This is a genomic window from Enterococcus sp. XAF26B05_ASV22, assembly GCF_056727285.1.
In genome coordinates this window covers 3,225,705-3,283,375 of sequence record NZ_CM161538.1, presented here as the reverse complement: position 1 = coordinate 3,283,375, position 57,671 = coordinate 3,225,705, and the positions used below count along the sequence as shown (strand labels likewise).

Below are 57,671 nucleotides of genomic sequence, written 5' to 3'. Positions count from 1 at the left end.
CTGCAAGCATAGTGGTTGTTTTGTTTTTTGATTGACGAAGGCTGTATTTTTACCATGTTCAGTTTTTTCAGACCAGTCTTTTTTCTCTCGATCCCAAGTATAGGCGTCAACAATAGGTTGGTAGCTGAATACTTGTTCGTTGATTTTTTCTCTTTTAACATAACCGACGAGCTTAGTTTCAGTCTTTTTTGAGCTGTTCTTTTGGGCAATGTCTATCAACGTTGTTAATTCGGTTTTAATTGCTGGTAATTGAGGGATAGAGTCAGCGGCGACAGGTTCATAAATAAGAGTCTGGATGTTGCCCTCTGTCTTCTCCTGCTCGGTTGTTTCAAAATCTTCATGATGTTGATTTTTTCGAATTTTTTCTAATAACGAGGTTTCTTTTTGCTCATATTGCTCCTCATCATCTTCGGGTAGGCTTATTTCTTTCTGCGTATGTTGCATAGCATAGATCGCATATACACCACCACATATTAAAATGAATGAAATCGTAAAGGTAGTTATAAAAATTATTTTTTTTGAAAAAGGGTACTTCTTTTTTTCGTGCCGACTGTTTCGAGTTCCTCGTGGGTGTTTGTTTCTATGCATAACGTTTGATCCCTCTAATTTATAAATTTAAGTGTTTATAGTAGTACAAATGTATCATGCCTATTTTGGACTTTCAACAATGGATTTGTTATCTGAGTGAATCTTTTGATTTTTTTAATGTATCTAGTTCATCAAAAAGTTTAGTTGATTTGTTTTAAATTACCCATATATGGAATCAAAACTTCTGGAATTGTCACTGTTCCGTCTTCATTTTGATAATTTTCTAAGATCGCTGCTACAGTTCGACCTACAGCTAAACCAGATCCATTTAAGGTATGTGCATATTGAACTTTATCATTTTCATCACGGTAACGAATCATTGCACGGCGAGCTTGGAAATCTTCACAGTTTGAACAAGAACTGATTTCTCGATAAGCGTTTTGTGCAGGGATCCAGACTTCTAAGTCGTACGTTTTTCGCAGCGGAGAAGCCCATATCACCTGTTGCTAATGACATAACGCGATAAGGTAGGTTTAATTTTTGCAAAATATCTTCTGCGTTTGCAGTCATTTTTTCTAATTCCTCATAAGAATGTTCTGCATCACTGAATTTTACCATTTCTACTTTGTTAAACTGATGTAGGCGGATCAAGCCTCGAGTATCGCGACCTGCACTTCCAGCTTCAGAACGGAAAGAAGGACTAAGCGCTGTAAAATAGATTGGTAAATCCTTTCCATCTAAAATCTCATCATTGTAATAGTTAGTTAAAGGAACCTCAGCGGTTGGAATCAAGGTCATATCTGTACCCTCTAGTTGAAAAACGTCTTCTTTGAACTTTGGGAATTGACCAGTACCAAACATAGAGTTGCTGTTTACGATATAAGGTGTCATCATTTCAGTATAACCATGGTCATAAACATGCATGTCCAGCATAAAATTGTATAATGCACGCTCTAGTCTCGCGCCTAATCCTTTATAGTAGACAAAACGGCTTCCTGCAACTTTTGCCCCTCGTTCAAAATCAAGAATATTTAAATTTTCTGCTACATCCCAGTGTGGTTTGGGTTCAAAAGCAAAATTTCTAGGCTCACTCCAACGGCGTACTTCAACATTATCATCTTCACTTGCGCCTACTGGTACTGAATCATGTGGAAGATTCGGTAATGTTGTAGAAATCTCATAAAGCTTAGTATCGATCGCTTCAATTTCAGTGTCCATGGCTTTGATATTACCGCCGACTTCTTTCATTTCAGCAATTTTAGCTGTCGCATCTTCTTTATTTCGTTTTAATTGTGCGATTTCTGCTGAAACATCATTTCGATATTTTTTTAGCTCTTCTGATTTTACTAATAAATTGCGGCGGCTTTCATCTAAGCGTAAGAATTCTACTAAGATCTCTTCTTTTACCCCACGGTTTTTTAGTTTTGCTTGAACAGCATCAAAATTTTGACGAATCATTTTTACATCTAACATAGTTACTCCTCCTTCAATTTAAAAGCATAATGGTCTTGTGCATCCATACTGCTAGATAACATTGTGGTAAAATAAAAAGCCACTCCATCCCTAGAAAAAAATTCTTGGGACGAAATGACTTGAATTTCGCGGTACCACCCAAGTTCAGCTATAATGCTGCCCTTGTAATGCAGATAACGGTTGCTGCCGGTCTGACTTATTTCGTCAAACGCATATAATAGAGATGGAATTCTTTATAGTCGAATATTTGCTTTCACCACCGCAAACTCTCTTTGATTCAGCACTATAAATACTTTTTCTCTTTGCTTGTCATTAGGATACAAAACTTTTGTTTGGATGTCAACCTTAGTAAATCAATTTCGCTTTAGCGGTAAGTGGATAATGAAAGATGTCCAATGATTATCGGAAGTGGCATAGATGTAGCCGCCATGTAATGCTATAATACTTTGGGCGATAGCTAAACCAAGACCTGTTCCGCCTGTTTCTTGGGATCGTGATTCCTCAACACGATAGAAACGGTCGAATAATTGATCCAAAGAGTTCTTAGGAATCGACGGACCGTCATTTCTAACGGCAATCACGACTTCTGTCCCAACTTTCTCTACATCAATGACAATATTTTTACCACCTTTACCGTATTTAAGCGCATTTGATAATAGATTATTGAAGACACGAACCAGTTTTTCGGTATCACCATCCATTTTTATTGATTCTGGATTAGCATTGACCTCAATCGTCATGTCGTTTTTATCTGCTTCCAGCTCAAAATCAGCAGCTAGTTGTTCAATCAATTGTGCCATATCAAAATGTATCGTATTGATAGGGACGGAAGGCTGACGAACTTTTGTATATTCAAAAAGATCATCAACAAGCAGCTTCATTTGTTTCGCTTTCACGTAAGCTGTATGAGTATACTTAAGTAAATCTTCTTCGTTTTTAAACTGTCGATCTTCAATTAAACCCAAATATCCTATAATAGAAGTTAAAGGAGTTCGGATATCGTGACTGACGTTTGTGATCAGTTCATCTTTTGATTTTTCTATTTTTCGTTCATCTTCAATTGCTGCAACGGTACTATCAACTAACCCGTTGATACTGGTAACAACTTTTGCTAAATCACCACTTAGCTCAAAAGGAATACGATGGTCGTAATTACCGTCAGCGATATAATGCAGTTCGCTGATAATATGACGTAATTGCATTTGGCGATAACGACGAATCAAACGCCAATACAACACAGCTATATCCACTATAAAGAATATCGGGATAACAAATTTACTTAAACTCCAAAATAAATCTGTATTTAGTTCTGCTGCAAAAGCACCCTTAGTTGCCCAGATAATTCCTTGTAGAGTTTGGCTGCCGCTAAGAATAACCGTAATCGAGACATTTAATAGAAGCAACAAGATAATAGTGACGATTCCTTCAGCAAGTAATTCGCTTATTTCCTTTGATGTTAGGGTAATTCTTTTTTGTTTTTCGATCTTCTTTTGTCTAACGAGCATCTATTTTATATCCAACTCCCCAAACTGTTTGAATGACTTTTTCTCCACCAGTTGCTTCTTCAATCTTATCTCTCAAGTGACTTACATGAACCATAACGGTTTTTGCAGAAACAATACTTTCTTGCTGCCACACACGTTCAAAAATTTCATCTGCACTAAAAACACGATTAGGATGACTGGCTAAGAGATACAAGATCCCAAATTCCAGTGCCGTTAATTGAATTTCTTTTCCTTCGACTGTTTTTACTTCGTGGGAATCTTTGTTAATAATCAATGATCCTATTTCAAGTACATCAGGCTCATCTGCTTTAAGCTGCATTTGACTACGTCTTAAAATAGATTTAACCCGAGCCATAACTTCCAATGGGTTGAATGGTTTCGTAACGTAGTCATCAGCTCCAGCAACTAACCCTTTAATTTTATCCATATCTGTTGTTTTAGCAGTTAGCATAATAATAGGAATTTGAGATTCCTTTCTTAATTCTTTCACAACTTGCATACCGTCCATAATCGGCATCATGATATCTAAGATAAGTAAATCAATATCTGAAATGGTTCGAATCTTAGATAAAGCTTCTTTTCCGTCATAAGCTTTCACCACTTCATACCCTTCGTTGTGAATATAAATGCTCAGTAGTTCTACAATCTCTTTATCATCATCAGCAACTAAAATCTTCATCTCATTCATTTCCTCCATATATATAGTAGAATCCTTCTTCTTCATTCTAACAAAAAAAGCAAAAAAAGGACAAAATCAAAGAGAAGTTACGGGAAATTTAGAATATGTTACTAAAAATTAAGAAACAGCATAAAATTCATCGGTTTTTCGTTAAAAAACGAACAATAAAGAACAAAAGTAATAAAACAATCGGGAACCAAAAAAACTTTAAAAAAAGCGCAAATTTTAGTTGACCTAAGCCTATAATCTTGGTATATTATATCTTGTCGCAAGGCACTGATGAAACACGCCGAACGATGAGCATAATATAACAACTTAAAGTTTAAAAAACTTTGAGAATCAGGGGGAAAATTTGTTGACAAACAATAAGAAACCTGGTAAACTAATGAAGTTGTCGCGAAACATCCGATAACATCGAGCAGAAAAAAACTTTGAAACTTTTTTTAAAAAAGTGTTGACATCGAATCGGAGATTTGATACGATATAAAAGTTGCTGCGAGGTAACACAGTAGACCTTTGAAAACTGAACAAAGTAAGACGAACCAAATGTGTAGGTTGTTTTTACAACGGTAAAAACAAACAACAATTTTAACAAAGCGAAGCAATATGCTAGCAAACAAATGAGCTTAACAATCTTCGGATTGTGTTCAACTTTTATTATGAGAGTTTGATCCTGGCTCAGGACGAACGCTGGCGGCGTGCCTAATACATGCAAGTCGAACGCTTCTTTTCTACCGAGTGCTTGCACTCATTTGAAAAGAGGAGTGGCGGACGGGTGAGTAACACGTGGGTAACCTACCCATCAGAGGGGGATAACACTTGGAAACAGGTGCTAATACCGCATAATAATCGACACCGCATGGTGTTGATTTGAAAGGCGCTTTCGGGTGTCGCTGATGGATGGACCCGCGGTGCATTAGCTAGTTGGTGAGGTAACGGCTCACCAAGGCCATGATGCATAGCCGACCTGAGAGGGTGATCGGCCACACTGGGACTGAGACACGGCCCAGACTCCTACGGGAGGCAGCAGTAGGGAATCTTCGGCAATGGACGAAAGTCTGACCGAGCAACGCCGCGTGAGTGAAGAAGGTTTTCGGATCGTAAAACTCTGTTGTTAGAGAAGAACAAGTAGGAGAGTAACTGCTCTTACCTTGACGGTATCTAACCAGAAAGCCACGGCTAACTACGTGCCAGCAGCCGCGGTAATACGTAGGTGGCAAGCGTTGTCCGGATTTATTGGGCGTAAAGCGAGCGCAGGCGGTTTCTTAAGTCTGATGTGAAAGCCCCCGGCTCAACCGGGGAGGGTCATTGGAAACTGGGAGACTTGAGTGCAGAAGAGGAGAGTGGAATTCCATGTGTAGCGGTGAAATGCGTAGATATATGGAGGAACACCAGTGGCGAAGGCGACTCTCTGGTCTGTAACTGACGCTGAGGCTCGAAAGCGTGGGGAGCAAACAGGATTAGATACCCTGGTAGTCCACGCCGTAAACGATGAGTGCTAAGTGTTGGAGGGTTTCCGCCCTTCAGTGCTGCAGCTAACGCATTAAGCACTCCGCCTGGGGAGTACGACCGCAAGGTTGAAACTCAAAGGAATTGACGGGGGCCCGCACAAGCGGTGGAGCATGTGGTTTAATTCGAAGCAACGCGAAGAACCTTACCAGGTCTTGACATCCTTTGACCACTCTAGAGATAGAGCTTTCCCTTCGGGGACAAAGTGACAGGTGGTGCATGGTTGTCGTCAGCTCGTGTCGTGAGATGTTGGGTTAAGTCCCGCAACGAGCGCAACCCTTATTGTTAGTTGCCATCATTCAGTTGGGCACTCTAGCGAGACTGCCGGTGACAAACCGGAGGAAGGTGGGGATGACGTCAAATCATCATGCCCCTTATGACCTGGGCTACACACGTGCTACAATGGGAAGTACAACGAGTCGCTAGGCCGCGAGGTCATGCAAATCTCTTAAAGCTTCTCTCAGTTCGGATTGTAGGCTGCAACTCGCCTACATGAAGCCGGAATCGCTAGTAATCGCGGATCAGCACGCCGCGGTGAATACGTTCCCGGGCCTTGTACACACCGCCCGTCACACCACGAAAGTTTGTAACACCCGAAGTCGGTGAGGTAACCCTTGTGGAGCCAGCCGCCTAAGGTGGGATAGATGATTGGGGTGAAGTCGTAACAAGGTAGCCGTATCGGAAGGTGCGGCTGGATCACCTCCTTTCTAAGGAATATTACGGAAACTTACACATTCGTCGACACTTTGTTCAGTTTTGAGAGGTTTACTCTTATAAATAGAAGTTAATCATTGGATTTTCTTCTTTATTATATGATTCTCTCAAATGAATTGTTCATTGAAAACTGGATATTGAAGTAAAAAGTAATCAAAACAAACCGAGAACACCGCGTTGAATGAGTTTTTTAAGTAAAATAGTTCGAAGCTTATTTTATTGGTGACGCCTCTATCGCTAGAGAAACGAACCAAACAATTGACCGTAAGGTCATCAGGTTAAGTGAATAAGGGCGCACGGTGGATGCCTTGGCATTAGGAGCCGATGAAGGACGGGACTAACACCGATATGCTTTGGGGAGCTGTAAGTGAGCTATGATCCAGAGATTTCCGAATGGGGAAACCCAGCATCTTTTATAGGATGTTACTTTCCAGTGAATACATAGCTGGTTAGAGGTAAACGCAGAGAACTGAAACATCTAAGTACCTGCAGGAAGAGAAAGAAAATTCGATTCCCTGAGTAGCGGCGAGCGAAACGGGAAGAGCCCAAACCAACAAGCTTGCTTGTTGGGGTTGTAGGACTCCGATGTGGTAGTCTGTCAAGATAGTCGAAGAACCTGGAAAGGTTCGCCAAAGTGGGTAATAGCCCCGTAGACGAAATGTTGGCAACACCTAGGAGTATCCTGAGTACGGCGGAACACGAGAAATTCCGTCGGAATCCGCGGGGACCATCCCGCAAGGCTAAATACTCCCTAATGACCGATAGTGAACCAGTACCGTGAGGGAAAGGTGAAAAGCACCCCGGAAGGGGAGTGAAATAGATCCTGAAACCGTGTGCCTACAACAAGTCAAAGCCCGTTAATGGGTGATGGCGTGCCTTTTGTAGAATGAACCGGCGAGTTACGATTGCATGCGAGGTTAAGGTGAAGAGCCGGAGCCGCAGCGAAAGCGAGTCTGAATAGGGCGAATGAGTATGTAGTCGTAGACCCGAAACCATGTGATCTACCCATGGCCAGGTTGAAGGTGTGGTAAAACGCACTGGAGGACCGAACCCACGTACGTTGAAAAGTGCGGGGATGAGCTGTGGGTAGCGGAGAAATTCCAAACGAACTTGGAGATAGCTGGTTCTCTCCGAAATAGCTTTAGGGCTAGCCTCGGAATTAAGAATGATGGAGGTAGAGCACTGTTTGGACTAGGGGCCCATCTCGGGTTACCGAATTCAGATAAACTCCGAATGCCATTCATTTATATCCGGGAGTCAGACTGCGAGTGATAAGATCCGTAGTCGAAAGGGAAACAGCCCAGACCACCAGCTAAGGTCCCAAAATATATGTTAAGTGGAAAAGGATGTGGGGTTGCACAGACAACTAGGATGTTGGCTCAGAAGCAGCCACCATTTAAAGAGTGCGTAATAGCTCACTAGTCGAGTGACCCTGCGCCGAAAATGTACCGGGGCTAAACATATTACCGAAGCTGTGGATTACACCTCTGGTGTAATGGTAGGAGAGCGTTCTAAGGGCGTTGAAGGTCGATCGTGAGGACGGCTGGAGCGCTTAGAAGTGAGAATGCCGGTATGAGTAGCGAAAGACGGGTGAGAATCCCGTCCACCGTATGACTAAGGTTTCCTGGGGAAGGCTCGTCCGCCCAGGGTTAGTCGGGACCTAAGCCGAGGCCGATAGGCGTAGGCGATGGACAACAGGTTGATATTCCTGTACCAGTTGTTTTTGTTTGAGCAATGGAGGGACGCAGGAGGCTAAGGAATGCATGCGACTGGAAGTGCATGTCCAAGCAGTAAGTCTTGAGTAGAGTCAAATGCTTTACTCTATACGGACAAGCTGTGATGGGGAGGGAAATAATAGTACCGAAGTTCCTGATGTCACACTGTCAAGAAAAGCTTCTAGTGAGAAAACAACTGCCCGTACCGTAAACCGACACAGGTAGTCGAGGAGAGTATCCTAAGGTGAGCGAGCGAACTCTCGTTAAGGAACTCGGCAAAATGACCCCGTAACTTCGGGAGAAGGGGTGCTGACTTCGGTCAGCCGCAGTGAATAGGCCCAAGCGACTGTTTATCAAAAACACAGGTCTCTGCAAAATCGAAAGATGAAGTATAGGGGCTGACGCCTGCCCGGTGCTGGAAGGTTAAGAGGATGGGTTAGCTTCGGCGAAGCTCAGAATTGAAGCCCCAGTAAACGGCGGCCGTAACTATAACGGTCCTAAGGTAGCGAAATTCCTTGTCGGGTAAGTTCCGACCCGCACGAAAGGCGTAACGATTTGGGCACTGTCTCAACGAGAGACTCGGTGAAATTTTAGTACCTGTGAAGATGCAGGTTACCCGCGACAGGACGGAAAGACCCCATGGAGCTTTACTGTAGCTTGATATTGAGTGTTTGTACCACATGTACAGGATAGGTAGGAGCCGATGAACCCGGAACGCTAGTTTCGGTGGAGGCGCTGGTGGGATACTACCCTTGTGTTATGAACCCTCTAACCCGCACCACTTATCGTGGTGGGAGACAGTGTCAGGTGGGCAGTTTGACTGGGGCGGTCGCCTCCTAAAGAGTAACGGAGGCGCCCAAAGGTTCCCTCAGAATGGTTGGAAATCATTCGCAGAGTGTAAAGGCAGAAGGGAGCTTGACTGCGAGACTTACAAGTCGAGCAGGGACGAAAGTCGGGCTTAGTGATCCGGTGGTTCCGCATGGAAGGGCCATCGCTCAACGGATAAAAGCTACCCTGGGGATAACAGGCTTATCTCCCCCAAGAGTCCACATCGACGGGGAGGTTTGGCACCTCGATGTCGGCTCGTCGCATCCTGGGGCTGTAGTCGGTCCCAAGGGTTGGGCTGTTCGCCCATTAAAGCGGCACGCGAGCTGGGTTCAGAACGTCGTGAGACAGTTCGGTCCCTATCCGTCGCGGGCGTTGGAAATTTGAGAGGAGCTGTCCTTAGTACGAGAGGACCGGGATGGACTTACCGCTGGTGTACCAGTTGTTCTGCCAAGGGCATTGCTGGGTAGCTATGTAGGGAAGGGATAAACGCTGAAAGCATCTAAGTGTGAAGCCCACCTCAAGATGAGATTTCCCATTTCTTTAAGAAAGTAAGACCCCTGAGAGATGATCAGGTAGATAGGTTGGAAGTGGAAGTGCAGTGATGTACGGAGCGGACCAATACTAATCGGTCGAGGACTTAACCAAAGAAACGAAATAAAAAAGAGTTTCGGAATGTTTGATTACTACTTCAATCCAGTTTTGAGTGAATAATCACTCAACTAAATAGCAACAACACCCAGTGTGGTGGCGATAGCGAGAAGGATACACCTGTTCCCATGCCGAACACAGAAGTTAAGCTTCTTAGCGCCGATTGTAGTGAAGGGTTTCCCTTTGTGAGAGTAGGACGTCGCCACGCTAAAGTGTTGTCTTGGAGGTTTAGCTCAGCTGGGAGAGCACCTGCCTTACAAGCAGGGGGTCGGCGGTTCGATCCCGTCAACCTCCATTTTTTGAGCCGTTAGCTCAGTTGGTAGAGCATCTGACTTTTAATCAGAGGGTCGCAGGTTCGAGCCCTGCACGGCTCATAGAAATATTTTGCGGGTGTGGCGGAATTGGCAGACGCACTAGATTTAGGATCTAGCGCCTTACGGCGTGGGGGTTCAAGTCCCTTCACCCGCATTTTTAGTCTCGTTTTATAACTAGGCGATTATAACGCCGGCTTAGCTCAGTTGGTAGAGCATCTGATTTGTAATCAGAGGGTCGAGGGTTCAAATCCTTTAGCCGGCATCCAGACTGCGGAAATAGCTCAGTGGTAGAGCACCACCTTGCCAAGGTGGGGGTCGCGGGTTCGAACCCCGTTTTCCGCTTAGCCTTTTCAAAACGCCGGGGTGGCGGAACTGGCAGACGCACAGGACTTAAAATCCTGCGGTGAGTGATCACCGTACCGGTTCGATTCCGGTCCTCGGCATTGCTTTGAAGCACTATGAATGGCAATTCTAAAATTGACAGAATAGATGTGACAAGTACGAAGCAGATGAACACATCTGACTTTGATCCTTGCTTTAGCACCCATAGCTCAACTGGATAGAGTGCTTGACTACGAATCAAGAGGTTAGGGGTTCGACTCCCTTTGGGTGCATAGTTGAAATGTTTGACTACGGATTAGAAGGTTCAGAGAATTAGTCCCTTTTAAGCGTCTAGTCTTTTTTTATTATTATAGCTACGGGAAGTAGCTCAGCTTGGTAGAGCACTTGGTTTGGGACCAAGGGGTCGCAGGTTCGAATCCTGTCTTCCCGATTTAGAGAACAGAGTGATTACTCTGTTCTTTTTGTTTGGTTAAATAATTAGCTATCTAAATTTATTTATCTTTTCTTATCAAATTAGGCATTCTCCTTTATTAAACAGTTGAAGTTATGTATAATTAAGGTCAGTATTAGTCAAGGGAAAAGGATGAGTGTGATGAGTAATCAAAATACTTCGGATTTAATAGAAGCATATTTAAAAAAGATTCTTGAAGAAAGTAGTAAGATTGAGATTCGTAGAGCTGAAATGGCTCATTTATTCAATTGTGTTCCCTCCCAGATTAATTATGTTATCAACACACGTTTTACAATCCAACGTGGCTATTCTGTAGAAAGTAAACGTGGGGGCGGTGGATATATTAGAATCGCCAAAGTTCAAATTTCTGATAGTGATCAATTACTAAAACAAATTGCCCAATTCACAGGTAGTGAACTTTCAGAAAAAGATGCGCTGACATTTGTACAAAAGTTATATGAAGAAGATGTAATCAGCAAAAGAGAAGGAAATCTGATGTTATCTGTTTTAGGAAAATCAGTTTTAGGTAAAGCAGGACCAAATGAAGAATATTTACGTGCTCAATTGATGCAGTCGTTTTTAGAACGTTTGAGCTACGAGGAGGAATGATAGAATGGATGAATTATTTACAGAAAGTGCCAAGGCGGTACTAGCTATTGCACAAGAAGAAGCAAAATATTTTAGGCATCAATCTGTGGGTTCAGAACACTTATTATTAGCATTAGTGTTAGAACAAAATGGAATTGCAGGGAAGTCATTACGCCAGTTAAACGCAGATAAAAACGATATTCGTGAAGAAATTGAACACTTAACTGGATATGGAACTGTTAAGGCTTATCCTAAAGGTACGTATTTACCTTATTCTCCTCGAGCAAAACAAATATTTGCTTATGCAGGTGATGAAGCGAAGCGTTTAGGTGCTCCAAATATTGGGACAGAACATATTTTGCTAGGGTTATTAAGAGATGAAGATATCTTGGCTTCACGTATTTTATTGAATTTAGGGTTAAGTTTATCTAAAATGCGTCAATTGCTAATGAAAAAAATAGGTGTTACAGATCCACAAATGAGTGGGAATGTAGGACGCCGTCGTAATAGTCAAGCTCAAAAAGCTGCACCAAAAGGAACGCCAACTTTAGATTCCTTGGCGCGTGATTTAACTAAATTGGCACGTGAAAAAGATTTAGATCCAGTGGTTGGACGTTCACAAGAGGTTAGACGTTTGATCCAAATTCTAAGTCGCCGTACAAAGAACAATCCTGTTTTAGTTGGTGAGCCTGGTGTGGGCAAGACTGCAATTGCCGAAGGGCTGGCTCAAAAAATTGTGAATGGTGAAGTTCCTGAAGATATGCTGGAAAAACGCTTGATGATGTTGGATATGGGCGCTTTAGTTGCTGGTACCAAATATCGTGGTGAATTTGAAGATCGTTTAAAAAAAGTAATCGATGAAATTTATCAAGACGGAGAAGTAATTTTGTTTATCGATGAATTGCATACCTTGATCGGTGCCGGTGGTGCAGAAGGTGCAATCGATGCATCAAATATTTTAAAACCAGCACTTGCAAGAGGAGAATTGCAAACGATTGGTGCAACAACATTGGATGAATACCAAAAATATATTGAAAAAGATTCAGCGTTGGAGCGTCGTTTTGCTCGTGTACAAGTGGATGAACCGACTGCAGAAGAAGCTGAAGAAATTTTAAAAGGGTTACGTTCTCGTTATGAAGAACATCATGGTGTGGAAATCACAGATGATGCATTACATGCAGCAGTTCAATTATCTGTGCGTTACATTAACTCTCGCCAGTTGCCAGATAAAGCAATTGATCTAATGGATGAGTCTTCAGCTAAAGTTCGTCTAGATTTAGCGGATGAACCTTCTGAAATCAATAATTTACGCGTGGAGATTGCTGGTTTAGTTCAAGAAAAAGAAGAAGCCATTCATTCACAGTCGTTTGAAAGTGCAGCAAGACTACGCCAAAAAGAGAAAAAACTAGCCCGCAAATTGGAAAATATTCTATTATTAGAACAAAAAGAAGCTTCTGGATATGCCAATCAGGTAACAGAACAAGATGTTGCGAATGTTGTTTCACAATGGACGGGTGTTCCACTACAGCAGTTAGAAAAGAAAGAAAGTGAACGATTACTTGAATTAGAAAGTATTCTCCATCATCGAGTAGTTGGTCAAGATGAAGCTGTTAAAGCCGTATCACGTGCCATCCGTAGAGCCCGCAGTGGCTTGAAAGACCCTGATAGACCAATTGGTTCATTTATGTTTTTAGGCCCAACAGGTGTGGGTAAAACCGAGCTTGCCAAAGCGTTAGCTGAAACAATGTTTGGTAGTGAAGATGCTCTTGTTCGAGTAGATATGTCTGAATTTATGGAAAAATACAGCACTAGTCGTTTAATTGGTTCTCCTCCAGGGTATGTAGGGTACGAAGAAGGCGGTCAGTTAACCGAAAAAATCCGTCAAAAACCCTATTCTGTCATTTTATTGGATGAAGTAGAAAAAGCACATCCAGATGTCTTTAATATTCTATTACAAGTATTAGACGATGGTCATTTAACGGATTCTAAAGGACGTAAAGTTGACTTTAGAAATACGATTTTGATCATGACATCAAATATTGGAGCAACGGCGATTCGTGAAGAAAAAAATGTCGGTTTCAATGTAAAAGATCTGACAAAAGATTACGATGCGATGCAAAAACGAATTATGGAAGAATTGAAAAAAGCATTTCGTCCTGAGTTTTTGAACCGTGTGGATGAAACAGTTGTCTTCCGTTCATTGGATCAAGAAGAAATTCATGAAATCGTAAAAATCATGAGTAAATCGATCGTTCAACGATTGAAAGAGCAAGACGTTAATGTGAAAATCACCGCAGCGGCTATTGAAGTGATTGGAAAAGTTGGATTTGATCCAGAGTATGGAGCACGACCAATTCGTCGAGCATTGCAAAAAGAGGTTGAGGATCGTTTAAGTGAAGCATTACTTTCTGGTCAAATCCATCTAGGTGATAAAGTAACTATTGGTGCCAGTAAAGGTAAAATAACGTTGAATGTTAAATCACCTAAACCTGAACAAGTATTACAAACAATTTAATCATAAAAACTGTGCAAAACGAATCTGTTTTGCACAGTTTTTGTGTTGATAACTCTAAATCAATAGTTTTTATTTTGTGAAAAATAAGCGGTAAAATAAAGAGTGACTATTGGAATGTTTGTGAACCTGTGCTACTATAAAACAGTTGTTAGAAGACTGTGTAAAAAGATAAACATATTATTTTTAAACAAGTTTGTTCATAAACGAACAGAGTGATCAAGCTTTTAAATTATCTAGCTTTATGAGCTAGCTCCTCAGGAAAAAGATAAAAATGGATTGTGGCAGAGAGCGCCACACTCAATTTTTCCTATTTTACAGTCAGAGCTGAACATGCTCATACAGCTTTTAAAGGAGGACACAATATGATTGAAGTTATTGCGACTGCTGAATCTATTGATCAAGCGGAGGCATTATTAGCAGCCGGTATTGACACGATATATATTGGAGAAGAGATGTTTGGATTACGCTTGCCGACGTCTTTTTCACGTGAAGAACAGCGAACTATTACTGAAAAAGCACATGAAGCCGGTAAAAAAGTGACGGTGGCATTAAATGGGATCATGCATCCTGAAAAAATGAAGAAAGTTCCAGAATATTTGTCATTTTTGCAGGACATAAAAGTGGATCAAATAACAGTCGGTGATCCAGGGGTTGTCTTTGTGATGCAGCGTGATGGAATCGGTATTCCCTATATTTACGATGGTGAAACCTTAGTGACGAGCTCTCGCCAAATCAATTTTTGGGCAAAGCGTGGAGCAATTGGTGCAGTATTGGCACGAGAAGTTCCTTTTGAAGAGATGAAAGCAATGAAGGATAACTTGATGGTTCCAGCTGAAGTTCTTGTGTATGGTGCTACATGCATCCATCAATCAAAGCGACCCTTACTACAAAACTACTATAATTTTACTAAAAATGATGAATCAACTGGTAAAGAGCGAGGTTTATTCATATCAGAACCTAAAAAAGAAGAGACACACTATTCAATTTATGAAGATAGTCACGGTACACATATATTTGCAGATAATGATGTGAACTTAATAGGTGAACTGGACAAGCTTCATGGACATCATTACACAAAGTGGAAGCTTGACGGGATCTACGCGCCAGGAGAAAACTTTGTGAAAGTTGCTAAATTGTTCGTAGAAGCTAGAGAAAAACTAGAATCAGGTATTTGGTCCAGTGAGCAAGCACAAAAAGCGATTGAACAAATTGAGACCCTTCACCCAGAAAATCGTGGGTTAGATATCGGATTCTTTGATTTGGATCCAGACGAGATAAAATAAGGAGAAAAAACACATGACAAACGAACGAACATTGAAGCGTCCTGAGGTCTTAGCACCAGCAGGGACGCTAGAAAAACTAAAAACGGCCATTCATTACGGTGCAGATGCGGTATATATCGGCGGAAATGCTTATGGTTTACGCAGCCGAGCAGGTAATTTCACAAAAGAAGATATGATTGAAGGCGTAGCATTCGCTAATGAACATGGAGCGAAAGTTTATGTGGCAGCAAATATGGTCACGCATGAAGGTAATCAAGAAGGAGCAGGGGACTTTTTCAGAGAAATTCGCGATGTTGGTATTTCTGCAGTAATCGTATCTGATCCGGCTTTGATTGAAATTTGTGCAGCGGAAGCACCGGGCTTACCAATCCATTTGTCTACACAATCTTCAGCTACCAACTATGAAACACTGGAATTTTGGAAAAATGAAGGATTAGAACGTGTTGTTTTGGCGCGTGAAGTATCGATGGACGAAGTGGCAGAAATCCGTAAAAATACGGATGTTGAGATAGAAGCCTTTATCCATGGAGCGATGTGTATTTCTTACTCAGGTAGATGTACGTTATCTAACCACATGTCGATGCGGGATGCAAACCGCGGCGGTTGTTCACAATCTTGCCGCTGGAAATATGAGCTTTATGATATGCCTTTTGGTGCTGAACGTACAAGTTTAACAGATAAAGGCGAAGTTGAAGAAGAATTTTCAATGAGTGCAGTGGATATGGCGATGATTCAGCATATTCCAGAGTTGATTCAAAATGGTGTCGATAGTTTTAAAATAGAAGGACGGATGAAATCAATCCACTACGTTTCAACTGTAGCAAATGTGTACAAAAAAGCAGTAGATACCTATATGGAAGATCCTGAAAATTATGAATGCAAACAAGAATGGATCGATGAACTCTGGAAAGTGGCACAAAGAGAACTTTCAACTGGTTTTTATTATCATGTACCGACGGATGAAGAACAATTATTTGGAGAACGCCGCAAGATCCCTCAATACAAATTTATCGGGGAAGTTATGGCATACGATTCTGAAACAAAAGTCGCAACAATTCGCCAAAGAAATCATTTTAGTGTGGGTGATGAAATTGAATTTTACGGTCCTGGGTTCAATCACTTCCATCAAACAGTAGAAGTTATGTATAATGAAGAGGACGAGTCGATTGATCGAGCACCAAATCCAATGATGATTTTAACGATGCCAGTTGAAAAACCAGTGGCTGTTGGTGATATGATTCGTAAGAAAAAATAAATACTATAATTGAGGGATTCGCTATTACAGCCTATCCCTTTCATTGCAGGGAGGATAAGTAACTATGTCAAAAGAATATGATTATATCGTCATCGGTGGTGGGAGCGGAGGAATTGCTTCTGCTAATCGTGCAGGTATGTATGGCGCTAAAGTATTACTAATTGAAGCTGGTGATATCGGTGGAACATGTGTCAATGTTGGCTGTGTACCTAAAAAAGTCATGTGGCAAGCAAGCTCAATGATGGAAATGGTAAAACGCGATACACAAGGGTACGGAATGGATGTAGAAGTAAAAGGCTTCAGCTTTAAAAAGCTTGTTGAAAATCGTGAAGCGTATATTGATAACTTACATGCGGCTTATCACCGTGGATTAGATAGTAACAAAGTAGAGGTTTTATCTGAATATGCAACATTTATTGATGATCATACAATCGAAGCCGGTGGTGAAAAGTATACAGCACCTCATATTTTGATTGCTACAGGCGGACGACCTAAAAAATTAGGCATTCCTGGTGAGGAATACGCGATAGATTCTAATGGCTTTTTTGCATTAGAAGAACTACCAAAACGAGTAGTATTTATTGGTGCGGGCTATATCGCAGCTGAACTTGCTGGAACTATTCATGGATTAGGTGCGGAAACTCACTGGGCATTTAGAAAAGAACGGCCGTTGCGAGATTTTGATGATATGCTATCTGAAAAAGTAGTTGAACATTATCTTGAAGATGGAATGCACATTTATCCGAATTCAATACCTCATTCAATTGAAAAATTTGAGTCTGGAGAATTAGTGATTACCTTTGAAAATGGGACTAAAATTACGGCAGACAGTATTGTTTTCGGAACTGGTCGCCAACCAAATACAGATAATTTAGGATTAGAAAATACCCACATTGAATTGTCGGATAAAGGCTATGTGAAGGTTGATAAGTTCCAAAATTCAACGCAGGCTGGCGTTTATGCAGTAGGAGATGTGATTGGGAAAATAGATTTGACACCTGTTGCTATCGCTGCAGGAAGAAGATTATCTGAACGTTTATTTAATGGAAAAGAAAATGAATATTTGGATTATGAAACAATCCCTACAGTTGTCTTTACTCATCCAACAATTGCGACTGTTGGACTAACAGAAGCACAAGCAAAGGAAAAATATGGTACTGAAAATATTAAAATTTACAGCTCAACCTTTACGCCAATGTATTTTGCGCTAGGAGAGTATCGCCAAAAATGTGATATGAAGTTAGTGTGTGTTGGGGAAGAGGAAAAAATCGTTGGACTACACGGAATCGGTTTAGGTGTGGACGAAATGCTGCAAGGATTTGCAGTAGCTATAAAAATGGGTGCTACGAAGAAAGACTTTGACAATACAGTAGCCATCCACCCGACAGGTTCAGAAGAATTTGTCACAATGAGATAAAAAATAAGGATGAGAAAAAACTGAGTTTAGTTTTTCTCATCTTTTAATTTTTGATAGTTCAGTGTGATTTATTTATACAGACAAATTATATTAGGAGTAATAGTTTAGTATGAACTTTATAAACAGCTATGTTAAAAAAATAGTTAAGAAAACTATTTTCCTTAGTACTACATTGGTGGTTTTTATGACAGTAGGATTAGTTTTCATATTTATTGTTAAGGGGTTTAAAATGCCTCATGCAACGGTAGAAGATATAGTAATAGTCCTTATTCTGGGTTTTTCATTGCCAATCATAATTCTTGGAATAGTAATAGGGTTACCACTTTTAAAAATAAATTATCAGATCAATAAGTACCTTACTGAGAGTCAAAAGCTAGAGCAAGAGGAATTGTATACTTTGCTTAAAAGAGAATGTTCAGACAAAGAGGCTAAGTGGCATCTTCAAGCACGCTATAGCAATCAATTTATGGTTCTCTTACCAGATGTTATTATAAAAAGAGATGACTTGTCATCATGCAAACGGTTTGGCACAAAGCAGTATCGGAAAGGGACCTATTATCGGGTGAAATTTAAGTTGAAAAGCGGTAAAGAGAAAGTGATTGACTGTTCTTCGACACTTAGCGTGGATGCTACCATCAGATGGTGGGAACAAAAATAGGTTACGCCTATCATTGATCATGGCCTAACCTATTTTAATTTGTTCGTGCAAGAATAGCCTGTGTGATTGTGAACAATTTATTTTTAGCATCAGTAGATGTTTCAGGTAATTTAGTAATACCTTTCAAAGCTTGTTGTGTATACTTTTCAGCAAGTTTTTGCGCTTTAGTGACACCGCCAAATGAATGAACAAGCTTGTAGATTTTATTTGTCTCAGCGTCTGTTAGCGCTTCTCCTTTTTTAAGGTAAGGAAGTAACGTTCCACGGCCTTCTTCTAAAGCATATAAAAGCGGCAATGAATAAATCCCTTGACGGACATCTTCTAGAACAGGTTTGCCGATTTGTTCTGGACTTTGTGTATAGTCTAAAATGTCATCGATAATTTGAAAAGCAATCCCGATATTTTCCCCGATCTGACCACAATTTTTAGCAAACCGCTCTGAAGTTCCACTTTCGTAAGCACCGACGAAGCAGCTTAATGAAAAAAGCTCAGCAGTTTTACCAGAAATATTTTCAAGGTATTGATCGATCGTCATATCAAGATTATAGCGGTTGTCCATTTGGCCCAATTCACCACTCAATATTTTTTCCATACTTCTAGAATTCAGTTGGATACTCTTTAAAGACGAAGAATAGTCAGCCAGTAGTTTAAAACAGCTGACAAATAAATAATCACCAGCATAAACGGCTGTACTATTACCGAATTGAGAACGTATAGTTGGCAAGCTGCGTCTGATATCTGAATCATCTACAATATCATCGTGAATCAGCGTTGCAGTGTGCAGTAACTCGATAGCTGCAGCTAAAGCAATAGCTTTTTTGCTCTCTCTATTCTCGCCAAATTGTGAAAATAAAAGTTGGTATGCTGGTCGTAATAGTTTGCCGCCAGAGTGGATCATGGACATAACAGCATTTTCGACCTCTTTATTTTTTAAATTAACGCTATTTTCCATCAACTTCAGTGTAGTATTTAATTCTTTAGCTAGTTCAGGATATGTTTTCCACATAGGATGAATGTTCATAAGATGACTCCTTCGATTGTACTCAGTCAAGCCAAAATGTTACTGGAAATATTGGCTCCATTTATGTTTCGTTGTCGATTCGTAATTTAATTGAAATTGCCGTAAGGTTTGAACATGGCGTAATAGGTAATTTGCTGCGATTCCTATCGCGATTCCGGATAATAAGCCGATAAATGAAAGGAACGGTAGATAAAGCATCGGAGCCCACGATTGAGCAAAGAAACAAGTGGTCAATAGTTGTCCAACATTATGCAAAAATCCACCAGCTGCACTGATTCCGATAATACTGACACGTTTTGGTCCTAATTGCATGATGACGAGCATACCTAAATAACTAAGTAATGCACCACTAGCACTATAAAAGAAGGTAGAAATTGTTCCCCCAAGTAACGTCGTTAAAATCAACCGCAGACAGACTAAAAAGAAACTGTCCCTTTTTCGCATGGTAAAAAGGGCAATAATAGTAATCAAGTTAGCCAGTCCTAGTTTTGCACCTGGAGCGAAAGCAAAGGGATAGGGAATCATATTTTCAATTAAGCCGATAATCACGCCTTGGGCAACCAACATGGATATATAGATGTTTTTTTGTAATTTGCTCATAATATACTGGCTGCTTAATAAATCAAACTGCCATCCTCACTCCCGTCAGAAGCTTCAACTGTGATGAATAAATTATGTGGTAAGCAAGCAATCGGTGTTTCTCCTGCTTTAGATATCCATCCTCGTTGTACGCAAATTTGATCTCCGCAGTTGGTTTCAACCATACGGATTCTGTCTCCGCTGACTTCGATCAAGTTGTAATCACCATCAGCTGCTTCGTATTTGTATGTATAAGTGGGGCCATCTTCTTTTAGCTCGAAGACTTTTATGACTTCGCCATCCACTTTTAAGACTGCTTGTTTTGAAGCATCGTCTTGGGCAGTATTTTGTATGCCAAAAACAACAAGGGGCAAGAAAGAACTAATTGTTAAAAGTAAAATAATGGCAATATCCCATGGACGTATATAACTTTTTTGAATAAATTCTTTAAAATTCAACTCTTTCCTCTCCTTTGTAGTTTTTAGTTGAATATACCTTATCATAATGAGAAAAGAAAGTTCTAGGAGCAAACCTAGAACTCTCTTAGATTGTTACTATAAATAGGACTTATTTACTGCCGTATCTAGATTTAGGTGTTCCGTACCACCATTTACCTAGTGTACGTTGTACCCAAGGGATAACCCAGCGGTCTAAACCAAGTGCACGTCCAGAGCCATTCATTAAAGCGAAGGCTACAAAGATAAACCAGATGTTTACCCAGTAGAACATACCTGATAGACAGAAGGCAATTGTTAAACCGATTGTAGCTGCACTACTTATCCAAGTGAACAATCCAGCGATCAATGCTAAAGCGATCAAGACTTCAACAATCGTCATGAATTTTTGCATGAATAACGCAACTTCTTGGTTAGGCATCATGAATTTCATCACACTCTCAAACCATTTAGGCATGTGATCGAATACTTGCATTGGTTCTTCACCATATGCGTAGCTTAAACCAAATTGAGCAGCTTTTGCTGTAGTCTCAGTTGTTTCAGCTCCTGCAGCAGATGCACCAGTTGTTACTTGTTCTTGTAACCATGGGAATGGGAAGGCAACTTTGTCCGTAAACCATGAACCATCACCGAACCAAGTGCTTGGTTTCAAGTAATCGCCAGTTCCGACAATTTTCTTCATCGACTCGACTAACCAAACCATACCGTAGAATACACGCAATGGAACGCTCCATAAAACATTACCATAACGAGAAGAATGTCCACGTGTTACATTGCGGTCATCTTTAATATGGAAGAACTCGTGCATGATATATTGGAACATGTAGTAACCAGAACGGATGTCAAAGAAATATTTCAAGTTAACGATATGTTTCATAATGATTGCTAAGAAACCGCTAAGGTGGATTTTATCAAATAAGTTTGCTACACCCCATTTAGCGCCGACAGAAACCATAAAGCCTTGATAATTTCCTTTGAATTTGTGTTTTTCACTACCTTTGATGTCAGCTACGATATTTGCAGCCGCTGTATGGCCAGTTTGCTCAGCAGCTTGAACGATTTGCGGAGTTGGCGTTTCAGGGAATTCTTCGTAATACACCAAGTCACCAACGATATAGATGTTTTTATCTTCATATCCTTTAGCTTGCATAAATTCATTTGCAATCAAACGATTGCCACGAGCTGATTCTAAACCGAAGTCAGCAGCATCAGAAGTTGCTTTAACACCAGCAGTCCAGATCAATGTGTGCGTTGCAACAGAAGAACCATCTTTTAATTTGATATGGTCTGCAGCGACTTCTACGATTGGCGCATTAAGTAATAATTTTACATTTTTCTTCTCTAAATAACGTTCAGCTTTCGCTGCATCATTGCGAGATAACATGTTTAAGATTGTCGGCATTGCTTCAACGACCATTAATGTAAATTCATTAGGATCAAGCTTGAAATCTTTTGCAAGACGATCTTTCCAGTCGATTAATTCACCGATCATTTCGATACCAGTAAATCCTGAACCACAGACAACAAATGTTAGCATTGCCTTACGAACTTCTGGATCGGGTTCGATTGCTGCTTTTTCAACTGTTTCCAAAATATGTTCGCGAATTTTCAGAGAGTTTTCAAACGACCATAAAGTAAATCCATGTTCCTTCACTCCAGGAGTACCAAAATCATTTGGCTCGCCACCCATACCGATAATCAATTGGTCAAATTCATAAGAACCTAACTTGGTTTGAACGACTTTTTTGTCTTTATCGATACCAGTTACAGTGTCTGTTACAAGGGTAACGTTCTTTTTACGTGAGAATAAACGTTGCAAGTCATATTGGATAGCAGAAGGCTCAACACGTCCTCCAGCTACTTCATGCAACTCAGTCATCATGGTGTGGTAAGAGTGACGATCAATTAAAGTAATCTCAACGTCAGAATCTTTTTTCAATTTTTTTGCTAAAAATTTAGTAGCTGAAACTCCAGCATAACCAGCTCCCACAACGACAATTTTTTGCTTTGTCATTGATAATCCGCTCCTTAAAAAAATAAAATAGAAAATGATAATAATTACACAATCGAATTCATTATATAGCGATAATCGGGATTTGTCTAATAACAATTTATAAATATAGGAAATAAATTTTTTATTATTAAAAAAGTGTGAAAAACGGGTAAATTTTTGTCTTTCTTTTGTAACTTTAATTGACATAATTGAATTTTTCTATAGAATGTAAATTATATCACAAACTTAATTTGTGAATGTTTAAGAAAAGGAAAAGGTGAACAAAAATGAAAATGAACAAAATTGTAAAGGGCTTCACAGCTATCGCACTTTCATCTCTTTTACTAGCAGCATGTAACTCAGACAACAAAAAGGATACCGCTAAATCATCTGATTCAAGCACGGCCACATCAAAAACAGCTGAATCTTCTAAAGCAACAGAAAAAGAAGCTGGTGCAGATTTACAAGATGGTACGTATAAATTAGAAGAAAAGAACGAATCGAACGGTTACCGTGCAACATTTGAAATGACTGTTAAAGATGGTAAAATCACAGAATCTAACTACGATAATATCAACGCTGATGGTAAATCAAAAGCGGATGACAAAGACTATAATAAAAATATGAAAGAAAAATCAGGCGTAGGCCCAGCGGAATACATCAAAGAATTAAACGATTCTTTTGTTAAAGCACAAAGCGCTGATGGTGTAGAAGTAGTAACAGGTGCGACTCACTCTAGTGAATCATTCCAAAACTATGCACAACAATTAATTCAAGCAGCTCAAGCTGGTGACACTAAAACAATCGAAATCGATAATGGTGCTGATCTTAAAGATGGCACGTATTCATTGAAAGAAAAAAATAATTCAAATGGCTACCACACAGAATTTTCAATCGTTGTTAAAGATGGTAAAGTAACTGAATCTAACTACGATAATGTGAATGATGAAGGCAAATCTAAAAAAGATGATGCTGATTACAACAAGAACATGAAAGAAAAATCAGGCGTAGGCCCAGCGGAATACATTAAAACATTAAACGAAGAATTAGTAAAAACAATGGGTGAAGAAGGCAAATCAGCTGCTGATGTAGAAGTCGTAACAGGTGCAACTAACAGCTCTCATTCATTTGTAACGTATGCAGAACAATTGATCAATGCTGCTGAAAAAGGCAATACTGATGAAATCATTGTAGACAACATTGTAATGAAAAAATAATTTTTCATAGAATAAGTTGAAAGATAATGATGTGAGTCTGGGACAGAAGCATTTCATCCCGAGAAATAAGAAGGGATTGCTTCTGCTCTCACCGGTTATTCGGATTTAGGGTGTGAAACAAAAGTGATTTTTACTTTTGTCCCACACCCTTTTTGCTTTGAATCACCACGACAGGATTTTTGCAGAGTGGATGATGAACAGTAATTGGCGACAGGAGGAAGAGAAGCAACCACACTAGGAATCACCAAACGCCACGATCTCAAGCACCAAATGGTAATCGGCGATAAAAAAGTGGGGTGATGAATACACAGAATCACCAAGCGCTCTTATTCCGAATATCCAAATAGTAATCAGTGGAAGATATCGTACAAACGAATTGCCAAGAATCGAAGAGCATGTGACTGCAAGGAGCGTTGTTTCATTGTCTTGATTTACATAGTGCGATGTCCTCCTAGAAAATATTATTTTTAATTGATCTAAAAACACCAACAAAAATAGAAAATCCTTCCCATTAATGCCAAAAAGCGCTACTATAAATAAGACAATTTTTCTATTTAGAAAGAGGGATACGATGAAAAACAAAAAATCGCTAATCATTTTAATAGCAGCACTATTTTTAGTCATTTTAGCAGGATGCAATGCGAAGAACCAAGGGACAAAAATCAATAAAGAACCTTATTCGGATCAACAATCATTGTTAGGAACCTATGTCCAAGTGAGGATTTATGACGACGGTAAAAAAGATGTATTAGAAAAAGCCTTTGATCGTGTCAAAGAATTAGGCGATAAAATCACAGTAAACGAAAAAGGCTCAGAAATTGATGCAATCAACGAACAAGCTGGAATCAAACCAGTTAAAGTTTCTGATGATATTTATCCATTGTTAAAACGAGCATATGAATATAGTGAAGATTCTTCAGGTGGTTTTGATATGGCAATCGGACCAATCACGCAATTGTGGCATATCGGCTTTGACGATGCCCGCAAACCATCGCAGGGAGAGATTGACCAAGCATTAAAATTAGTTGATTATCATAAAGTAAAATTAAACGATGAAGATAAAACAGTTTATCTTGAAGAAAAAGGTATGCAACTGGATTTAGGTGCAATCGCAAAAGGATTCATTACGGACGAGGTCGTGAAAGTGCTAAAAGACAATGGCGTAACAACAGCAATCGTGGATTTAGGTGGTAATGTTTATGTACTTGGACATAGCCCACGTGGTAAGGATATGGATTGGAATGTTGGAATTCAAGATCCGAACAAAGCACGCAATACGGTGATAGGAACAGTTCAAGAAAGCAATAAGACTTTAGTAACTTCTGGTATCTATGAGCGCTTTTTAGAAGTAGATGGTAAAAATTATCATCATTTATTTGATCCTAAGACGGGCTACCCTTTTGATAATGATATTGCTGGTGTGACAGTAATTACAAAAGAATCAATCGATGGTGACGGATTATCAACAGCTGTATTTTCTATGGGGGTCAAAAAAGGGTTGGAGTATGCTGAAGGATTGAAAGATGTTGACGTGATTTTTGTGACAAAAGAAGATAAGGTCTTTGTAAGCAAGGATATTGAAAAAGAATTTGAGTTAGGAAAAGATTCAGGTTATACGATGGGTGATCGTAAAGATCTGAAATAAGGAGAACAGATATGTCATTGAAAGTATTTTTGCAAGTAGTGGAAATTCAGACAAAGTTAGCCAGTCTGTTTCCCTTTGCAATTGGGGTATTATTTTCTATTGCTTATTTCAATCAGTTTCAATTAGGGTACACAGTTCTTTTTTTCACTGGGATGGTCGTCTTTGATATGGCGACAACAGCGATAAATAATTATATGGACTTTAAAAAAGCGAAGTCCGAAGTATATAAATATGAAGAGAATATTATTGGCAGTTCTGGAATCGCACCCGTTATTGTAAGAAATATGATCTTTGGGATGATTGCTTTTTCAGCAGCGATCGGGTTCTTTTTAACCGTCAAAACAGGTTGGTTGTTCTTAGTGATGGGCGGTGTATGTTGTTTTATCGGTATTTTTTACACCTTCGGACCGATCCCGCTCTCTCGAATGCCTCTAGGTGAGGTGTTTAGTGGATTTACCATGGGACTTGGGATCTTTGCGATGACAATTTATTTGAATGTACAAGAGGATCGTCCGTTCTACCTAATGCTTGATTGGCAGCGTGGAACATTCGCTTTGAACGGAAATTTATGGGCGTTATTTGCTATTGTTTGGGCATCTTTACCCATGGTGTTTACGATTGCCAATATCATGTTGGCGAATAATTTGAGGGATTTAGATACGGATATTGACAATCATCGCTATACGTTGGTTTATTATATTGGACGGAAACAAGGCGTGATAGTATTCCAATTATTGATGTTTACTTGTTATTTAGTTATTTTGATTGGCTTACCATTTGGTGTATATCGTTGGCCAATTCTGACCGTATTTTTATCGTTGCCTATTGTTTGGAAAAATCTCCAATCATTTAAGAAAGACTTACCACATCCTAAAAGTTTTGGGTATTCAATAAAAAACTTGATGGCGTTTAACGGAAGTTATTTATTAGGTTTGTTACTGACGATTAGTTTAGAAAAAATATAAATAAAAAGAAGGAAGCAGAGACCAACAACGGTTTTGTTTCCTTCTTTTTTAGAAAAGTACTCTATACTTGCAACGGATTTAAGGAATTTCTAATATTTTTTATGATGTAAATTCTAAATCGTTGGATTGATACTACTTAGGCTAATTTCGCCAGAAGACAGCACTTTGTCTGTTTTATCTTGAAGTGTTACAACAAGCTCACCGTGTTCATTGATTGCTGTGGCGATTCCTTCGTAGTTGACACCTGCTTGTGTAAATGAAACAGTTTTACCAAGGACAAAGGATTTTTGACGATATTCTTCTAGAAAATTTTGATCAGGTAAGTGATTCAGTATGCGATAAAATTGGTTCCAGATAGCACCAATTAATTCATTACGTGTCATTGTAGGTTCTTTTTCTGGGAATAAAGAAGTAGCTTTTTCTCTCAGTTCTTCTGGAAATTCATCTTGTTTTAAACAAAAATTGATCCCCATACCAATGATGACATTTGAAATTTGTCCTGATTCAACATCGCTCATGGCTTCTGATAGAATCCCACAGACTTTTTTGCCATTGATATAGATATCGTTGACCCATTTGATTTCAGTTTGTACAGAAGTGAAATCATCCATGGCTCGAGCGATTGCTACTGCCATGATTATGGTATATTGTGCCATTTCTTCAAAGTTTTGATTAGGCCTCAATAACATGCTCATATAGATACCGCTACCTGCTTTTGAGAAAAAAGGTCGGCCGAATCGTCCTTTAGGGGCTTCTTGAATGTCGGCTACGATCAAAGTATTTTCTGGTTCGCCATTAATCGCTGCGAGTTTAGCATCTTTCATCGTAGACTCTGAGGCACTTAAAACGGTGATTGAAAGTTTAGGTGTTTTCGAATCTAGTGATAAACGAATTCCTTCTGCAGATAAAACGTCGGATTTATCATAACGATAGCCTTTGTTTCGGCTACTGGAAATAAGGTGTCCTTCTTTTTTTAATTCATTGATTGCTTTCCAAATGGCTGTTCGAGATAAGGAAAGTTGTTGCGCCATTTCTTCTCCGGAAATAAATGAGGGTGTTTGTTTCATTAATAGGGTTAACACCTGACTTTTAGTAGACATAATATTCGCTCCTTTATAATAGTTTCATTGTATCTGATGAAAGGAATGGGGGTCAACCACAATACGGCTGAATGAGGAGAAGAAAATCCATCTAAGGATGTATGTTTTCTTTTGAAAGGCTTGCTATACTTAAATAGTAGGAACGAAGAACACTGAGCAAAATTGTTCTGGGAATAGAGAATTTCAGAGATGGAGTGGGGAAGAATGGAAAAGCAACAATACGTTTGTGATAAGTGTGGAAATGAACAGTATGTTTCCGATCAGTTTCAAGCAACAGGAGGAAACTTTGCGAAAATATTTGATGTGCAAAATAAAAAATTTATCACAGTCAGCTGTACGAGATGTGGCTTTACGGAACTATACCGTGGCCAAACGACAGACGGTTGGAATGTGTTAGACTTTTTGATGGGTGGTTAATAGCCTCTAGATAAAAGTGGCTGGGACTGAAACTGTTAATCCTTAAAATAGGAAGGGATTGCTTCTGCTCCCATCGTTTATTCGCATTTAGGGTGTGAAACAAAAGTGATTTTTTACTTTTGTTCCACACCCTTTTTTTAACCCAATAATAATTGATCGTCTTTTAATTCGGTACCACTATTTTTGTGGAACATATCCATTAATTCATTGACAGTCAACTCTTTTTTCTGATCAGCAGGTACATCTACCACAACTTGGCCTTGGTGAAGCATGATCAAACGATTGCCGTAACGAATCGCATCTTCCATGTCGTGTGTCACCATAAATGCCGTTAAATTTTGTTCTTGGATCAACTGTTCAGTTAGCTCCATAACAGTGATCGATGTTTTAGGGTCAAGTGCTGCAGTGTGTTCATCCAATAAAATCAATTCTGGTCGAATCAAGGTAGCCATGAGCAACGTGATTGCTTGTCGCTGTCCGCCAGATAGTAACCCAATCTCTGTGCCTAAACGGTTTTCTAGTCCTAAATTCAAACTAGCTAATTGTTCTTTGAAGAAATTGCGGTCATGTTTACGCACACCATTTCCTAAACCACGTTTTTTTCCTCGTTTCATAGCAAGGGCCATATTTTCTTCTACAGTTAAACGAACAGCGGTCCCCATCTTAGGGTCTTGAAAAACACGGCTGATTTGTTTAGAGCGAGCAACGACACGCTGTTTTGTGATGTCTTTGCCATTTAAAGCTAGCTGACCTTCTTCTATCGGTAATGTTCCAGCAATACTGTTTAACAAAGTAGATTTACCAGCGCCGTTTCCGCCTATGATCGTAATGAATTCACCTTGGTTGATCGTTAAATCGATTCCTTTTAATACGTGGTTTTCATTAACCGTTCCGCGTTCGAAATATTGGTGCAAGTTTTTGATTGTTAATACAGGTTCCATTAGTTTGCCCCTCCTTTACGTTTTCCTAGTCTAGAAAAGCCTAATTTTTTTTGAATCAAAGGTGAAGAAAGACAGATGACTAGGATAATCGCTGAGAATAATTTCAAATCTGCCGGATCAACACGTAATTCTAAAACGCATGCAAGGATAAAGCGGTACAAGATCGCACCGATCACAATCGTAATCAACCTTAAACCAAGTGATTTATTCTTAAAGAGAACTTCGGCGATGATGATTGAGGCAAGTCCGATAACGATTGTTCCAATACCAGAGTTTAAATCGGCAAAATTATTGTTCTGTACAAGTAAAGCACCTGCCAAAGCAATACAACCATTTGAAAGCATATAACCGATGATCTTCATGTTGTCTGTTTTAATTCCGTTCGCTTCACTCATCTCAATGTTGTCACCCGTAGCTCGCGTAGCCAGGCCAATTTCAGTCTTGAAGAATAAAACAAGTAGAAGGATAACGATAAATACAATAATTGCACCGACAACTATCGCGCTGTTGATTTTAGAAAAACCTAATGATTGTGCATGAGAGAAAATGGAGTCTGTGCCTATCAAAGAAATGTTTGGAGCGCCCATGATTCGTGAGTTGATACTGTAAAGGCCAGTCATCGTAATGATTCCCGCCAATAACGCAGGGATTTTTAGTTTTGTATGCAGAAGGCCTGAAACAAGACCCGCCAGCATACCAGCAATAAATGCAAACAGTAATGCAATAATAGGTGCAACCATATAATGGACATCAAATAAAGACTGGATCGATGTAGGCCAAGTAGTTGGGTCTTTTGCTAAAATAACAGCGGCAACAGCGCCACCTAATGGAAAGCTCCCTTCAGTGGTTAAGTCGGCAATGTCTAAAATACGGTATGTCAGAAAGACTCCGAGGGCTAATAGTGACCAAAGAAGGCCTTGAGAGGTTGAGGAAAGTAATATGTCTAACAATAAAATCAGCTTCTTTCAATAATATTTATGTATTTCCCGCAAAAATGCGGAGAAATTTAAGGTGCTTTGATCGTATCTGGATCGATGTCCAAAGCTTTTGCCATATCTTTATTTACGAAAAGTGTTAAGTCTTTTGCTTTTTCAACAGGCATTTCGGCAGGTTTTGCTTCACCTTTTAGAATTTTTGCCGCCATAGCACCTGTTTGTTTACCAAGTGATTGGTAATCGATTCCCACAGTTGCCAATCCGCCTTCTTCAACTTGCTCAATTGAACCTGCGATGACGGGGATTTTGTGTTCTTTTGCTACTTCGCCGATAACCGCAGCGGCCGAAGCGAAGGTGTTGTCGGTTGGAATGTAAATCGCGTCGACATCTTTTGCTAAGCTAGTTGTTACTTGTTGGACATCATTTGTAGAGTTGGCAGTTAAAACTTTAGAGTTGATTCCAGCATCTTTTAGGGCTTTTTCAGCCATATCCGCTTGAATTTTAGAATTTGCTTCGCCTGCGTTGTACATGATCCCAACGGTTTTCGCATCAGGTACGATGTTCAATAATAAAGAGATTTGTTTATCAATGGGTACGATATCAGTGGTTCCAGTAACGTTACCTCCTGGTTTCTCATCTGATTTGACTAATTTCGCACTAACTAAGTCAGTAACTGCTGTGACTAGAATTGGAATATCGGTTGTTTCGTTTACTAATGATTGAGCGGCAGGTGTTGCAATTCCCAAAAGTAGGTCGGGTTTTTCTTTGACCAATTTTTCACTCATACTTTTCAATTGTGCCTGATCGTTTTGTGCATTGCTGTATTCAATAGTTAGGTTATCGCCGTCTTTAAAGCCGTTTTCAGCTAACCCTTCTTTGAATCCTTCAAACGCTGCATCAAGTGACCCGTGTTCAACAGGCTGTAACACACCGATTTTCTTACTGTCGCTGTTTGCGCCATCATTTGCTTTTTTACCGTCGCCACATGCGCCAAGAGCCAATAAAGCTACTGCTGATACGATACTTAATCCGACTAATTTCTTTTTCATTTTGATTCCTCCAATTATAATTGATAAAACAAAAAATCCATTCAGACAATATGCCTAAATGGATTGATAAAAGTCGTAGATAAACACTTCTTCATTCGCCACTTAGGATTGTCTACGTGGCTGTTTGTTCAGTACAAAGCGCTTTAGCCATCATAGATACAAAAACAGGTTTTTGCTGTTTGTACCCACGATTGCATGAATACAAAACTATCTAAAGTAGCTAAAGTAAGCTTTATTCAGTTGTGGGTTGATTGAATGTGTCATAGAAATCCCTCCGCAAATTGAATTGTGTATAGTATAAGGGAAAAGGAAGCCAACTGTCAACAGATTATTTTAAATTTTCTGAACATTCATTTAACAACGATGAATAAAAAAGAGTATATATTTGTGAATTATTTAAATTAATAGTAATAAATCATTTTGAGAATAGATATCTTTATGAATGTGAACGGATTCGTGTTAATATTTAGTTGAATAAATGGCAATTACTTAGGAGGATGTATATGATTTCGAAAAAATTAATTACATTAGGCACGTTAGCAGCAACAGTGTTGGTATTAGGCGCATGTAATGGTGATAAGAAAGAGTCTAAAGATAGTTCTTCTGATAGCAAAACAGAAACTTCAATGAGCTCAAGTGTGGATGCAGTGAGTGGCGCTTCAATTAGTGATAAACCAGAAGTGATCGAAAAAGCGTTGAGCAAAGACGGTAACTGGATTGTTGCAGCAACAGCGGATCTTACGTTTGATAAAGATGTAACAGTTGCGGGTGAGTTCCATGATAAAGGGGAAGCTTCAGGCGATATTTATAGAAAATTAGCGTTATATGCACAAAATTCAGATAAAAAAGTTACAGCTGAATACACTGTAACGGTTCCTCAATTGATTGTTGAAACAGAAAACTTCAACATCGTTAATGGGACTGTTAAAGGTGATATCTTAGTTAAAGCGAATGGATTTGTCTTAAATGGAACAAAAGTTGAAGGGAATGTAACGTTTGAAAAAGAAGAATACAAAACTTCAGCAACATTAGACAAAGAAGGCGCTGAAATTACTGGAGAAACGACCGTTCAATAGAGAAAAAACAGTAGAAGACATTCGATCTTTATCGAGTGTCTTTTTTCGCAGTTGATAGGGTCTTTTAGACTCGCGAAAACCCTTGACTTTTGCTATAGAAGGAAGTACAATGTATAGATGCAAAAACTATCTGAAAAATGACAAAGCAGGAGCGAAATATTGTCCGTTCCGGTTTTTAATAGGGAAACAAAAGTAGAAACGCACGAGAAATTTTCAAGAGCACATTCTATTTTTGGTTTTTTTTTGCCTAAAAACTGCAAAAAATGCTCAATATTACAGATATTTAATATTTGTAATATTAAAGAAATATTTTCGGTTAGTGTTTTGATAGACTTTTAATTAGAGGAGTGAAGAGCTTGGCTGGACACGTAGTAAAATACGGAAAACACCGCGAACGTAGAAGTTTCGCCCGGATCAGTGAAGTGTTGGAATTACCCAACTTGATCGAGATTCAAACAGACTCTTACCAATGGTTTTTAGATGAAGGACTAAGAGAAATGTTTGAGGATATTTTACCGATCGATGATTTTCAAGGGAATTTATCTTTGGAATTTGTGGATTATGAATTAAAAGAACCTAAGTATACGGTAGAAGAAGCGCGTGCACATGACGCAAACTATTCTGCACCGTTACATGTTACGCTAAGATTAACGAACCGTGAATCTGGAGAAATCAAATCACAAGAAGTATTCTTCGGTGATTTCCCTCTAATGACTGAAATGGGAACATTTATCATCAATGGTGCAGAACGTGTTATCGTTTCTCAATTAGTCCGTTCACCAGGTGTTTATTTCCATGGAAAAGTAGATAAAAATGGTAAAGAAGGCTTTGGCTCAACAGTGATCCCTAACCGTGGCGCATGGTTAGAAATGGAAACTGATGCAAAAGACATTTCTTATGTACGTATCGACCGTACACGTAAAATTCCTTTAACTGTATTAGTTCGTGCCTTAGGTTTTGGCTCTGACGATACAATTTTTGAAATTTTCGGTGAAACACTAAGCTTACGTAATACGATCGAAAAAGATTTACACAAAAACGCGAGCGATTCTCGTACTGAGGAAGGGTTAAAAGACATCTATGAGCGTCTACGACCTGGCGAGCCAAAGACAGCAGACAGTTCTCGTAACTTGCTGAATGCTCGTTTCTTCGATCCAAAACGTTATGACTTAGCGAACGTTGGTCGTTACAAAGTCAACAAAAAATTAGATTTAAAAACTCGTCTATTGAACCTAACTTTAGGAGAAACATTGATCGATGCTGAAACTGGCGAAATCATTGTTGAAAAAGGGACAGTATTAACTCACCAAGTAATGGAAACATTAGGTGAACATATCGATAATGGCTTAAACAGCGTCACTTATTACCCAAGTGAAGATGGTGTGGTTACTGAACCAATGACAGTTCAAGTAATCAAAGTTCTTTCTCCAAAAGATCCAGAACGCATCGTGAACGTCATCGGTAATGGTTATCCTGATACAAGTGTGAAGACTGTTCGTCCAGCGGATATCGTGGCTTCAATGAGCTATTTCTTTAACTTACAAGAAGACATCGGTAACGTAGATGATATCGATCACTTAGGAAATCGTCGTATTCGTTCAGTGGGTGAATTACTGCAAAACCAATTCCGTATTGGTTTAGCGCGTATGGAGCGTGTGGTTCGTGAAAGAATGTCGATTCAAGACACTGAAACATTAACACCACAACAACTGATCAATATCCGTCCAGTAGTAGCAAGTATCAAAGAATTCTTTGGTTCTTCTCAGCTATCACAATTCATGGATCAAACAAATCCTCTAGGTGAGTTGACACACAAACGTCGTCTATCTGCCTTAGGACCTGGTGGTTTGACTCGTGACCGTGCCGGCTATGAAGTGCGAGACGTTCACTATTCCCACTATGGCCGTATGTGTCCGATCGAAACACCTGAGGGACCAAATATCGGGCTGATCAATAGCTTATCAAGTTATGCCAAAGTGAATAAATTTGGGTTTATCGAAACGCCTTACCGTCGTGTTGATCGTGCCACAGGAAAAGTAACCGATCAAGTGGATTACTTAACTGCTGACACAGAGGATCACTATATCGTAGCGCAAGCAAACTCACGTTTGAATGAAGATGGAACATTTGCTGAAGAATTAGTAATGGCTCGTCTGCAAAGTGAAAACCTTGAAGTAACCATCGATAGAGTCGATTACATGGACGTTTCACCTAAACAGGTAGTAGCTGTTGCGACTGCATGTATTCCTTTCTTGGAAAACGATGACTCCAACCGTGCCTTGATGGGTGCCAACATGCAACGTCAAGCAGTGCCGTTGATCCAACCTCGTTCACCACTTGTGGGAACTGGTATGGAATACAAATCAGCACATGACTCGGGTGCCGCTTTACTATGTAAACATGATGGTGTCGTTGAATATGTGGATGCATCAGAAGTACGCGTTCGTCGTGACAATGGCGCATTAGATAAATATATGGTCACAAAATTCCGTCGTTCAAACTCAGGAACAAGTTACAACCAACGTCCAATCGTTCTTTTAGGCGAAAAAGTTGAAAAAGGCGATACATTAGCTGATGGACCTTCTATGGAAGAAGGCGAAATGGCTTTAGGGCAAAACGTCCTTGTTGGATTTATGACATGGGAAGGGTACAACTACGAGGATGCGATCATCATGAGTCGTCGTTTGGTGAAAGATGATGTCTATACTTCTATCCATATCGAAGAATATGAATCAGAAGCTCGTGATACAAAATTAGGCCCTGAAGAAATCACGCGTGAAATTCCAAACGTTGGGGAAGATGCTTTGAAAGATCTTGACGAAATGGGCATTATCCGAATCGGTGCTGAAGTTAAAGATGGCGACCTATTAGTAGGGAAAGTAACGCCTAAAGGGGTAACTGAGTTATCTGCTGAAGAACGTTTACTACATGCAATCTTTGGTGAAAAAGCCCGTGAAGTTCGTGATACATCTCTACGTGTGCCTCATGGTGGCGGTGGGATCGTTCATGATGTGAAGATCTTTACTCGTGAAGCTGGAGACGAATTATCTCCAGGCGTAAACATGTTAGTTCGTGTGTATATCGTTCAAAAACGTAAAATCAACGAAGGCGATAAAATGGCCGGACGTCACGGTAACAAAGGGGTTGTATCCCGTATTATGCCGGAAGAAGATATGCCATTCTTACCAGACGGTACACCAATTGATGTCATGTTGAACCCACTAGGGGTACCATCACGTATGAATATCGGACAAGTACTAGAATTGCACTTGGGTATGGCTGCTCGTCAGTTAGGTATCCACATTGCAACACCAGTATTCGATGGTGCTAATGATGATGACGTTTGGGAAACTGTTCGTGAAGCGGGCATGGCTCGTGATGCGAAAACAGTTCTTTATGACGGACGTACTGGTGAACCATTTGATAACCGTATCTCTGTTGGTGTGATGTACATGATCAAATTGGCCCACATGGTCGATGATAAATTACATGCCCGTTCTATTGGACCATACTCACTTGTTACCCAACAACCACTTGGAGGTAAAGCTCAATTTGGTGGACAACGTTTTGGGGAAATGGAAGTATGGGCACTGGAAGCATACGGTGCAGCTTACACATTACAAGAAATCTTAACGTACAAATCTGATGACGTTGTTGGTCGTGTGAAAACATACGAAGCCATCGTCAAAGGTGAACCAATTCCAAAACCAGGCGTTCCAGAATCATTCCGCGTATTGGTGAAAGAATTACAATCACTTGGATTAGATATGCGCGTATTGGACATTGAAGAACATGAAATCGAATTACGTGATATGGACGATGATGATGATGACTTGATCACTGTTGATGCCTTAACAAAATTCGCGGAACAACAATCAGCGAAACAATTAGAAAAAGAAGCAGCTGAAGCAAAAGAAGCAGCTGATGCAGTGCTTGAACAAGAAATAGAAACTGCTGAAGATACAAAAGACTAATTGTTTCACATTTTGTATAAAGTGCCAATGAAATCCGTTAGTTGTGGACTAGAAAGATCAACCTGATTGTTTCTAGTTCCAAACTACGGTGAATAGCTCATTCAGCTTTTCTAACTAATTGAATGGAGGGAATCCCTTTTGATCGATGTAAATAAATTCGAAAGTATGCAAATAGGTTTAGCTTCTCCAGAAAAGATCAGAAGCTGGTCTTACGGTGAAGTAAAGAAACCCGAAACGATTAACTACCGTACGTTAAAACCTGAACGTGAAGGTTTGTTCTGCGAACGCATTTTCGGCCCAACTAAAGACTGGGAATGTGCGTGTGGAAAATATAAACGTATTCGTTATAAAGGTATCGTTTGTGACCGTTGTGGTGTAGAAGTAACTCGTTCTAAAGTTCGTCGTGAACGTATGGGACATATCGAGTTAGCAGCACCCGTTTCACATATCTGGTATTTCAAAGGTATTCCATCTCGTATGGGTCTTGTTTTAGACATGAGTCCTCGTGCTCTGGAAGAGATCATTTACTTTGCATCGTATGTAGTAATTGATGCTGGAGATACATCTTTAGAGAAAAAACAATTATTAACAGAGCGTGAATACCGTGATAAACGTGATCAATATGGTCAAGGGTTTACTGCAGCAATGGGTGCAGAAGCGGTTAAACAATTATTGGATAACGTTGATTTAGATGGCGAAGTAGCTGGCTTAAAAGAAGATTTAAAATCAGCACAAGGTCAAAAAAGAACGCGTGCAATCCGTCGTTTAGATATTTTAGAAGCATTCCGTGCCTCTGGAAATCTACCAAGCTGGATGGTTATGGATGTCATCCCTGTAATCCCACCAGATTTACGTCCTATGGTTCAATTAGAAGGTGGACGTTTTGCAACTTCTGATTTGAACGACTTATACCGTCGTGTGATCAACCGTAATAACCGTTTGAAACGTTTATTAGATTTAAATGCGCCAAATATCATTGTTCAAAATGAAAAACGTATGCTGCAAGAAGCAGTCGATGCATTGATTGATAATGGTCGTCGTGGCCGTCCAGTTACAGGACCAGGTAACCGCCCATTGAAATCTCTTTCTCATATGTTAAAAGGGAAACAAGGTCGTTTCCGTCAAAACTTACTAGGTAAACGTGTGGATTACTCTGGTCGTTCAGTTATCGTCGTAGGACCTAACTTGAAAATGTACCAATGTGGACTTCCAAAAGAAATGGCGATTGAATTATTCAAACCATTTGTGATGCGTGAATTAGTTCAACGTGAAATTGCAACAAACATCAAAAATGCAAAACGTAAAATCGAACGCGGAGAAGATGAAGTTTGGGATATTCTAGAAGAAGTTATTCAAGAGCATCCAGTATTGCTTAACCGAGCACCTACACTACACAGACTTGGTATCCAAGCTTTTGAACCTGTGTTGGTTGAAGGTCGTGCAATCCGTCTTCACCCATTAGTTTGTGAAGCCTATAACGCCGATTTCGATGGAGACCAAATGGCCGTTCACGTTCCGTTGAACGAAGAAGCACAAGCAGAAGCACGTATGCTAATGTTAGCTGCTCAAAACATTTTGAATCCAAAAGATGGTAAACCAGTTGTAACACCTTCTCAAGATATGGTCTTAGGTAACTATTACCTAACAATGGAAGAAGAAGGACGTGAAGGGGAAGGTATGATCTTCCGCGACATGAATGAAGCTGTTTTAGCATGGCGTAATGGATACGTACATTTACACTCACGTATCGGTGTTCAAACAACATTACTTGGTGACAAACCATTTACGGATTGGCAAAAAGAACGTATTTTGGTCACAACTGTAGGTAAGATCATCTTTAATGAAATCATGCCTGTAGAGTTCCCTTACTTGAATGAACCAACTGATTACAACTTGACAGTGCAAACGCCTGACAAGTATTTTGTAGAAGCTGGTACAGACATTCCTACTCACATTAAAGAGCAAGAATTAGTCTTACCATTCAAGAAGAAAAACTTAGGAAATATTATCGCTGAAGTCTTCAAGAGATTCCATATCACTGAAACTTCTAAGATGCTTGATAGAATGAAAGACTTAGGGTATAAACATTCGACTCATGCTGGTATGACTGTTGGTATCGCCGATATCATGGTATTGCACGAGAAACAAGAAATCATTGATGATGCCCATAAACAAGTTGAAAATATTACGAAACAATTCCGTCGTGGTCTGATTACAGATGACGAACGTTATGAACGTGTTATTGCTGTTTGGAACAAAGCCAAAGATGAGATCCAACAAAAACTGATCGAAAGTATGGATGCTAAAAACCCAATCTTCATGATGTCAGATTCAGGAGCTCGTGGTAACATCTCCAACTTTACTCAGCTTGCTGGTATGCGTGGACTGATGGCCGCTCCAAACGGACGTATCATGGAACTGCCAATCATCTCAAATTTCCGTGAAGGACTTTCTGTCTTGGAAATGTTTATCTCTACCCATGGTGCTCGTAAAGGGATGACCGATACAGCCTTGAAGACAGCCGATTCAGGTTACTTGACTCGTCGTTTAGTTGACGTTGCCCAAGATGTTATTATTCGTGAAGACGATTGTGGAACTGACCGTGGTCTAGTGATCCAATCAATTCGTGAAGGGAATGAAATCATTGAACCGTTAGAAGAACGTTTACTTGGACGTTATACGCGTAAATCAGTGATGCATCCTGAAACTGGCAAAATGATTATTGGCGAAGATCAACTGATTTCAGAAGATCTTGCAAGAGAAATCGTGGATGCTGGTGTTGAAACCGTAACGATCCGTTCTGTATTTACATGTAATACCAAACATGGTGTATGTAAACATTGTTACGGCCGTAACTTAGCAACTGGTTCAGGTGTTGAAGTTGGGGAGGCAGTGGGTACAATTGCTGCTCAATCAATCGGAGAACCTGGTACTCAATTAACAATGCGTACGTTCCATACAGGTGGGGTTGCCGGAGATGATATTACTCAAGGTCTACCTCGTGTCCAAGAAATCTTTGAAGCACGTAATCCTAAAGGACAAGCAGTTATCACAGAAGTAACCGGTGAAGTAATCGATATTTCTGAAGATCCTGCAACACGCCAAAAAGAAGTAACAATCAAAGGGAAAACTGATACACGCACGTATACAGTTCCTTATACAGCTCGTATGAAAGTCGCTGAAGGCGATACGATCCGTCGTGGTGAGCCATTGACAGAAGGTTCGATCGATCCTAAAAAGCTGCTACAAGTTCGCGATGTTTTATCTGTTGAAAACTACCTATTGCGTGAAGTACAACGCGTTTACCGTATGCAAGGAGTAGAAATCGGTGATAAACATATCGAAGTAATGGTTCGTCAAATGCTTCGTAAAGTTCGTGTCATGGATCCAGGTGACACTGAAATCTTACCGGGTACATTGCTAGATATCGCTGAATTTAAAGATCGTAACTATGACACATTAGTAGCTGGTGGCGTTCCCGCAACAAGCCGTCCAGTCTTACTAGGGATTACAAAAGCATCATTAGAAACAAATAGTTTCTTATCTGCTGCGTCATTCCAAGAAACAACTCGTGTGTTAACAGATGCTGCGATTCGCGGTAAAAAAGACCCATTACTTGGTTTGAAAGAAAATGTTATCATTGGTAAGATCATCCCAGCTGGTACTGGTATGGCTCGTTACCGTAACATGGAACCAAAAGAAGTTGGCGTAGCGAGCGAAAATGTCTACAGTATCTCTGATATTGAAGCACAAATGGCTGCTGAAGATGCTTTGAATGAGTTGAATAAATAATAGTAAACAAAAAGGCTTGAAATCATGTGATTTCAAGCCTTTTTTATTTAATAAAGTTCTGATGCAGCTTCTTGATCTAAAATAATTGTTAAATTAGGATGGATTTGTAATAAGGAGGTGGGGACATCATTTGTGACTGGGCCGAAAAATGCCTGTTTGATGATCGCAGCTTTTTTCTTTCCTGTGGCAAAGAGCACAATTTCTTTTGCTTGCATCACACTTTTTGGTCCCATAGTGACGTAAAAGTCTGGACGCTCATTTTCATCGCCGCCGACCTCGCTTAATAAAATATCTTTCATATGTTCAGTAGCGTCTTCCCCAACATAAGAAGTTAAATTTTCAAATTTTGTTGTTCCTGGTAGGTTCCCACAATAATGACCATCTGTTCCGATACCTAATAAGATCAAGTCTAATCCACCATCTTGTTCCACTCGTTTATCTTGTGATTGATAATTATTTTCATCGAGTGGGTGTATATGACTCTCAGGAATTTCTGCAGGTTGAAAGAAGAGAGTATTGAGATTTGTCATAGTTACGCCATACCCTTGCTTATGTTTAAAAGGAATTTCATCAAAATTGTAGTAATGAACGTTGTCAAAATAGGGTTTATTCTTCGTGTCAGCAACTAAGTATTCATACATTTTAACAGGTGTTGAGCCAGCAGTTATTGCTAAATTTACTCGTTTATTTTGATACATTTTCCCTAATAAAATATTTGCAGCAACCCGGCTCATTTTTTCGTAGTTTTCTTCAATGATGATTTTCAAGTTATTCACATCTCCTTCTTTTTACTCAATTTATCATATGGAAACCATCCCATGTCAATTGTTTTTTCAAGCAAATCAATATCATTATTCTTTCATTCGGCTTATGATAAAGAAAAAGAAAGGGTGAAGGAATCATGGAACAACAATATGAAACGGCAATTTTTGCTGGTGGCTGTTTCTGGTGTATGGTTAAACCTTTTGACACTCAACCAGGTATTATTTCCGTGGTGTCAGGATATACAGGAGGGCATGTTGAATATCCAACCTATGAGCAAGTCACAACAGGCGCAACTGGTCATACAGAAGCAGTTGAAATAACGTATGATCCTGCAATCATTCCATACGAAAAATTAGTAGAAACTTATTGGCAGCAGACAGATCCAACAGATGCCTTAGGGCAATTTGCAGATCGTGGTGATTCCTATCGTCCTGTTATTTTTTATAGTAATGAATCGCAAAAAAAGATCGCTGAAAGGTCAAAAGATGTATTACAAAAGAGTGGTCGTTTTACTCAACCAATTGTGACTAAAATTGAACCAGCTCAACCGTTCTATCCAGCGGAAGACTATCATCAAGAGTATTATAAGAAACATAGTATACATTATAATCTCTATCGAGAAGGATCAGGCAGAGCTGGTTTTATTCGGAAAAATTGGAAAGAAGATAAATAAAAAAGTGAGTTGACATTACCAGCTATTTGAATAGTAGGTAATATCAACTCTTTTTTAAGAGCATATAACTCTAGTTTGAAGATATCAAAGGCAGCAGGAGGAATGACAATGTTATCAGTAAAATGTTGTAATTTCAATATGGTTAACATATAATTAACATGATGATTGATATAATTTTATACGGGATGGTGAAAAATGGATATAAAATTAGAATTAGGAAAAAAAATACGCTTACTTCGTGAGCAAAAAGAAATGAGTAGAGAAGCTTTTTGTGATGACGAGTTAGAATTAACAGTCAGACAGCTTTCAAGAATTGAGTCAGGAGAATCTTTACCTACGTTACCCAAGCTTACATACATATCTCAACGATTATTTGTTCCAATTTCACATTTGATAGATGAAAGTCAAATGACCTTACCTAAGAGGTATTTAGAATTAAAAATGAGTTTGTTTAGGCGGCCGCCTCAGTATAATAAAGAGATGGAAGATAAAGTAGAATCTATTTTTAACGAAATCTATGAACAATTTTATGATATTTTACCTGAAGAGGAACAATTGTTAGTTGATGTTGATCAAGCAATCATTGATGTTCATCATTCAGAAAAAATAGACTTTGGTGAAGGGATTTTAAGTGATTACTTTTTTCAAGTAAAGAATAAAACAAAGTATACAGACAATGATTTGATCATTGCTAACCTTTACTTTCATTGCAGTAGGTATTCAGATGTGGATAGTAAGGAATTTGAACAGTTAGTTGAGAAGTGTCTTGATCAAGTTAATTATGCTTCAGATGTCGGTGTCTTGATTCTGGGTCAAATTTTAATCATTGTCATGGGGGTATATATCAGTATAGATGAGTACGTGAAAGTTATGAATGTAATCAAGATTTTTAATACTATCATGAAGTCAACGCAAGATTTTCACAAAAAACCAATTGTAGATATGCTAGAAGGAAAATGTTGGTTACAAAAGGGTGAAATTGAAAAAGCAAAACAAAAATATCAGGATGCTAGTTTATTAGCGAGGCTTCATCAAGAAGAGTTATTATCAAAAAAGATAGAAGAAGAATGGAAAGCGGATTTAAAAGAAAGTATATTTGAAGACTAGACAGGAAGAATTAATCAAGGTGCTTTATATATAATAACGTTCCTATACTTCATCATATACATAATTTAGATACTATTAATAGCATTTCAAATTTCTATAAACAGGTGAAACAATATTGCTAAATGTAGGATCAAGAACAAATCCGATTACTAGCAAACCAAAATGGATTACTACACAGTATCTGATAGGTGCAGTTTGATTGAGCTCTCGTAAACAATAGATTGGCAATGGGAAGAAGAGTTTGTAAATAATTAAGTCATAAACTATTAAAGCATGAGTATGTTTTAATAGTTTATTTTTGTGCATAAAAATAGGCTATATAAGAATATATGAAACCAACAACAGATGCTGGACAAGAATGTCCTGTTGAAAAAATTGATCAAGCAGTAAAGTAAGACATGTAACAAGAGGAAAAAAACTTATAAGAATCGAAAGAAAAGTAGGTGAGTGAAATGTTTGAATTGCTAGGGCTATGGTGGGAAATCTAAAAGGATGACAAGAATGTCCTGTTGAAAAAATTGATCAAGCAGTAAAGTAAGACATGTAAACAAGAGGAAAAAAACTTATAAGAATCGAAAGAAAGCGGGTGAGTGAAATGTTTGAATTGCTAGGGCTATGGTGGGAAATCTAAAAGGATGACAAGAATGTCCTGTTGAAAAAATTGATCAAGCAGTAAAGTAAGACATGTAAACAAGAGGAAAAAAACTTATAAGAATCGAAAGAAAGCAGGTGAGTGAAATGTTTGAATTGCTAGGGCTATGGTGGGAAATCTAAAAAGATAAAAATATCCTGTAAAGAAGACATATTAAGAAAAACAGAAAACAGGATCAATACATAAGCAAGTCAAAAGAAAGGAAGGATAGGAAATGTCTAATATAGAATATTTTATTGAAGATCAAACAGTTGTGCATAGAAAATTAATCATTGTGAATAGTAGCAAAGAAGATAAATTGTTGAAGGTATTAAATCAAGGCGAATTATTAAAGATTGTGATGATTCCCAAAAAGACAGAGAAGGAATTGATTTTTGAACATTTAAAGGTAGAAGACCTCGAAATTTTAGAAATAAAATGACAAATCCAAATAACGGGAGTGCTGAAAATGGAATTAATTGAAAAAAATAACTATCTATTAAAAACAAATAACTTGGTGAAGAAATATAAAGAGTATCAGGCTGTGAATGAAGTTTCAATGACTATCAATAAAGGGGATATTTACGGGTTTATCGGGAAAAATGGTGCTGGAAAAACAACCTTTATTCGCTTAGCAACAAGATTGATTGAAAAAAGCTCAGGGTCATTGTCTTTCAACTCAGAAAATGTGCTGAAGATGGGAGCGGTTATTGAAGGTCCGGCTTGTTATCCTTATTTATCCGCCAAAGATAATTTAAATTATTATGCAATTCAAAAAAATATTAAAGACAAAAAGCGTATTGACGAGGTACTAGCATTTGTAGGACTCGATAAAGTCGACAATAAGAAACTTTTTAAGGATTATTCGTTGGGAATGAAACAACGGCTTGGAATCGGCTTAGCTATTTTGGATCAACCAGAGTTTCTGATTTTAGATGAACCCATCAATGGATTAGATCCTCAAGGAATCGTTGAGATTAGGGAAATTATTCATCGATTGAATCAAGAGTATAGCACGACAATTTTGATCTCAAGTCATATTTTAACAGAGCTTTCATTGGTTGCCACTAGGTACGGCATTATAAATGAAGGAAAGTTAGTCAAAGAATTGACGAAAGAAGAATTGGAAAATGAGTGTGGTCAAAATATTGTGCTAACAAGCTCAGATAATCATCAAGCAAATAAGATTTTAGCTAGTCATGATTATTATGTAGAAGTTCATCAAAATGAACTGTATATCAAGGAAAAGAAGGAAAATATGGAAACAATCGCTCAACTCTTATTTGACCATGGTATTTATTTAACAAATTATTATTACAAAGAAGAAAACTTAGAAGAGTACTTCTTAAATTTAATTGAAGGAGGAGTTTAAAATGATGCATTTACTAAAATCAGATATTTACAGAATTATCAAAAGTTCACTATGCTTTTACTCCATGGCAGGCTTGATTCTTTTAGGAGTATTCTTCGGATTTTTAGGCGCCTCAAGTACAGATACTGCTGAAGAGTTAATACAATCAGGGCTGTCGAATGGTTCTATGCTGATACCAGTATTTTTGACCAATGTTTTCATGGTTGCTTGGGGACATGAATTTAATTACCGAGTAGTCAACAATTCTTTAATTGCAGGAATGAGTAGAAAAACATTCTTTTTTAGTAAAACAGTCTTAACTTTTCTGCTAACTATTTTGTTTGTGACTGTTTACGCAGCAAGCTTAATCAGTGTAGCATTTATTTTAAAAGGAAGCTTTCCTTTGACTGTAGCTCTTAAGCCTGTACTTGTTCAGCTACCTTTGTATTTAGCAGCGAGTTGTGTGGGAATTTTATTATTCAATGTGTTACAAGCTTCGTATACTTCTGTTGCAGCATTTATTGCCATTGCATTTATTGGAGATACTATTTTATCTAATATCATTTCAAATTATCTTGAAAAGTTCGACTTTCTGTTAGATACATTGTTCTTTTCAAATTTACGCAACATTACAGATTTAGCAGTGATAACTAACGACCAGCTGCAGACAGCGTTAATCAGTAGTGTCATTTATGGAGTCATTGCATTACTTATTAGTTTTAACGTATTTCGTAATAGAGAATTTAAATAATGAGGTGGGAAATATGAAGAAAAAAGTTATTTACGGACTTCTTTTACTTGTCCTGTGTGCAAGCAGTTTATTCTCAGCTACAAAGGCATATTCATTAAATAATGAGATGGAGAAAAAAGAAGAAGAGTTAATCATTTCAAAAAATAACTATCCAGAAGTTTATGATTTTATCGATGCTATGACTGTGGAATCTTTTAAGAATAAAATTGAGAAACAAGAGGATTTCTATGTCTACGTTGGTCGACCGACTTGTGGAGACTGTAATGCCTTTGAGCCAGAGTTGATCGAGTTGATTGAAAAATATGAAATTGAAAATCAACTCAAGTATTTAAATGTTGCAAAGTTGAGGACACAGGAAAATGAGTGGGAAACGTTCAAAAAAAACTATGATTTACTGTATACTCCTACTTTAGCAAAATTTGAACAAGGAAAGCTTGTTAGCAAAGTTGAGTGGTCACCAGAATCAGGCATTTCAATCAAGCAAGTAAAAAAATGGATTGAAAACAACATGGAAAAAGTCACTAATTAAATACATCTGAAAATGGAGGAAAAACAAATGAAAAAAAAGATAGCTATTCTTGTAATAGGTGTAGTCATTGCAGGTATTTTTTACCTGAATTACGTGAATGAAGAAAATACCAAGGTAAATAAAGAATGGGCATTGACGGATGAACAAGTATCTAATGTAGTGTTAAAAGGAATCAGTCAAGATTTAAATGTTATTTTGAAAAAAGGGGATACAAATACGGTGCAAGTTGCTGGGGAAATGCCTGTCTCTTTTGCAGATAAACTAAAAGAGATCCAACCAGAGAAAGATAAAATGTTGATTTCATTTGCAACAGAGATAGGTGTCAGTATTGCTAAAAATAGTAAGGAGAAATTAACAGTAACTATTCAGACTACAGACACTAAGCTGTTAAAAGAACTGAATATCAAGATGAACAAAGGAAATGTAGTTGTTCAAGTTCCTAATGAGTTTGAACGAAGATATGAACTGGAAACGAATAAAGGAGAGGTAACAAATCCGAAATCAGTTAAAAATAATGCCGATGAGTTGATCAAAGTCGAATTAGGATTTGGCAATATCGATATTGTCGAGTAAGAAAGTGAGAGGGAAAACTATGTACGCACATACTATGCAAAATATGGTCAATGATTGTGGTCTTGCTACAATTGAAACGCTATTCAAGCAGCTAAAAATAAAAAATATTGCGATGGAAGTAGAACAACAAGTAGATACTATTGAACAAGGGTTATCTTTATTAGAAATCCAACAGATATTAGAAAACAATGGTGTGATCAGTGAGGCTTATCAGGTAACAAATATTCGAGAATTATTAACACAACAATTTCCGTTGATTTGTGTTATACATCGAGATGGCTTGCCTCATTATATTGTTGTTCATGCAATCAAAAATAATGCAATCACATTTTCTGATCCAGCAGAGCCCAAAATTTTGATAGAAGATATTGAAGATTTTACGGAACGATTTATGGGCTATGCGATTTGCGTTGAGGAAATAAAAACTATAGATCGGGAAAAAAGTAATGGAGTCAAAGAGCTGTACAAAGAAATTATTGGCAATGTCAAAGTGAAAGATCGATGTGAATTGTTTATCCTGACTGTTTTAAAATATATTTTACCGCTTAGTGTGACATTTTTTATGCAATATATTATGATTTTTCAAATGGAAAATATGACGTTACCTTACTTTTTCGCATCGGTTGTCTTTTTCCTGACATTAATGGGCGGATACTACTATGTGAACCAAAAAGATATCCAGTTGAAAACAGCGCTGGAAAATCAATTTCAACAGAAAGTATTGTTTGATTATTACCAGCAAAAAACCAATAATTTTGTCGAAAAGAGAAATATGGATAATATCATGGGGCACTTCTGGAATTTGCTTTTATCGGTGACAGGAATTCTTCATAAACTATATTTGAAATTTGATAGTGTATTCATCGTTTTCTTATATGGGATTTTGTTCAATATTAATGGATTCTTAGCAGTGATGATGATGTTTTGGTCGGTTGTTTACATGGTTCTAGTGATGAGAGAAGCAGAAAAAATCCAGAATTTTGAAAAAGCTTTAGTGACGAGTTCAAATAGTCTATCATCCACAATTGAAGAGCAAGTTAGTCACTCTTTAGATATCCGTTTATTTACGAAAGATGAAGTCGCAGAAGAGAAAGTATTAGATAAAATGTCTGATTATTTCGATAAGAAATTGATCAGCTATGAATTGTCGGCTAGGATAGATTCTTTATTTGAATTGATTAGTTCGTGTATGATGCTTAGTACATTCGGTTTATTTATCTATTCCTATATTTTTGGTGAAGATCAATCGATGTCAGAATTAATTCTCAGTGTATTTATTATTTCCATTGTGATATCGAAATTAAAGCCAATTGTGCAAACGTGGTTAAAAGTTCAGAAAAGTGAAATGGCTGTATCCTATATTCAAAATAATATTGAGCGTAGTGAAGTTGATCAAGAAACGAAACAGCTTGGGGTATCTAAAAATATTGAGAAAATTGAGTTGAAGAATATCTCATTTTCATATAACGAAGACACTTCGGTTTTGTCTAATTTAAATTTGCGTTTCCGCAAGGGACATGTGACAGGAATATCAGGAGGAAATGGTTCAGGAAAAACAACGTTAACGAAGATATTATTAGGGATTTTAGAACCGGACAGCGGTGAAGTAAGCTTAGATGATCATAGCTTTACTTCGCTATCACATACAAACATTGCCAAGTACACTAACGCTTATTTTCCCGAAATGTCTGTATTCAAAAACTCAATCGGAAATAATATTCAATTTAATTTGAATGAAAAAATGGCTCATTCTAATAAAATGATTGAAAGTTATAAAAAACGTCTTAACTTTGATTTGTCAGACAATCATGTTGTTTTTTCTCAAGGCGGAAATCTATCTCAGGGGCAAATTCAAAAGATACTACTACTTCGAGCTTTAGAAGTAGAAAAATCAATTTATATCTTTGATGAACCTACTACAAATTTGGATAAAGAATCGGCGAAAGAGTTTCTTCAAATCATCAAAGAATTGTCAAAAAATAAGATAGTTATTTTAATTACACACGATCAACAGTTGTTAAATCAATGTGATGAAATTATTTTATTAGAAGAGGGAGGTGCGGCATGAGAAAAAAAATATTAGGCATATTAATCATACTAGCAATGTTTGCAGCAGGAAGTTTCTGTTTTTCTCAACTTTCTTTTTCAAAAGGGAAAGAAGCGTTCATAAGTGTCAACGAGCAGGAGGTTGTGAAAGCAATCAAAGACAAACAGGATATGATTGTTTATTATGGGCAAGACTCGTGTGGTGCTTGCCGAGTATTTCAACCTACATTAACAGAAGCGATTAAAACAACGAAGAAGAAAGTATACTTTTTAGATGGGGATAACTTCTCAACAAAAAAATTTAGTGAAAAGTATAATATCACCGGAACACCTACAATGATCATTATTAAAAAAGGAGAGGTATTACGTTTTGAGGGGGTGATGGAACTAGCAGAAACAGTCGAAACCTTAGAATCGATTTAAATAACTAACCAAAGAAAAAAACTTTAATACTATTGTGAAAAGAATTGGAAATATAAAAAATAACTATACCAGAGGAGAGAATGAATATGAAAAAATTAACGATGAAAGAAAAAAACGAAGTAAAAGCAGGCTGGGTCTGTGTATTATGGGGAGCCGTATGCTGGGGATAAATAAAAAAGGAGGAACGACTATGAAAAAAATGACAAAACAAGAGAAGAATGAAGTAAAAGCAGGCTGGGTCTGTGTATTATGGGGAGCCGTATGCTGGGGATAAATAAAAAAGGAGGAACGACTATGAAAAAAATGACAAAACAAGAGAAGAATGAAGTAAAAGCAGGCTGGGTCTGTGTATTATGGGGAGCCGTATGCTGGGGATAAATAAAAAAGGAGGAACGACTATGAAAAAAATGACAAAACAAGAGAAGAATGAAGTAAAAGCAGGCTGGGTTTGCGTATTATGGGGAGCCGTATGCTGGGGATAAATAAAAAAGGAGGAACGACTATGAAAAAAATGACAAAACAAGAGAAAAACGAAGTAAAAGCAGGCTGGGTTTGTGTATTATGGGGAGCCGTATGCTGGGGATAAATAAAAAAGGAGGAACGACTATGAAAAAAATGACAAAACAAGAGAAGAATGAAGTAAAAGCAGGCTGGGTTTGTGTATTATGGGGAGCCGTATGCTGGGGATAAATAAAAAAGGAGGAACGACTATGAAAAAAATGACAAAACAAGAGAAGAATGAAGTAAAAGCAGGCTGGGTCTGTGTATTATGGGGAGCCGTATGTTGGGGATAGACTAAAAATAAAAATAGTTTAAAATGAGCTTGGGACATAAGTCCTAATGAAAAATCCAGATACCAGTCAACTTGATTGGCATCTGGATTATTTTGTTGTTCAAAAATAAGAACACCTTTGCTAAAATAAAAGTGACAAAACAAATAAACTAGCGAGGTGTTCTTATGTTTAAAAATTATACCACAAATCAAGTCGTTCTTCCTCTAGATTTCAGTTTTCAGTTAGAAAAAAATGATATTGCGTTTGCCATTGATCAATTAGTTGAAAGTATTCCTGAGGAACGCTTTCTTCCTTTTCACCATCAAATGGGGCCTTCTTCATATCATCCGAAAATGATGATGAAGATGATTTTGTGTGCCTACACGCAATCTGTATTTTCTGGTCGCAAAATTGAAGCATTGACGAAAGACAGTATTCGCATGATGTGGCTCACTCAAAGCTATCAGCCTAGTTATCGAACCATCAATCGTTTTCGTGTCAATCCTTTAGTGAATACACTCCTTCGGGAGTGCTTTGTCCAGTTCCGTAGCCATTTAGTCAAAGAACAATTGATAGATGAAGAAGCCATTTTTATCGATGGCACAAAGATTGAAGCCAATGCAAATAAATACACCTTTGTTTGGAGAAAATCGATTGATAACTTTGATAAAAAGCTTACTGAAAAATCAAATTTTCTTTATGATGAATTGTTAAAAAATCAAATTATTCCTGAAATTGAGCGAGAGTCCGCAAAAGAATTATCTGTCACTGAATTAGGCAAGATTGAAGAAAAGCTCGCGCATATTGTAGAAAAGTTTACAGAAAAAATCGAACAAGCAGAGGATGGAATTACGCGCAAATCAATCCGTTCTAAACGAAAAGTTCCTAAAAAATTAAGGAAACTTTTCCAGGACTTTAAAGAGCGAAAACTCGCTTATCAAAAACATAGACAGATTATTGGGCAACGAAACAGTTACTCTAGAACGGATCTAGATGCCACTTTTATGCGCATGAAAGACGATCACATGAAAAATGGTCAGTTGAAAGCAGGTTATAATCTTCAAATTGCCCTCTTCGAAGAAAATGTACAAGAGCGAAGAGTGACAAGAATCGTGAGATTCAAAAGAACATGAACTGGGAATACTTTAAAGCGACAATTCAACAGCTGCTTTCAGAAGAAGAAACAGGTAAAATTTATCGCCAACGAAAAATTGACGTCGAACCAGCTTTCGGACATCTGAAGGCTTGTTTAGGGTTCACTCGGTTCTCTGTTCGAGGGAAACAGCAGGCACACAATGAAATTGGATTCACGTTAATGGCAGTAAATTTAAGGAAATATAGGCTAAGTACGCTAGAAAATAAGGAGGATTCTCCCAATAATCTAAAGAATAGAAGACCGAAAATCATTTTTTACGATTTTCGGTCTTCTATTTTAAGGTTCTTGGGACTTACGTCCCAAACTCATTTACTTTGTAGTAATCAAGGAAGGACAAGTCTTTATGAAATAGTTTACATAATCCACACACAAAACAAACCAAAACTAAGAAAAGGGACAAATGGAATCTCGTAAATTTCTTTCTTTAGTATATAGTTCGAGAAAATATAAAAAATCAGTCCGCTGCTGCTGGCAATACAAAGCATTAGTAATTGTGAATGGAGACCTAATAAAGTTCCCCAAATACTAATGAGTAAAACATCTCCACCGCCTAAACAGAATGTGTCTAATCGATTTAAGAGTGAGAGGCTCATAAAAGTAAGTAAACCCAATTGCCAATGAAAGATTTGAGCTAAATATAAATGGTTAATACATAGAAACAGGGAAAAGCTATAAAAAAGTTTCGGGTCAACAACAAAGTAGTAAATGTCAGTTAGCGAGAGAGAAAATGCCATTAGCAAAAAAAGCAAACGATAAATAGTGAAACTAGAGACTCCTTCAGAGAAATTATAGACAAATAATAACCCACAGATTCCCTCACTAAAGAGATAAAGACAAGACAACTGTTGTTTACAATGACGACAGCGAAATTGTAGAAATAAAATAGAAATGATCGGGATCAACTCAAAGTTCTTTAATTTAGTCTGGCAAAATGAACAGCGTGAGGCTGGGAAAAATATTGATCGGTTAATCGGCACACGTTCTGCGACTAAACAAAGAAATGAACCGACTACACACCCAAGGATAAAATAAATCATCAACATATAAAAACTCCTTTCATAAAGAAATACGCAAATGACTGGCTTTTTAACTAGACAATTCTTTTTTTATTCGGAATAATGAAAGTGTGAAATGAGGCGAGAAGATGGAAAAAATAGCAATTGGTGTAGATATTGGTACGACTCAGACAAAGGCTGTCGCGTTTAGAAAAGATGGGACAGTTCAGGCATCGTTCTATGTTCGTTATCCGCTTATTCAGGAAACCGAAGGCATGGCAGAACAAGATGTCGATCAAATTTTTCAAGCGGTAGTTGCGTGTATCCAACAAGTAGTAAGTGCGGTGAAACCGCTTGAAATTTCACTAATCTCATTTTCTACGGCGATGCATGGACTGATCGTTATGGATAAAAATAATCAACCACTGACTCGAATGATTACTTGGGCGGATAACCGAGCAGAAAAATATGCGGAAGAGTTGAAGGATACGATTTTAGGAAAGACAATGTATCAAAATACAGGATTGCCGATGCATCCCATGACACCTTTTCATAAAATCCGTTGGCTAAAAGAAGAATACTATGAAATTTTCGAGCAAGCAGGGAAATTTATTGGCATGAAAGAGTATGTTTTTTATCGTTTATTCGGTCTGTATATGACAGACATTAGCACGGCTTCTGGGACGGGTTTTTTAAATATCCATGATCTTATTTGGGATCAGCAAGCCTTATCGGAAATGGATATTACCATCGAACAGTTACCGACACTGGTCACCCCCACCCATCAATTAACGGATTTAAGTGCTGAATGGTTGGAGCAATTAGGTTTGTCTACGAAAACAGTTTTTGTATTGGGAGGGGCAGATGGTCCGTTATCCAACTTAGGATTAGGCGCCATGACGAAAGGAATAGCTACATTGACGGTTGGAACAAGTGGTGCTTTACGGTATGTTGTAGAGCAGCCGCGTACGCATCCACAAGTTGAGACTTTTTGCTGCGTGTTGGATGAAAATCATTGGGTGATTGGAGGAGCGACAAGTAATGGCGCTGGAATCTTCGATTGGGCATGTGAGAATTTAGTGAAAGAAGTTCAAACTGAAGCGCGAAAATCCGGAGAAAATCCCTATGATAAGGTAATGGCGTTAGTAAAAGATACGCCAATAGGAGCTAAGGGATTGATGTTTCACCCGTATTTACTTGGAGAGCGTGCACCGTTATGGAATGCAGAAGCTACCGGGAGTTTCGTCGGTCTGAAAAGAAATCATGATGACAAATTAATGATGCGTGCAGTAGTTGAAGGCATTTGTTTAAATTTGAAGCGTATTTTAACAGAATTAGAAGAGCTTGGTGGAACAGTGAAGGAAATTCGAGCTACTGGTGGTTTTGCTGATTCAGAGGTGTTTAAAAAAGTGATGGCTGATGTTTTTGGACATAACCTTTCATTAACTGAAAGTCTTGAAGCTTCAGCTTTAGGAGCTGTCTTATTAGGTTGGCAAAGTTTAGGTATAATGCCAGATTTAGAAACAGCATGTGAACAAGTTGAGATTTATGAAATAGTTGAACCTAATGCTGAAAACTATGAAATTTATCAACAGATCTATCCCCTGTTTATAACAACGCAACAACAACTGTCAGCCAGTTATCATCAATTATCAAAATTAAGAGCGGATTTAGAATAAATTATTTTGACAAATACCTCTGAACTTGCTTTACTAGTAGTAAGAGAACGGAGGAAAGGAAATGAAAAAGTTATGGATCACCTCTTTACTGTTAGTAGGAATTTTTCTGACAAGTTGTGGATCTAGAGGTATCTCAGCAGAAGACGCTGGGGCGTTGTTTGTGGATCGTTTAGTTTATCAAAAAGAAAAAAATAATTTTGCTAAAGAATTTCGTGATGGCGAACAAGTTGGTAAAGAACTGGATCAAAATAGTAAAATGTTCGAAGAAAATTTTGTGAAAGGATTATCTTCCACAGGAGCAAAGGTTCCAGAAAAACAAGCAGATCAGTTAACAAATGAGCTATTGCAACAAGCAAGAGAAAAAGCAACCTATAAAATCGTTCAAATAGATGAAACAAAAACTGGCGCAACAATCTCTTATTATGTGACTGGCTTGGATTTGGTGAGTGCGATGCAAGAGATGACAAGGCAACTGGTAAAAGACACACTAGCAAATCCTGAAATAGCCAAAGATGAGCAAAAAACACTGGAAGCGACTTTTTCTATTTTAGAAGAACGAGTCAAATCAATTAAAATCAAAACAGATCCAGTTGAATTAACGTTACGTTTAGAGAAAGAAAAAGGGAAGTGGTTTGTACCAGATAATCAAAAAACGGCTGTCTCTAATTTGTTCATGTCATTCATCTCTGGTTCGAAAGATACTAATACGATGAATGAAGAACTGGAAGAAGCATTAAATGAAGTAGCTAAGGAAATTATCGATTCATTGGACACGTTACCATTACCTTAATGTCCTAGTTTATAATTATTATTAAATGAGAAATAGTTTAATGATGAGGATTTTAGTGTACTTTTTCATTGTTTCGTACTACAATTAACTATAGATAAAAATTTAGGAGGATGATGTATAATGAAATTTGAACAAACTAAAGAAGTATTGAACCAACTAGTTGCGGATTTAAGCCAGTTTTCAGTGGTGATCCACCAAACACACTGGTATATGCGTGGCCCAGAATTCCTGACATTACACCCTAAAATGGACGAATATATGGACCAAATCAATGATCAATTAGACGTTATTTCTGAACGCTTGATCACATTAGATGGCGCTCCTTACTCAACATTACAAGAATTTGCTGATCATACAGGTATTTCAGATGAAATCGGCACATACGAACGTACAATTCCTGAACGTATGGAAAAATTAGTAGAAGGCTACCGTTATTTAGCTGATTTATACCAAAAAGGAATTGAAGTGTCTGGTGAAGAAGGCGACGATTCTACACAAGATATCTTTATTGCAAACAAAACAGATATCGAGAAAAATATTTGGATGTTGCAAGCAAAATTAGGCAAAGCGCCTGGTATTGATGCAGATTCACGTGCGAAAACTCGTTAATCAAAAAAGTTAAATCTTCTAAAAGATAGCATACTATCTTTCAGAAGATTTTTTAGTTTTCTTCGCTTTCTAGTTTCAGCTTACTACGTTCAATTGCGGCTTTCACTTGATCGAACCCAGTTCCACCGTATGAATGCCGACGCTCAATGGCTGTTTTTGATGATAAGGTTTGATAAATATCAGATTGGATCAAAGGTGTAATTGCTTGATATTGTTCTAATGGAACATCTTGTAAATAAATGCCTTGTTTTGTACAATCTAAAACTAATTTTCCAACCACTTCATGAGCTTGTCTAAAGGGTATTCCTTTGCTTGCTAGATAATCTGCTAGTTCTGTTGCATTTGAAAAATCTTTTTCAGTGGACTTTTCCATGATCTCTTGATTCAGTTTCATCGTCTCTACCATGCCAGCCATGATCTCTAAACTAGTTAAAATCGTATGAGACGTATCAAACATGCCCTCTTTGTCTTCTTGCAGATCTTTGTTATAAGCTAGCGGCAATCCTTTTAAAACCGTTAAAAGGCTGAATAAATTGCCATATACGCGCCCAGACTTTCCCCGAATCAATTCTGCCATATCTGGATTCTTCTTCTGTGGCATAATCGAGCTGCCTGTAGAAAAAGTATCTGTTAATTCAACAAATTGAAACTCGTGACTGCACCATAAAATGATTTCTTCGCAAAATCTGGAAAGATGCATCATTAGAATGGAACTATTGCTAAGAAATTCTAAGATAAAGTCCCGATCACTTACGCCGTCTAGACTATTTTCGTAAATTGAAGAAAAATCGAGCAATTCAGCTGAATAAGCACGATCGATTGGAAAAGTCGTGCCGGCAAGTGCTGCACAGCCTAAGGGTGAAATATCGATTCGCTTCAGACTTTCAGAAAAACGTTCTTGATCACGTGTCAACATACCGTAATAAGCCATCATATGGTGAGCAAACGAGATTGGTTGCGCATGTTGTAAATGGGTGTAGCCAGGCATGATGGTTTCGATATTGTCTTCGGCTTTGTGGACTAAAACTTGACGGAATAAGTGGATCTTGCTAATGACTTCTTGAACGATTTCTTTTAAATAAAGATGCATGTCTGTAGCGACTTGATCATTTCTACTACGGCCGGTATGCAATTTTCCAGCAACTGGACCGATTTCATCATGTAATAGTTTTTCGATATTTAAATGGATATCTTCGTTTTCTATACTGAATGTCAGTTGATCGGCAAGTAGTTTTTCTTGAATCGTCGTAAGTCCTGAACTGATTTGTTCGGCTTCATCTGCCGTTAAAATCCCTGTCTTAGCCAACATTTTTACATGAGCTAAGCTCCCGATAATATCTTGTTTGGCTAATTTTTGATCAAAAGGAATCGAAGCGCCAAACGCATCGATCCATGCTTCGCTTTTTCCTTCAAAACGTCCGCCCCATAATTTTTCCATGCTACACACCTCATTTATGTATTATTATTCATTGTGATAAGAAAGAAGGTTGGACAGAAGCATTTTACTCCGAGAAAATAAGAAGGAGTGGTTTCTGTGCCAACCGTTTGTTCTGATTTCTTGAGACTAAAATGAAGACGTATCGATTTCCTTATTTTGATCCGCAGACCAAAAAGAAATTCTCCTTGGATAAGTCATTTAAAATAGGTGAATCGGATAACCTTATTTACAACACTGTAAAAGTTAACTCACGTAGAGATTCAACTTAGAAAAAATAAGCATATCAGTGATTATTTTTTGTGTAGCGATGCTTGGACTTCTGCGTTGACTTTGGTTGGAAGGCCCCATAGTTTGATAAATCCGACAGCAGCGTCTTGGTCAAAGGTATCGGCAGAAGTATAAGTCGCTAAGTTTTCGTTATATAAACTGTTTTCAGACTTACGACCTTCAACGATTGCATGTCCTTTGAATAGTTTGACCCGTACTGTGCCATTTACGTATTTTTGGGTAGATTTTAAGAAAGCAATCAAGGCATCAGTTAATGGGTTGAACCATAATCCGTCATAAATGATTTGTGATAATTGATTTTCAATGATTGGTTTGAAATGAGCTACTTCACGAACAAAGGTCAAGTCTTCCAACTCTTTATGCGCAGTCATTAGTGTGATTGCTGCTGGACACTCATAGACTTCACGTGATTTGATCCCAACCAAACGATTTTCCACATGATCGATCCGACCAATGCCGTGCTTACCAGCTAAATCATTCAAGTCCAAAATTAAATCGGATAACAGCATTTCGTTTCCGTTAATTGCTGTTGGAACACCTTCAACAAAAGTTAATTCGATAATATCCGCTTCATCTGGTGCATTCTCTAAACTAGCAGTTAATTCATAAGCACCTTCTGGAGGTGTTGCCCAAGGATCTTCTAAAATGCCACATTCATTGGCACGGCCCCAAAGATTTTGGTCGACAGAATAAGGATTGTCCAAGTCCGCAGGGACGGGTACACCTTTTTCTTTGGCATAATTGATTTCTTCTTCACGTGACCATTTCCATTCACGAACTGGTGCAATCACATTTAACTCAGGTGCAAGGGCGTTGATCGCGACTTCAAAACGGACTTGATCATTCCCTTTTCCTGTACAGCCATGAGCGATTGTGGTGGCACCAGTTTCGTGAGCTAATTCTACTAATTTCTTAGCAATCAGCGGGCGGGATAAAGCGGATACTAGTGGATAAGATTGTTCATAAAAGGTATGACCTTGTAATGCAATCAAAGCAAATTCCTGTGCAAATTCTTCCTTAGCATCAATCGTATAAGAAGCAGAAGCGCCAACTTCTAATGCCTTATTTTTGATAAAATCTAAATCTTTCTTTTCACCGACGTCTAAACAACAAGCGATCACATCGTATCCTTCATCCACTAACCATTTAACAGCAACAGAGGTATCTAGTCCTCCAGAATAGGCTAAAACAACTTTTTCTTTCATGAGTAACACTCCTTATTTTCTAATTGTCTTTTTTGATTGTTCTCATCATATCACTTGAAAATGCAAAAATCAACACTTTTTATAAATAAATATACATAAAAATAAATATTTTGGGAATAATATACATTTTTACTTTTGGAAGGCGCGTAATATACATTACGCATATTTAGGTGTTTTCTATTTTGAAATTAGAAGTAAAATTTTTTAATCGTAAAAAATTAGAAGAAAAATAGTGGAAAACCTTAGAAATTCATTGACTTTACTAGTGATAGAAGGTATCATATTAAATGGTATTGTTTGCCCCACAA

40 protein-coding genes, 8 tRNA genes, 3 rRNA genes, 2 pseudogenes and 1 other annotated feature (1 of these 54 only partly in view) are annotated in these 57,671 nt (G+C 38.3%); of the genes and pseudogenes, 37 read left to right on the top strand and 16 right to left on the bottom strand.

The window, feature by feature from the left end; translation table 11 throughout:
* The 4 genes and pseudogenes from AC1PU0_RS16165 to croR form a co-directional block, all read right to left on the bottom strand.
* Positions 1-588: the 5' portion of a polysaccharide deacetylase family protein gene (locus AC1PU0_RS16165; RefSeq protein WP_206834769.1), read on the bottom strand. Its footprint begins 909 nt before the window's first position; the window shows 588 of its 1,497 coding nt (coding positions 1-588); the start codon lies at positions 586-588; its stop codon lies off the left edge, out of view.
* Positions 589-728: 140 nt separating this feature from the next.
* Positions 729-2,001: pseudogene (gene serS, locus AC1PU0_RS16160) on the bottom strand (serine--tRNA ligase).
* A 102-nt stretch (positions 2,002-2,103) separates the two neighbouring features.
* Positions 2,104-2,316 (bottom strand) — a binding site (T-box leader).
* Between the two features lie 38 nt (positions 2,317-2,354).
* Complete coding sequence (gene croS, locus AC1PU0_RS16155) at positions 2,355-3,506, bottom strand: sensor histidine kinase CroS (RefSeq protein ID WP_206849698.1); 1,152 nt, start codon at positions 3,504-3,506, stop codon at positions 2,355-2,357.
* Positions 3,496-4,185 carry a response regulator transcription factor CroR gene (croR, locus tag AC1PU0_RS16150; RefSeq protein WP_010762183.1) on the bottom strand — a complete coding sequence of 230 codons (690 nt, stop codon included), beginning with the start codon at positions 4,183-4,185 and terminating at the stop codon, positions 3,496-3,498. The genes croS and croR overlap by 11 nt, the downstream gene beginning before the upstream one ends.
* Positions 4,186-4,840: 655 nt before the next feature.
* Between croR and AC1PU0_RS16145 the strand changes: the two genes are divergently transcribed.
* From AC1PU0_RS16145 to AC1PU0_RS16065, 17 genes are all read left to right on the top strand, one after another.
* Positions 4,841-6,401, top strand: a 16S ribosomal RNA gene (locus tag AC1PU0_RS16145).
* 283 nt (positions 6,402-6,684) lie between these two features.
* A 23S ribosomal RNA gene (locus AC1PU0_RS16140) occupies positions 6,685-9,596 on the top strand.
* 95 nt (positions 9,597-9,691) lie between these two features.
* A 5S ribosomal RNA gene (rrf, locus tag AC1PU0_RS16135) occupies positions 9,692-9,807 on the top strand.
* The 16S, 23S and 5S rRNA genes sit together here with 8 tRNA genes alongside, the layout of an rRNA operon.
* 14 nt (positions 9,808-9,821) lie before the next feature.
* Positions 9,822-9,894: transfer RNA gene (locus AC1PU0_RS16130), tRNA-Val, on the top strand.
* A gap of 6 nt (positions 9,895-9,900) precedes the next feature.
* A tRNA-Lys gene (locus AC1PU0_RS16125) sits at positions 9,901-9,973 on the top strand.
* 12 nt (positions 9,974-9,985) lie between these two features.
* Positions 9,986-10,067: transfer RNA gene (locus AC1PU0_RS16120), tRNA-Leu, on the top strand.
* 35 nt (positions 10,068-10,102) lie between these two features.
* A tRNA-Thr gene (locus tag AC1PU0_RS16115) sits at positions 10,103-10,175 on the top strand.
* 8 nt (positions 10,176-10,183) lie between these two features.
* A tRNA-Gly gene (locus tag AC1PU0_RS16110) sits at positions 10,184-10,255 on the top strand.
* Positions 10,256-10,270: 15 nt separating this feature from the next.
* A tRNA-Leu gene (locus AC1PU0_RS16105) sits at positions 10,271-10,356 on the top strand.
* 97 nt (positions 10,357-10,453) lie between these two features.
* Positions 10,454-10,527 (top strand) — tRNA-Arg (locus AC1PU0_RS16100).
* A gap of 84 nt (positions 10,528-10,611) precedes the next feature.
* Positions 10,612-10,685: transfer RNA gene (locus tag AC1PU0_RS16095), tRNA-Pro, on the top strand.
* Positions 10,686-10,847: 162 nt separating this feature from the next.
* Entirely contained in the window at positions 10,848-11,315 is a 468-nt protein-coding gene (locus AC1PU0_RS16090) for a CtsR family transcriptional regulator (protein ID WP_111248135.1), read from the top strand.
* 4 nt (positions 11,316-11,319) lie between these two features.
* The gene (locus AC1PU0_RS16085) at positions 11,320-13,809 is read left to right on the top strand and encodes an ATP-dependent Clp protease ATP-binding subunit (RefSeq protein WP_206850435.1); all 2,490 of its coding nucleotides are present in this window, start codon (positions 11,320-11,322) and stop codon (positions 13,807-13,809) included.
* Between the two features lie 362 nt (positions 13,810-14,171).
* On the top strand, positions 14,172-15,092 hold the full coding sequence (locus tag AC1PU0_RS16080; protein ID WP_206850436.1) for a peptidase U32 family protein: 921 nt from the start codon (positions 14,172-14,174) through the stop codon (positions 15,090-15,092).
* Between the two features lie 13 nt (positions 15,093-15,105).
* Complete coding sequence (locus tag AC1PU0_RS16075) at positions 15,106-16,347, top strand: peptidase U32 family protein (protein ID WP_206850437.1); 1,242 nt, start codon at positions 15,106-15,108, stop codon at positions 16,345-16,347.
* A 64-nt stretch (positions 16,348-16,411) separates the two neighbouring features.
* Positions 16,412-17,764, top strand: coding sequence for a glutathione-disulfide reductase (gene gor / locus AC1PU0_RS16070; RefSeq protein WP_206850438.1), 1,353 nt, complete (start codon positions 16,412-16,414; stop codon positions 17,762-17,764).
* A gap of 109 nt (positions 17,765-17,873) precedes the next feature.
* On the top strand, positions 17,874-18,422 hold the full coding sequence (locus tag AC1PU0_RS16065; protein WP_206850439.1) for a hypothetical protein: 549 nt from the start codon (positions 17,874-17,876) through the stop codon (positions 18,420-18,422).
* 34 nt (positions 18,423-18,456) lie between these two features.
* Here AC1PU0_RS16065 and AC1PU0_RS16060 read toward each other — a convergent pair whose 3' ends face one another.
* The 4 genes from AC1PU0_RS16060 to AC1PU0_RS16045 all read right to left on the bottom strand — a co-directional run bounded on the left by AC1PU0_RS16060 (position 18,457) and on the right by AC1PU0_RS16045 (position 22,491).
* The gene (locus tag AC1PU0_RS16060; protein WP_069653477.1) at positions 18,457-19,443 is read right to left on the bottom strand and encodes a polyprenyl synthetase family protein; all 987 of its coding nucleotides are present in this window, start codon (positions 19,441-19,443) and stop codon (positions 18,457-18,459) included.
* A gap of 39 nt (positions 19,444-19,482) precedes the next feature.
* Complete coding sequence (locus AC1PU0_RS16055; RefSeq protein WP_206850440.1) at positions 19,483-20,043, bottom strand: Gx transporter family protein; 561 nt, start codon at positions 20,041-20,043, stop codon at positions 19,483-19,485.
* 14 nt (positions 20,044-20,057) lie between these two features.
* On the bottom strand, positions 20,058-20,480 hold the full coding sequence (locus AC1PU0_RS16050) for a NusG domain II-containing protein (protein WP_069653475.1): 423 nt from the start codon (positions 20,478-20,480) through the stop codon (positions 20,058-20,060).
* Between the two features lie 109 nt (positions 20,481-20,589).
* Positions 20,590-22,491, bottom strand: coding sequence for an NAD(P)/FAD-dependent oxidoreductase (locus tag AC1PU0_RS16045; RefSeq protein WP_069653474.1), 1,902 nt, complete (start codon positions 22,489-22,491; stop codon positions 20,590-20,592).
* 266 nt (positions 22,492-22,757) lie between these two features.
* On the opposite strand from AC1PU0_RS16045, the gene pplA reads away from it, so the two are divergent.
* The 3 genes from pplA (at position 22,758) to menA (ending at position 26,297) form a co-directional block, all read left to right on the top strand.
* The gene (gene pplA / locus AC1PU0_RS16040; RefSeq protein ID WP_206850449.1) at positions 22,758-23,687 is read left to right on the top strand and encodes an extracellular electron transfer flavoprotein PplA; all 930 of its coding nucleotides are present in this window, start codon (positions 22,758-22,760) and stop codon (positions 23,685-23,687) included.
* A 571-nt stretch (positions 23,688-24,258) separates the two neighbouring features.
* Positions 24,259-25,332 carry an FAD:protein FMN transferase gene (locus AC1PU0_RS16035; protein ID WP_069653472.1) on the top strand — a complete coding sequence of 358 codons (1,074 nt, stop codon included), beginning with the start codon at positions 24,259-24,261 and terminating at the stop codon, positions 25,330-25,332.
* 11 nt (positions 25,333-25,343) lie between these two features.
* Positions 25,344-26,297, top strand: coding sequence for a 1,4-dihydroxy-2-naphthoate polyprenyltransferase (menA, locus tag AC1PU0_RS16030; RefSeq protein ID WP_069653471.1), 954 nt, complete (start codon positions 25,344-25,346; stop codon positions 26,295-26,297).
* Positions 26,298-26,410: 113 nt separating this feature from the next.
* Here the strand turns inward: menA and AC1PU0_RS16025 are convergent, their stop codons facing one another.
* Positions 26,411-27,397: a biotin--[acetyl-CoA-carboxylase] ligase gene (locus tag AC1PU0_RS16025; protein ID WP_206850457.1), complete on the bottom strand. Its 987-nt coding sequence runs from the start codon at positions 27,395-27,397 to the stop codon at positions 26,411-26,413.
* A 204-nt stretch (positions 27,398-27,601) separates the two neighbouring features.
* On the opposite strand from AC1PU0_RS16025, the gene AC1PU0_RS16020 reads away from it, so the two are divergent.
* Positions 27,602-27,814, top strand: coding sequence for a zinc ribbon domain-containing protein (locus AC1PU0_RS16020; protein ID WP_206833895.1), 213 nt, complete (start codon positions 27,602-27,604; stop codon positions 27,812-27,814).
* Between the two features lie 137 nt (positions 27,815-27,951).
* Here AC1PU0_RS16020 and AC1PU0_RS16015 read toward each other — a convergent pair whose 3' ends face one another.
* From AC1PU0_RS16015 to AC1PU0_RS16005, 3 genes are read right to left on the bottom strand one after another with little or no spacing between them, the layout of a single operon-like run.
* Positions 27,952-28,755: an ABC transporter ATP-binding protein gene (locus tag AC1PU0_RS16015; protein ID WP_111248122.1), complete on the bottom strand. Its 804-nt coding sequence runs from the start codon at positions 28,753-28,755 to the stop codon at positions 27,952-27,954.
* Complete coding sequence (locus AC1PU0_RS16010) at positions 28,755-29,705, bottom strand: ABC transporter permease (RefSeq protein WP_206850459.1); 951 nt, start codon at positions 29,703-29,705, stop codon at positions 28,755-28,757. Before AC1PU0_RS16010 ends, AC1PU0_RS16015 begins: the two co-directional genes overlap by 1 nt.
* Before the next feature lie 56 nt (positions 29,706-29,761).
* Positions 29,762-30,739 (bottom strand): ABC transporter substrate-binding protein, encoded by a 978-nt coding sequence (locus AC1PU0_RS16005; protein WP_111248120.1) that lies wholly within the window; start codon positions 30,737-30,739, stop codon positions 29,762-29,764.
* 503 nt (positions 30,740-31,242) lie between these two features.
* Between AC1PU0_RS16005 and AC1PU0_RS16000 the strand changes: the two genes are divergently transcribed.
* The 3 genes from AC1PU0_RS16000 to rpoC all read left to right on the top strand — a co-directional run bounded on the left by AC1PU0_RS16000 (position 31,243) and on the right by rpoC (position 39,581).
* Positions 31,243-31,815: a hypothetical protein gene (locus tag AC1PU0_RS16000; protein WP_069653465.1), complete on the top strand. Its 573-nt coding sequence runs from the start codon at positions 31,243-31,245 to the stop codon at positions 31,813-31,815.
* A gap of 356 nt (positions 31,816-32,171) precedes the next feature.
* Positions 32,172-35,789 carry a DNA-directed RNA polymerase subunit beta gene (gene rpoB / locus AC1PU0_RS15995; protein WP_206850461.1) on the top strand — a complete coding sequence of 1,206 codons (3,618 nt, stop codon included), beginning with the start codon at positions 32,172-32,174 and terminating at the stop codon, positions 35,787-35,789.
* A gap of 138 nt (positions 35,790-35,927) precedes the next feature.
* A complete protein-coding gene (gene rpoC / locus AC1PU0_RS15990) occupies positions 35,928-39,581 on the top strand; it encodes a DNA-directed RNA polymerase subunit beta' (RefSeq protein ID WP_479998577.1) in 3,654 nt (1,217 codons plus the stop codon).
* Positions 39,582-39,628: 47 nt separating this feature from the next.
* Here the strand turns inward: rpoC and AC1PU0_RS15985 are convergent, their stop codons facing one another.
* Entirely contained in the window at positions 39,629-40,348 is a 720-nt protein-coding gene (locus tag AC1PU0_RS15985) for a glucosamine-6-phosphate deaminase (protein ID WP_206850463.1), read from the bottom strand.
* A gap of 134 nt (positions 40,349-40,482) precedes the next feature.
* Here AC1PU0_RS15985 and msrA point away from each other — a divergent pair, with 134 nt between their 5' ends.
* The 10 genes and pseudogenes from msrA (at position 40,483) to AC1PU0_RS15935 (ending at position 50,773) form a co-directional block, all read left to right on the top strand.
* On the top strand, positions 40,483-41,019 hold the full coding sequence (gene msrA / locus AC1PU0_RS15980) for a peptide-methionine (S)-S-oxide reductase MsrA (protein ID WP_111248115.1): 537 nt from the start codon (positions 40,483-40,485) through the stop codon (positions 41,017-41,019).
* 195 nt (positions 41,020-41,214) lie between these two features.
* Complete coding sequence (locus AC1PU0_RS15975; protein ID WP_206850464.1) at positions 41,215-42,126, top strand: helix-turn-helix domain-containing protein; 912 nt, start codon at positions 41,215-41,217, stop codon at positions 42,124-42,126.
* 866 nt (positions 42,127-42,992) lie between these two features.
* Positions 42,993-43,199, top strand: coding sequence for a hypothetical protein (locus AC1PU0_RS15970; RefSeq protein WP_010762210.1), 207 nt, complete (start codon positions 42,993-42,995; stop codon positions 43,197-43,199).
* Between the two features lie 27 nt (positions 43,200-43,226).
* On the top strand, positions 43,227-44,129 hold the full coding sequence (locus AC1PU0_RS15965; protein WP_206850466.1) for an ATP-binding cassette domain-containing protein: 903 nt from the start codon (positions 43,227-43,229) through the stop codon (positions 44,127-44,129).
* Position 44,130: 1 nt separating this feature from the next.
* A complete protein-coding gene (locus tag AC1PU0_RS15960) occupies positions 44,131-44,859 on the top strand; it encodes an ABC transporter permease (RefSeq protein WP_010762212.1) in 729 nt (242 codons plus the stop codon).
* A gap of 13 nt (positions 44,860-44,872) precedes the next feature.
* A complete protein-coding gene (locus AC1PU0_RS15955; protein ID WP_010762213.1) occupies positions 44,873-45,388 on the top strand; it encodes a thioredoxin family protein in 516 nt (171 codons plus the stop codon).
* A gap of 27 nt (positions 45,389-45,415) precedes the next feature.
* Complete coding sequence (locus tag AC1PU0_RS15950) at positions 45,416-45,961, top strand: hypothetical protein (RefSeq protein ID WP_206850467.1); 546 nt, start codon at positions 45,416-45,418, stop codon at positions 45,959-45,961.
* A 19-nt stretch (positions 45,962-45,980) separates the two neighbouring features.
* Positions 45,981-48,029 (top strand): ATP-binding cassette domain-containing protein, encoded by a 2,049-nt coding sequence (locus AC1PU0_RS15945; protein WP_479998576.1) that lies wholly within the window; start codon positions 45,981-45,983, stop codon positions 48,027-48,029.
* Positions 48,026-48,430, top strand: a complete 405-nt coding sequence (locus AC1PU0_RS15940) for a thioredoxin family protein (protein WP_206850476.1) — start codon at positions 48,026-48,028, stop codon at positions 48,428-48,430. The genes AC1PU0_RS15945 and AC1PU0_RS15940 overlap by 4 nt, the downstream gene beginning before the upstream one ends.
* A gap of 958 nt (positions 48,431-49,388) precedes the next feature.
* Positions 49,389-50,773 (top strand): annotated as a pseudogene (locus AC1PU0_RS15935) (transposase).
* Here AC1PU0_RS15935 and AC1PU0_RS15930 read toward each other — a convergent pair.
* Positions 50,713-51,396, bottom strand: a complete 684-nt coding sequence (locus AC1PU0_RS15930) for a prepilin peptidase (RefSeq protein ID WP_242596531.1) — start codon at positions 51,394-51,396, stop codon at positions 50,713-50,715. The pseudogene AC1PU0_RS15935 and the gene AC1PU0_RS15930 overlap by 61 nt on opposite strands.
* Positions 51,397-51,503: 107 nt before the next feature.
* On the opposite strand from AC1PU0_RS15930, the gene AC1PU0_RS15925 reads away from it, so the two are divergent.
* The 3 genes from AC1PU0_RS15925 to AC1PU0_RS15915 all read left to right on the top strand — a co-directional run bounded on the left by AC1PU0_RS15925 (position 51,504) and on the right by AC1PU0_RS15915 (position 54,432).
* Entirely contained in the window at positions 51,504-53,033 is a 1,530-nt protein-coding gene (locus AC1PU0_RS15925; protein WP_206848862.1) for a gluconokinase, read from the top strand.
* A gap of 61 nt (positions 53,034-53,094) precedes the next feature.
* Positions 53,095-53,823 carry a DUF5105 domain-containing protein gene (locus AC1PU0_RS15920; RefSeq protein ID WP_206848863.1) on the top strand — a complete coding sequence of 243 codons (729 nt, stop codon included), beginning with the start codon at positions 53,095-53,097 and terminating at the stop codon, positions 53,821-53,823.
* A gap of 120 nt (positions 53,824-53,943) precedes the next feature.
* Positions 53,944-54,432 carry a Dps family protein gene (locus AC1PU0_RS15915; RefSeq protein WP_010762221.1) on the top strand — a complete coding sequence of 163 codons (489 nt, stop codon included), beginning with the start codon at positions 53,944-53,946 and terminating at the stop codon, positions 54,430-54,432.
* A 52-nt stretch (positions 54,433-54,484) separates the two neighbouring features.
* On the opposite strand, the gene argH is transcribed toward AC1PU0_RS15915, so the two are convergent.
* A complete protein-coding gene (gene argH / locus AC1PU0_RS15910) occupies positions 54,485-55,870 on the bottom strand; it encodes an argininosuccinate lyase (RefSeq protein ID WP_206848864.1) in 1,386 nt (461 codons plus the stop codon).
* A gap of 290 nt (positions 55,871-56,160) precedes the next feature.
* A complete protein-coding gene (locus tag AC1PU0_RS15905; protein ID WP_069640421.1) occupies positions 56,161-57,363 on the bottom strand; it encodes an argininosuccinate synthase in 1,203 nt (400 codons plus the stop codon).
* Positions 57,364-57,671 lie beyond the last annotated feature (308 nt).

Excerpts from the sequence above, each read along its gene's own strand:
- croS (WP_206849698.1), bottom strand. The coding sequence starts at position 3,506 with ATGCTCGTTAGACAAAAGAAGATCGAAAAACAAAAAAGAATTACCCTA.
- croR (WP_010762183.1), bottom strand. The coding sequence starts at position 4,185 with ATGAAGATTTTAGTTGCTGATGATGATAAAGAGATTGTAGAACTACTG.
- AC1PU0_RS16090 (WP_111248135.1), top strand. The coding sequence starts at position 10,848 with ATGAGTAATCAAAATACTTCGGATTTAATAGAAGCATATTTAAAAAAG.
- AC1PU0_RS16085 (WP_206850435.1), top strand. The coding sequence starts at position 11,320 with ATGGATGAATTATTTACAGAAAGTGCCAAGGCGGTACTAGCTATTGCA.
- AC1PU0_RS16080 (WP_206850436.1), top strand. The coding sequence starts at position 14,172 with ATGATTGAAGTTATTGCGACTGCTGAATCTATTGATCAAGCGGAGGCA.
- AC1PU0_RS16075 (WP_206850437.1), top strand. The coding sequence starts at position 15,106 with ATGACAAACGAACGAACATTGAAGCGTCCTGAGGTCTTAGCACCAGCA.
- gor (WP_206850438.1), top strand. The coding sequence starts at position 16,412 with ATGTCAAAAGAATATGATTATATCGTCATCGGTGGTGGGAGCGGAGGA.
- AC1PU0_RS16065 (WP_206850439.1), top strand. The coding sequence starts at position 17,874 with ATGAACTTTATAAACAGCTATGTTAAAAAAATAGTTAAGAAAACTATT.
- AC1PU0_RS16060 (WP_069653477.1), bottom strand. The coding sequence starts at position 19,443 with ATGAACATTCATCCTATGTGGAAAACATATCCTGAACTAGCTAAAGAA.
- AC1PU0_RS16055 (WP_206850440.1), bottom strand. The coding sequence starts at position 20,043 with ATGAGCAAATTACAAAAAAACATCTATATATCCATGTTGGTTGCCCAA.
- AC1PU0_RS16045 (WP_069653474.1), bottom strand. The coding sequence starts at position 22,491 with ATGACAAAGCAAAAAATTGTCGTTGTGGGAGCTGGTTATGCTGGAGTT.
- pplA (WP_206850449.1), top strand. The coding sequence starts at position 22,758 with ATGAAAATGAACAAAATTGTAAAGGGCTTCACAGCTATCGCACTTTCA.
- AC1PU0_RS16035 (WP_069653472.1), top strand. The coding sequence starts at position 24,259 with ATGAAAAACAAAAAATCGCTAATCATTTTAATAGCAGCACTATTTTTA.
- menA (WP_069653471.1), top strand. The coding sequence starts at position 25,344 with ATGTCATTGAAAGTATTTTTGCAAGTAGTGGAAATTCAGACAAAGTTA.
- AC1PU0_RS16025 (WP_206850457.1), bottom strand. The coding sequence starts at position 27,397 with ATGTCTACTAAAAGTCAGGTGTTAACCCTATTAATGAAACAAACACCC.
- AC1PU0_RS16020 (WP_206833895.1), top strand. The coding sequence starts at position 27,602 with ATGGAAAAGCAACAATACGTTTGTGATAAGTGTGGAAATGAACAGTAT.
- AC1PU0_RS16015 (WP_111248122.1), bottom strand. The coding sequence starts at position 28,755 with ATGGAACCTGTATTAACAATCAAAAACTTGCACCAATATTTCGAACGC.
- AC1PU0_RS16005 (WP_111248120.1), bottom strand. The coding sequence starts at position 30,739 with ATGAAAAAGAAATTAGTCGGATTAAGTATCGTATCAGCAGTAGCTTTA.
- AC1PU0_RS16000 (WP_069653465.1), top strand. The coding sequence starts at position 31,243 with ATGATTTCGAAAAAATTAATTACATTAGGCACGTTAGCAGCAACAGTG.
- msrA (WP_111248115.1), top strand. The coding sequence starts at position 40,483 with ATGGAACAACAATATGAAACGGCAATTTTTGCTGGTGGCTGTTTCTGG.
- AC1PU0_RS15975 (WP_206850464.1), top strand. The coding sequence starts at position 41,215 with ATGGATATAAAATTAGAATTAGGAAAAAAAATACGCTTACTTCGTGAG.
- AC1PU0_RS15970 (WP_010762210.1), top strand. The coding sequence starts at position 42,993 with ATGTCTAATATAGAATATTTTATTGAAGATCAAACAGTTGTGCATAGA.
- AC1PU0_RS15965 (WP_206850466.1), top strand. The coding sequence starts at position 43,227 with ATGGAATTAATTGAAAAAAATAACTATCTATTAAAAACAAATAACTTG.
- AC1PU0_RS15960 (WP_010762212.1), top strand. The coding sequence starts at position 44,131 with ATGATGCATTTACTAAAATCAGATATTTACAGAATTATCAAAAGTTCA.
- AC1PU0_RS15955 (WP_010762213.1), top strand. The coding sequence starts at position 44,873 with ATGAAGAAAAAAGTTATTTACGGACTTCTTTTACTTGTCCTGTGTGCA.
- AC1PU0_RS15950 (WP_206850467.1), top strand. The coding sequence starts at position 45,416 with ATGAAAAAAAAGATAGCTATTCTTGTAATAGGTGTAGTCATTGCAGGT.
- AC1PU0_RS15945 (WP_479998576.1), top strand. The coding sequence starts at position 45,981 with ATGTACGCACATACTATGCAAAATATGGTCAATGATTGTGGTCTTGCT.
- AC1PU0_RS15940 (WP_206850476.1), top strand. The coding sequence starts at position 48,026 with ATGAGAAAAAAAATATTAGGCATATTAATCATACTAGCAATGTTTGCA.
- AC1PU0_RS15930 (WP_242596531.1), bottom strand. The coding sequence starts at position 51,396 with ATGATTTATTTTATCCTTGGGTGTGTAGTCGGTTCATTTCTTTGTTTA.
- AC1PU0_RS15925 (WP_206848862.1), top strand. The coding sequence starts at position 51,504 with ATGGAAAAAATAGCAATTGGTGTAGATATTGGTACGACTCAGACAAAG.
- AC1PU0_RS15920 (WP_206848863.1), top strand. The coding sequence starts at position 53,095 with ATGAAAAAGTTATGGATCACCTCTTTACTGTTAGTAGGAATTTTTCTG.
- AC1PU0_RS15915 (WP_010762221.1), top strand. The coding sequence starts at position 53,944 with ATGAAATTTGAACAAACTAAAGAAGTATTGAACCAACTAGTTGCGGAT.
- argH (WP_206848864.1), bottom strand. The coding sequence starts at position 55,870 with ATGGAAAAATTATGGGGCGGACGTTTTGAAGGAAAAAGCGAAGCATGG.
- AC1PU0_RS15905 (WP_069640421.1), bottom strand. The coding sequence starts at position 57,363 with ATGAAAGAAAAAGTTGTTTTAGCCTATTCTGGAGGACTAGATACCTCT.